The sequence below is a fragment of the Domibacillus antri genome, from assembly GCF_001936625.1.
Taxonomy (GTDB): Bacteria; Bacillota; Bacilli; order Bacillales; family Domibacillaceae; genus Domibacillus; species Domibacillus antri.
Window position 1 is genome coordinate 1 of the sequence record NZ_MSDU01000020.1, and the last position, 57,671, is coordinate 57,671.

General features: G+C 44.3%; 57 protein-coding genes and 1 riboswitch (1 of these 58 running past the window's edge). Of the genes, 17 read left to right on the top strand and 40 right to left on the bottom strand.

Going from position 1 to position 57,671, the window contains the following annotated elements:
- Both BTO30_RS09775 and BTO30_RS09780 read left to right on the top strand, forming a co-directional pair.
- A partial coding sequence (locus BTO30_RS09775) for a transposase (protein ID WP_143331939.1) occupies positions 1 to 1,007 on the top strand: 1,007 nt, incomplete at its 5' end.
- Positions 1,008 to 1,037: 30 nt separating this feature from the next.
- Positions 1,038 to 1,217, top strand: a complete 180-nt coding sequence (locus tag BTO30_RS09780; protein ID WP_075398544.1) for a hypothetical protein — start codon at positions 1,038 to 1,040, stop codon at positions 1,215 to 1,217.
- Here the strand turns inward: BTO30_RS09780 and BTO30_RS09785 are convergent.
- From BTO30_RS09785 to pdhA, 5 genes are all read right to left on the bottom strand, one after another.
- Entirely contained in the window at positions 1,214 to 1,330 is a 117-nt protein-coding gene (locus BTO30_RS09785; RefSeq protein ID WP_075398545.1) for a GapA-binding peptide SR1P, read from the bottom strand. The genes BTO30_RS09780 and BTO30_RS09785 overlap by 4 nt on opposite strands.
- A gap of 171 nt (positions 1,331 to 1,501) precedes the next feature.
- Positions 1,502 to 2,911 (bottom strand): dihydrolipoyl dehydrogenase, encoded by a 1,410-nt coding sequence (gene lpdA / locus BTO30_RS09790; RefSeq protein ID WP_075398546.1) that lies wholly within the window; start codon positions 2,909 to 2,911, stop codon positions 1,502 to 1,504.
- A gap of 3 nt (positions 2,912 to 2,914) precedes the next feature.
- Positions 2,915 to 4,282, bottom strand: a complete 1,368-nt coding sequence (locus BTO30_RS09795; protein WP_075398547.1) for a dihydrolipoamide acetyltransferase family protein — start codon at positions 4,280 to 4,282, stop codon at positions 2,915 to 2,917.
- Positions 4,283 to 4,366: 84 nt separating this feature from the next.
- On the bottom strand, positions 4,367 to 5,344 hold the full coding sequence (locus tag BTO30_RS09800) for an alpha-ketoacid dehydrogenase subunit beta (protein WP_075398548.1): 978 nt from the start codon (positions 5,342 to 5,344) through the stop codon (positions 4,367 to 4,369).
- 3 nt (positions 5,345 to 5,347) lie between these two features.
- Entirely contained in the window at positions 5,348 to 6,460 is a 1,113-nt protein-coding gene (gene pdhA, locus BTO30_RS09805) for a pyruvate dehydrogenase (acetyl-transferring) E1 component subunit alpha (protein ID WP_075398549.1), read from the bottom strand.
- Positions 6,461 to 6,845: 385 nt separating this feature from the next.
- On the opposite strand from pdhA, the gene def reads away from it, so the two are divergent.
- The 5 genes from def (at position 6,846) to BTO30_RS17015 (ending at position 10,796) form a co-directional block, all read left to right on the top strand.
- The gene (def, locus tag BTO30_RS09810) at positions 6,846 to 7,400 is read left to right on the top strand and encodes a peptide deformylase (RefSeq protein ID WP_075398550.1); all 555 of its coding nucleotides are present in this window, start codon (positions 6,846 to 6,848) and stop codon (positions 7,398 to 7,400) included.
- Positions 7,401 to 7,748: 348 nt separating this feature from the next.
- Positions 7,749 to 7,958 carry a DNA-dependent RNA polymerase subunit epsilon gene (locus BTO30_RS09815; RefSeq protein ID WP_075398604.1) on the top strand — a complete coding sequence of 70 codons (210 nt, stop codon included), beginning with the start codon at positions 7,749 to 7,751 and terminating at the stop codon, positions 7,956 to 7,958.
- Between the two features lie 3 nt (positions 7,959 to 7,961).
- Positions 7,962 to 9,629: a ribonuclease J1 gene (rnjA, locus tag BTO30_RS09820; protein ID WP_075398551.1), complete on the top strand. Its 1,668-nt coding sequence runs from the start codon at positions 7,962 to 7,964 to the stop codon at positions 9,627 to 9,629.
- Positions 9,630 to 9,688: 59 nt separating this feature from the next.
- Positions 9,689 to 10,219 carry a C39 family peptidase gene (locus BTO30_RS09825; RefSeq protein ID WP_158023583.1) on the top strand — a complete coding sequence of 177 codons (531 nt, stop codon included), beginning with the start codon at positions 9,689 to 9,691 and terminating at the stop codon, positions 10,217 to 10,219.
- Positions 10,220 to 10,334: 115 nt separating this feature from the next.
- Positions 10,335 to 10,796 (top strand): hypothetical protein, encoded by a 462-nt coding sequence (locus BTO30_RS17015; protein WP_143331940.1) that lies wholly within the window; start codon positions 10,335 to 10,337, stop codon positions 10,794 to 10,796.
- Between the two features lie 11 nt (positions 10,797 to 10,807).
- On the opposite strand, the gene BTO30_RS09835 is transcribed toward BTO30_RS17015, so the two are convergent.
- The 19 genes from BTO30_RS09835 to BTO30_RS09925 form a co-directional block, all read right to left on the bottom strand.
- Complete coding sequence (locus BTO30_RS09835; RefSeq protein WP_075398554.1) at positions 10,808 to 11,467, bottom strand: potassium channel family protein; 660 nt, start codon at positions 11,465 to 11,467, stop codon at positions 10,808 to 10,810.
- 75 nt (positions 11,468 to 11,542) lie between these two features.
- Positions 11,543 to 12,562, bottom strand: coding sequence for a cytochrome d ubiquinol oxidase subunit II (locus BTO30_RS09840; RefSeq protein WP_075398555.1), 1,020 nt, complete (start codon positions 12,560 to 12,562; stop codon positions 11,543 to 11,545).
- 15 nt (positions 12,563 to 12,577) lie between these two features.
- Positions 12,578 to 13,912, bottom strand: coding sequence for a cytochrome ubiquinol oxidase subunit I (locus tag BTO30_RS09845; protein WP_075398556.1), 1,335 nt, complete (start codon positions 13,910 to 13,912; stop codon positions 12,578 to 12,580).
- A 160-nt stretch (positions 13,913 to 14,072) separates the two neighbouring features.
- The gene (locus BTO30_RS09850; RefSeq protein ID WP_075398557.1) at positions 14,073 to 14,528 is read right to left on the bottom strand and encodes a TlpA family protein disulfide reductase; all 456 of its coding nucleotides are present in this window, start codon (positions 14,526 to 14,528) and stop codon (positions 14,073 to 14,075) included.
- Positions 14,529 to 14,605: 77 nt separating this feature from the next.
- The gene (locus BTO30_RS09855; protein WP_075398558.1) at positions 14,606 to 15,148 is read right to left on the bottom strand and encodes a peroxiredoxin; all 543 of its coding nucleotides are present in this window, start codon (positions 15,146 to 15,148) and stop codon (positions 14,606 to 14,608) included.
- Positions 15,149 to 15,452: 304 nt separating this feature from the next.
- Entirely contained in the window at positions 15,453 to 16,574 is a 1,122-nt protein-coding gene (locus BTO30_RS09860; protein WP_075398559.1) for an N-acetyldiaminopimelate deacetylase, read from the bottom strand.
- 63 nt (positions 16,575 to 16,637) lie between these two features.
- Positions 16,638 to 17,348: a 2,3,4,5-tetrahydropyridine-2,6-dicarboxylate N-acetyltransferase gene (dapD, locus tag BTO30_RS09865; RefSeq protein WP_075398560.1), complete on the bottom strand. Its 711-nt coding sequence runs from the start codon at positions 17,346 to 17,348 to the stop codon at positions 16,638 to 16,640.
- 71 nt (positions 17,349 to 17,419) lie between these two features.
- Entirely contained in the window at positions 17,420 to 18,310 is an 891-nt protein-coding gene (locus tag BTO30_RS09870) for a transcriptional regulator CcpC (RefSeq protein WP_075398561.1), read from the bottom strand.
- Between the two features lie 4 nt (positions 18,311 to 18,314).
- Entirely contained in the window at positions 18,315 to 19,766 is a 1,452-nt protein-coding gene (locus BTO30_RS09875; RefSeq protein WP_075398605.1) for an MDR family MFS transporter, read from the bottom strand.
- Positions 19,767 to 19,818: 52 nt separating this feature from the next.
- A complete protein-coding gene (gene cbpB / locus BTO30_RS09880; RefSeq protein ID WP_075398562.1) occupies positions 19,819 to 20,259 on the bottom strand; it encodes a cyclic-di-AMP-binding protein CbpB in 441 nt (146 codons plus the stop codon).
- Between the two features lie 132 nt (positions 20,260 to 20,391).
- Positions 20,392 to 20,652, bottom strand: a complete 261-nt coding sequence (locus tag BTO30_RS09885; RefSeq protein WP_075398563.1) for a YkuJ family protein — start codon at positions 20,650 to 20,652, stop codon at positions 20,392 to 20,394.
- A gap of 129 nt (positions 20,653 to 20,781) precedes the next feature.
- Positions 20,782 to 20,994 carry a hypothetical protein gene (locus BTO30_RS09890; protein WP_075398564.1) on the bottom strand — a complete coding sequence of 71 codons (213 nt, stop codon included), beginning with the start codon at positions 20,992 to 20,994 and terminating at the stop codon, positions 20,782 to 20,784.
- 70 nt (positions 20,995 to 21,064) lie between these two features.
- Positions 21,065 to 22,270, bottom strand: coding sequence for an EAL domain-containing protein (locus tag BTO30_RS09895; RefSeq protein ID WP_075398565.1), 1,206 nt, complete (start codon positions 22,268 to 22,270; stop codon positions 21,065 to 21,067).
- A 102-nt stretch (positions 22,271 to 22,372) separates the two neighbouring features.
- On the bottom strand, positions 22,373 to 23,092 hold the full coding sequence (gene treR, locus BTO30_RS09900) for a trehalose operon repressor (RefSeq protein ID WP_083632362.1): 720 nt from the start codon (positions 23,090 to 23,092) through the stop codon (positions 22,373 to 22,375).
- A gap of 49 nt (positions 23,093 to 23,141) precedes the next feature.
- Positions 23,142 to 24,806: an alpha,alpha-phosphotrehalase gene (gene treC / locus BTO30_RS09905; RefSeq protein ID WP_075398567.1), complete on the bottom strand. Its 1,665-nt coding sequence runs from the start codon at positions 24,804 to 24,806 to the stop codon at positions 23,142 to 23,144.
- A gap of 42 nt (positions 24,807 to 24,848) precedes the next feature.
- A complete protein-coding gene (treP, locus tag BTO30_RS09910) occupies positions 24,849 to 26,258 on the bottom strand; it encodes a PTS system trehalose-specific EIIBC component (RefSeq protein ID WP_075398568.1) in 1,410 nt (469 codons plus the stop codon).
- Positions 26,259 to 26,383: 125 nt separating this feature from the next.
- Positions 26,384 to 27,148, bottom strand: coding sequence for a 2,4-dienoyl-CoA reductase (fadH, locus tag BTO30_RS09915; protein WP_075398569.1), 765 nt, complete (start codon positions 27,146 to 27,148; stop codon positions 26,384 to 26,386).
- A gap of 278 nt (positions 27,149 to 27,426) precedes the next feature.
- Entirely contained in the window at positions 27,427 to 29,529 is a 2,103-nt protein-coding gene (locus BTO30_RS09920; RefSeq protein WP_075398570.1) for an RNA degradosome polyphosphate kinase, read from the bottom strand.
- A gap of 18 nt (positions 29,530 to 29,547) precedes the next feature.
- Positions 29,548 to 31,131 (bottom strand): Ppx/GppA family phosphatase, encoded by a 1,584-nt coding sequence (locus tag BTO30_RS09925; protein WP_158023584.1) that lies wholly within the window; start codon positions 31,129 to 31,131, stop codon positions 29,548 to 29,550.
- Between the two features lie 79 nt (positions 31,132 to 31,210).
- Between BTO30_RS09925 and BTO30_RS09930 the strand changes: the two genes are divergently transcribed.
- A complete protein-coding gene (locus tag BTO30_RS09930) occupies positions 31,211 to 31,675 on the top strand; it encodes a YkyB family protein (RefSeq protein WP_425429453.1) in 465 nt (154 codons plus the stop codon).
- Between the two features lie 44 nt (positions 31,676 to 31,719).
- Here the strand turns inward: BTO30_RS09930 and BTO30_RS09935 are convergent, their stop codons facing one another.
- Complete coding sequence (locus BTO30_RS09935; RefSeq protein ID WP_075398572.1) at positions 31,720 to 32,622, bottom strand: chemotaxis protein; 903 nt, start codon at positions 32,620 to 32,622, stop codon at positions 31,720 to 31,722.
- Between the two features lie 145 nt (positions 32,623 to 32,767).
- Between BTO30_RS09935 and BTO30_RS09940 the strand changes: the two genes are divergently transcribed.
- The gene (locus BTO30_RS09940; protein ID WP_075398573.1) at positions 32,768 to 33,925 is read left to right on the top strand and encodes an aminotransferase A; all 1,158 of its coding nucleotides are present in this window, start codon (positions 32,768 to 32,770) and stop codon (positions 33,923 to 33,925) included.
- Positions 33,926 to 33,988: 63 nt separating this feature from the next.
- Here the strand turns inward: BTO30_RS09940 and BTO30_RS09945 are convergent, their stop codons facing one another.
- From BTO30_RS09945 to BTO30_RS09955, 3 genes are all read right to left on the bottom strand, one after another.
- Complete coding sequence (locus tag BTO30_RS09945; protein WP_075398574.1) at positions 33,989 to 34,858, bottom strand: NAD(P)-dependent oxidoreductase; 870 nt, start codon at positions 34,856 to 34,858, stop codon at positions 33,989 to 33,991.
- A 174-nt stretch (positions 34,859 to 35,032) separates the two neighbouring features.
- Positions 35,033 to 36,751, bottom strand: a complete 1,719-nt coding sequence (gene ptsP / locus BTO30_RS09950; protein WP_075398575.1) for a phosphoenolpyruvate--protein phosphotransferase — start codon at positions 36,749 to 36,751, stop codon at positions 35,033 to 35,035.
- Positions 36,751 to 37,017 carry a phosphocarrier protein HPr gene (locus BTO30_RS09955; protein ID WP_075398576.1) on the bottom strand — a complete coding sequence of 89 codons (267 nt, stop codon included), beginning with the start codon at positions 37,015 to 37,017 and terminating at the stop codon, positions 36,751 to 36,753. Before BTO30_RS09955 ends, ptsP begins: the two co-directional genes overlap by 1 nt.
- Positions 37,018 to 37,163: 146 nt before the next feature.
- Between BTO30_RS09955 and BTO30_RS09960 the strand changes: the two genes are divergently transcribed.
- Positions 37,164 to 37,550, top strand: coding sequence for a PilZ domain-containing protein (locus BTO30_RS09960; RefSeq protein ID WP_075398577.1), 387 nt, complete (start codon positions 37,164 to 37,166; stop codon positions 37,548 to 37,550).
- Here the strand turns inward: BTO30_RS09960 and BTO30_RS09965 are convergent.
- Together BTO30_RS09965 and BTO30_RS09970 are read right to left on the bottom strand one after the other, a co-directional pair.
- Positions 37,538 to 38,278, bottom strand: a complete 741-nt coding sequence (locus tag BTO30_RS09965) for an SDR family oxidoreductase (RefSeq protein ID WP_075398578.1) — start codon at positions 38,276 to 38,278, stop codon at positions 37,538 to 37,540. The two genes, BTO30_RS09960 and BTO30_RS09965, sit on opposite strands and share 13 nt — an antisense overlap.
- Positions 38,279 to 38,289: 11 nt before the next feature.
- The gene (locus BTO30_RS09970; RefSeq protein ID WP_075398579.1) at positions 38,290 to 38,484 is read right to left on the bottom strand and encodes a hypothetical protein; all 195 of its coding nucleotides are present in this window, start codon (positions 38,482 to 38,484) and stop codon (positions 38,290 to 38,292) included.
- A gap of 175 nt (positions 38,485 to 38,659) precedes the next feature.
- Between BTO30_RS09970 and BTO30_RS09975 the strand changes: the two genes are divergently transcribed.
- The gene (locus tag BTO30_RS09975; protein WP_075398580.1) at positions 38,660 to 38,839 is read left to right on the top strand and encodes a YkvS family protein; all 180 of its coding nucleotides are present in this window, start codon (positions 38,660 to 38,662) and stop codon (positions 38,837 to 38,839) included.
- A 39-nt stretch (positions 38,840 to 38,878) separates the two neighbouring features.
- On the opposite strand, the gene BTO30_RS09980 is transcribed toward BTO30_RS09975, so the two are convergent.
- The 3 genes from BTO30_RS09980 to BTO30_RS09990 form a co-directional block, all read right to left on the bottom strand.
- Complete coding sequence (locus tag BTO30_RS09980) at positions 38,879 to 41,023, bottom strand: ATP-dependent Clp protease ATP-binding subunit (protein WP_075398581.1); 2,145 nt, start codon at positions 41,021 to 41,023, stop codon at positions 38,879 to 38,881.
- 121 nt (positions 41,024 to 41,144) lie between these two features.
- Positions 41,145 to 41,753, bottom strand: a complete 609-nt coding sequence (locus BTO30_RS09985; protein ID WP_075398582.1) for a CPBP family intramembrane glutamic endopeptidase — start codon at positions 41,751 to 41,753, stop codon at positions 41,145 to 41,147.
- A gap of 70 nt (positions 41,754 to 41,823) precedes the next feature.
- Positions 41,824 to 42,261: a MarR family winged helix-turn-helix transcriptional regulator gene (locus BTO30_RS09990; protein WP_075398583.1), complete on the bottom strand. Its 438-nt coding sequence runs from the start codon at positions 42,259 to 42,261 to the stop codon at positions 41,824 to 41,826.
- A 157-nt stretch (positions 42,262 to 42,418) separates the two neighbouring features.
- On the opposite strand from BTO30_RS09990, the gene BTO30_RS09995 reads away from it, so the two are divergent.
- A complete protein-coding gene (locus BTO30_RS09995; RefSeq protein WP_075398607.1) occupies positions 42,419 to 43,930 on the top strand; it encodes an ATP-binding protein in 1,512 nt (503 codons plus the stop codon).
- Here the strand turns inward: BTO30_RS09995 and BTO30_RS10000 are convergent.
- Complete coding sequence (locus BTO30_RS10000) at positions 43,909 to 44,376, bottom strand: methylated-DNA--[protein]-cysteine S-methyltransferase (RefSeq protein WP_083632365.1); 468 nt, start codon at positions 44,374 to 44,376, stop codon at positions 43,909 to 43,911. The two genes, BTO30_RS09995 and BTO30_RS10000, sit on opposite strands and share 22 nt — an antisense overlap.
- A 66-nt stretch (positions 44,377 to 44,442) precedes the next feature.
- Here BTO30_RS10000 and BTO30_RS10005 point away from each other — a divergent pair, with 66 nt between their 5' ends.
- Both BTO30_RS10005 and BTO30_RS10010 read left to right on the top strand, forming a co-directional pair.
- Positions 44,443 to 45,435, top strand: a complete 993-nt coding sequence (locus tag BTO30_RS10005) for an acyltransferase family protein (protein ID WP_075398584.1) — start codon at positions 44,443 to 44,445, stop codon at positions 45,433 to 45,435.
- Positions 45,436 to 45,440: 5 nt separating this feature from the next.
- Positions 45,441 to 47,201, top strand: coding sequence for a B12-binding domain-containing radical SAM protein (locus BTO30_RS10010; RefSeq protein ID WP_075398609.1), 1,761 nt, complete (start codon positions 45,441 to 45,443; stop codon positions 47,199 to 47,201).
- A gap of 42 nt (positions 47,202 to 47,243) precedes the next feature.
- On the opposite strand, the gene BTO30_RS10015 is transcribed toward BTO30_RS10010, so the two are convergent.
- The 4 genes from BTO30_RS10015 to BTO30_RS10030 form a co-directional block, all read right to left on the bottom strand.
- Complete coding sequence (locus BTO30_RS10015) at positions 47,244 to 48,032, bottom strand: TerC family protein (protein WP_075398585.1); 789 nt, start codon at positions 48,030 to 48,032, stop codon at positions 47,244 to 47,246.
- 40 nt (positions 48,033 to 48,072) lie between these two features.
- Positions 48,073 to 48,245: riboswitch (yybP-ykoY riboswitch) on the bottom strand.
- Positions 48,246 to 48,286: 41 nt separating this feature from the next.
- Complete coding sequence (locus tag BTO30_RS10020) at positions 48,287 to 51,358, bottom strand: efflux RND transporter permease subunit (protein ID WP_075398586.1); 3,072 nt, start codon at positions 51,356 to 51,358, stop codon at positions 48,287 to 48,289.
- Between the two features lie 105 nt (positions 51,359 to 51,463).
- Positions 51,464 to 52,438: an EAL domain-containing protein gene (locus BTO30_RS10025; protein WP_075398587.1), complete on the bottom strand. Its 975-nt coding sequence runs from the start codon at positions 52,436 to 52,438 to the stop codon at positions 51,464 to 51,466.
- Positions 52,439 to 52,486: 48 nt separating this feature from the next.
- Positions 52,487 to 54,058 (bottom strand): peptide chain release factor 3, encoded by a 1,572-nt coding sequence (locus tag BTO30_RS10030; protein WP_075398588.1) that lies wholly within the window; start codon positions 54,056 to 54,058, stop codon positions 52,487 to 52,489.
- Between the two features lie 171 nt (positions 54,059 to 54,229).
- Here BTO30_RS10030 and BTO30_RS10035 point away from each other — a divergent pair, with 171 nt between their 5' ends.
- From BTO30_RS10035 to BTO30_RS10045, 3 genes are all read left to right on the top strand, one after another.
- The gene (locus tag BTO30_RS10035; RefSeq protein WP_075398589.1) at positions 54,230 to 55,447 is read left to right on the top strand and encodes a NupC/NupG family nucleoside CNT transporter; all 1,218 of its coding nucleotides are present in this window, start codon (positions 54,230 to 54,232) and stop codon (positions 55,445 to 55,447) included.
- 71 nt (positions 55,448 to 55,518) lie between these two features.
- Positions 55,519 to 55,947: an OsmC family protein gene (locus BTO30_RS10040; protein ID WP_075398590.1), complete on the top strand. Its 429-nt coding sequence runs from the start codon at positions 55,519 to 55,521 to the stop codon at positions 55,945 to 55,947.
- 154 nt (positions 55,948 to 56,101) lie between these two features.
- Complete coding sequence (locus BTO30_RS10045; protein ID WP_075398591.1) at positions 56,102 to 56,353, top strand: GlsB/YeaQ/YmgE family stress response membrane protein; 252 nt, start codon at positions 56,102 to 56,104, stop codon at positions 56,351 to 56,353.
- A gap of 40 nt (positions 56,354 to 56,393) precedes the next feature.
- Here the strand turns inward: BTO30_RS10045 and metC are convergent, their stop codons facing one another.
- Together metC and BTO30_RS10055 are read right to left on the bottom strand one after the other, a co-directional pair.
- On the bottom strand, positions 56,394 to 57,548 hold the full coding sequence (gene metC / locus BTO30_RS10050) for a cystathionine beta-lyase (protein WP_075398592.1): 1,155 nt from the start codon (positions 57,546 to 57,548) through the stop codon (positions 56,394 to 56,396).
- A gap of 4 nt (positions 57,549 to 57,552) precedes the next feature.
- A protein-coding gene (locus BTO30_RS10055; protein ID WP_075398593.1) for a methionine biosynthesis PLP-dependent protein crosses the window boundary here: on the bottom strand, positions 57,553 to 57,671 show its end. 982 nt of this gene lie beyond the right edge of the window; 119 of the gene's 1,101 nt are visible here — the last part of the coding sequence; its start codon lies beyond the right edge, outside the window — the gene reads right to left on this strand; the stop codon is at positions 57,553 to 57,555.

The window sequence follows — 57,671 nt, forward strand, 5'->3', positions numbered from 1 at the left end:
ACGAAAGCCAGCTTCAGGAAAGAATCCAGGAGACATTCCGGATCATTGAAGAACAGATTGAACTGGATCACCAGATCCTGTTGGATTCGGATTCTTCAGCCCGTACAATTTCTTCTGAAGACCTGTCCATCGCAGCCCTTGAGATTGAGGCTCATATGAAGGAAGCGGAAAAGCAGGCTGGGCAGGAACAGGACCCGGAACGAAAAAACGAAAAGAAGCAGCGCTTCCGCCTGATCCGCCAACTGCACAAGCACGTGGAAACGGACTATCTCCCCCGCCAGGCCAGGTATGAAGCTTATCGGGAGACTTTTGGGGAGCGAAACAGCTTTTCCAAAACCGATCATGATGCGACGTTCATGCGGATGAAGGAAGACCATATGAAAAATGGGCAGCTCAAGCCGGGATACAATGTGCAGATGGCAACAGAAAACCCGTTCATCCTTTTCTACACGATCCACCAGCGTCCGGGGGATACCGCCTGCTTTATTCCGCATCTTGAAAAATTGCACGCAACATCTCTTCCATTTCCAAAACGGATTACGGCGGACAGCGGGTATGGAAGCGAGTCCAACTATGTCTACGTGCACGAGCTCGAAGAACAGCCGGAAGCGCTCATTCCCTATAATGTGCTGAACAAGGAGCAGACCCGCTCCTTTAAAAAGAATATCCGCCATGTCCAGAACTGGGCGTATCGCGCCGAGGACCATTTCTATATCTGTGCAAACAACCGCAAGGTCGTCTTTAAGCGTTACTCCCGGCGCACGGATCAAAATGGGCAGGTGCGCGACTTTAAGATTTACGAATGCGAAGACTGCACAGAATGCCCGATGAAGCCCCAGTGCACCAAGGCAAAAGGGAACCGGCAGGTACATGTGAATACGGTGTACGAAGAAATGAAAGGAAAAGCAAGACGAAGCCTTTGGTCTGACGAAGGAGCCGCTGTCTATGCTCGACGCAAGATCGAACCAGAAAGCGTGTTCGGTCATATCAAGGGCAATCGGTCGTAGCGCCGATTCAGCCTCAGGGGGCTGGACAAGGTGCACATCGAATTCGGCATCACCGCCATGGCCCACAATTTCCTGAAACAGGCGCAGGTGAACCGCCAGTTTCAGGGGCAAAACGGCGGCAAACGAAAAAATCCGGCGGGTCCTTTTCAAGAACCCGCCGGATTTTCTTCATTTAAGAGGCTTTTGAGACAGCCCCTTTTTGTATGTTAGTCATCAATTTCTGTTTTCTGATCGCATCCACAATGAGAGTAAAGAACTGTCACCTTTTCCTCCTCAAAGTGCTCGATTGTTGATTGGCAAGATTTGCAGACGATTGTTCCCATTTTTTATTACCTCCCATTTTTTGTTTTGAAAGCGATTTATGTTTCTTTAATTTATAATAATATAACACATTTCAGATTGCAAGCATAAATTGTATAACATATTTGAAAACGGGACAAAAAACCCCCGATTTCCTTTATAAAGGAAATCGGGGGTTTCTTATTATTTATTCATTATTTTACAATGTGAATCGGTGTTCCGAGAGCCACTTCCGCTGCTTCCATCGCCATTTCTCCAAGCGTTGGATGCGCATGAATTGTCATCGCAATATCTTCAAGTGTCATACCCGCTTCAATTGCAAGGCCAAGCTCAGCTACCATATCTGATGCGCCTGCACCGGCAATTTGAGCACCGATGACAAGTCCATCTTCTTTGCGTGAAACGATTTTAACGAATCCATCTGAACTGTTAAGCGCAAGAGCGCGTCCGTTCGCTGCAAATGGGAATTTCGCTGCTGTCACGTCTAGCTTTTCTTCTTTTGCCTGTGCTTCTGTATAGCCGACTGTTGCCAGTTCCGGTTCTGTGAAGCAGACAGCTGGAATAGCCAGGTAATCGACTTCTGATTTTTCACCGCTGATTGCTTCAGCCGCAATTTTGCCTTCGTAAGATGCTTTATGGGCTAATGGCGGTCCCGCAACAATATCACCGATTGCGAAAATGTTATCAACGCTTGTACGGCATTGTTTATCCACTTCGATGACACCGCGGTCTGTCATTTTAACACCGGCGCCTTCAAGACCCATTTCATCCGTATTCGGACGGCGGCCTACTGTAACAAGCACGTAATCCGCTTCAATTGTTTCTTCTTTTCCGCCGGCTTCGTACGTTACTTTTACCCCATTTTCTGTTTCTTCCGAAGACTTAGCCATCGCTTTTGTCACGATCGTTACGCCTTTTTTCTTCAAACCGCGCTTAACAAGGGCGGACATTTGCTTTTCAAAACCGCCAAGAATTTCAGGAGCGCCTTCAAGGATTGTTACTTCAGAACCAAAGTTTGCAAATGCTGTTGACAATTCTGTTCCAATATATCCGCCGCCAATAACAACCAGCTTTTTCGGAACTTCCTGAAGTGCAAGAGCACCCGTTGAATCGAGAACACGTTTGGAAAATTTGAAGTTTGGAATTTCAATCGGACGTGATCCTGTCGCAATGATCGCATTTTTGAATGTGTACGTCTGCGCAGAATCTTCGCTCATAACGCGTAGTGTATTCGCATCATTGAAATAGGCTTCACCGCGTACAATTTCCACTTTATTTCCTTTCAGCAATCCTTCAACGCCGCCTGTTAATTTCTTAACAACGCCGCCTTTCCATTGCTGTACTTTTTCAAAATTCACTGTCACGTTTTCAGCGATAATGCCGATATCATCAGAATGTTTCGCCTGCTCGAAGCGGTGGCCTGCTGTTAAAAGGGCCTTTGAAGGAATACATCCTACATTCAAGCAGACGCCTCCAAGGTTTTCTTTCTCAACGATGGTCACTTTTTGTCCAAGCTGTGCTGCACGAATTGCGGCAACGTATCCGCCGGGACCTGAACCGATGACTATAGTGTCTGTTTCAATCGGGAAATCTCCTACTACCATTTGTTACGCCTCCATTAGTAAAAGTTCTGGGTCGTTCAACAACCGTTTAATGTGGTTTAGTGCATTTTGTGCTGTCGCTCCATCAATCATGCGATGATCAAAGCTCAATGATAATGCTAACACAGGTGCGGCTATAATTTCACCATTTTTTACAATCGCTTTCTCAGAAATTCGTCCGATTCCTAAGATCGCTACTTCCGGATGATTGATGACCGGTGTAAACCATTGGCCGCCAGCTGATCCGATATTGGTAATTGTGCATGATGCACCTTTCATTTCTGCCGGTGCCAGTTTACCGTCACGCGCTTTCACCGCAAGTTCATTAATTTCGTTTGAAATCGTGAACATGGATTTTCGGTCTGCATTTTTCACAACCGGAACCATCAATCCTTTTTCCGTATCGGCTGCAATACCGATATTGTAGTAATGCTTATGAACAATCTCGCTCGTCGCATCATCGATTGACGTATTCAAAGCAGGGTATTCACGAAGCGCGCTTGTCAAAGCTTTGACAACGTATGGAAGGAATGTTAACTTTACGCCTTTTTCCGCTGCCACTTCTTTGAATTTTTTGCGGTGTGCCCACAACTTTGTTACTTCGATTTCGTCCATTAATGTAACGTGCGGTGCCGTTTGTTTTGAATTAACCATTGCTTTGGCAATCGCTTTACGGATACCGCTCATTTTTTCGCGTGTTTCCGGGAATTCACCTTCCGGAATTTGAACAGCTGCTGCAGGTTTTGATTCTTCCTGAGCTGCCGGTGCTTCCTGCTGGGCTTCAGGTGCTGGTGCAGATGGAGCTTGTGCTTGAGAACCATTCAAGAAAGCATCAATGTCTTCTTTGACAATTCGGCCATTTTTTCCGCTTCCCGCTACCAGAGCGATGTTAACATCTTTTTCACGCGCATATTTGCGGACAGACGGCATCGCAATAATACGGCGGTCCGGATCCACTTCAACCTGTGGCTGGCTGCCAGCGCCGGTAGATGCTGCAGGAGTTTCTTGTTTTGTTTCTTCAACAGGTGCTTTTTCAACATTTTGACCAGCTTCAGCTGTTGCCTGCACTTGTTCCTCTGTTTTCGCCGCGCCTTCATCTCCATGATCGTCGCCTTTGAATTTTAAGTCTTCATATCCTGGAGCATCAAATTTGATTAATGTATCGCCAACGATTGCTGTTGCGCCTTCTTCCACGAGAATTTCTTCAACCGTTCCGGCAACCGGCGATGGAATTTCCACCACTGCTTTATCATTTTGTACTTCGCAAAGTACATCATCTTCCTGCACTTTATCACCCGGCTTTACGAACCACTTGACGATTTCGCCTTCATGAATTCCCTCGCCGATATCCGGTAGTTTAAATTCAAATGCCAATGTATTCATCCTCCTATGATGTAAATTTGGAAAAGGGGCCCGGCGCTGCAGCCCGGGGGACCCTTTTCTAATGTGATCTATTCATTAAAATTCAAGTACTTTTTTCGCTGTTTCTACAATATCTTTATGGTTTGGAAGCCATACGCCCTCTGCCTGAGAGAATGGGAAAACCGTGTCAGGGGCTGCTACGCGAAGGACTGGTGCTTCTAAGCTTAAGATCGCGCGGTCATTAATTTCAGCGACAACATTGGCCGCGATACCCGCTTGCTTTTGTGCCTCCTGAACAACAATTGCACGTCCTGTTTTTTCAACAGAAGCAATAATGGTTTCAATATCCAGCGGCTGAACGGTACGCAAATCAATCACTTCAGCAGAGTATCCTTCTTTTTCAAGCGTTTCTGCTGCTTTCAATGATTCGTGAACCATCGCGCCGTATGTGATAATAGAAAGATCTGTTCCTTCACGCTTAACCGCTGCTTTGCCAAGTGGAATGGTGTATTCTTCTTCAGGAACCTCTTCACGGAAAGAACGGTATAATTTCATATGTTCCAAGAAAATAACTGGATCGTTATCGCGGATTGCAGAAATTAAAAGACCTTTAGCATCGTATGGAGATGAAGGAATGACAACCTTTAAACCCGGCTGTTGTGCCATCAAGCCTTCTAAGCTGTCCGCATGAAGTTCCGGCGTATGAACGCCGCCGCCAAATGGGGAACGGATGGTTACAGGAGCCGAGTAAACGCCGCCAGAGCGGTAGCGCATACGTGCAAGCTGGCCGCTCACAGAATCCATTACTTCATAAACGAAACCAAAAAATTGAATTTCCGGTACCGGACGGAACCCTTCAAGAGCAAGACCGACAGCTAGACCGCCGATTCCTGATTCCGCAAGCGGCGTGTCAAAAACGCGCTCTTCTCCAAATTCTTTTTGAAGGCCTTCCGTCGCACGGAACACCCCGCCGTTAACGCCGACATCTTCACCGAAGACAAGGACGTTTTCGTCATTTTTAAGTTCTACGCGCAAGGCATCCGTAATCGCTTGAATCATTGTCATTTGTGCCATGGCTTACTTCGACTCCTTTGCAGTGTAAATTTCATATTGTTCTTTCAGATTAGCCGGCATTTCTTCGTACATGTTTGCCATCAAATCCGTTACTTTTTGTTTTGGTGTATCATCTGCTTTTTTGATCGCGTCTTTAATTTCTTCTTTCGCGCGTTCAATGACTTCCGTTTCTTTTTCTTCATTCCATAAACCTTTTTCTTCAAGGTATTTACGGAAGCGGACGAGCGGATCTTTTTTCTCCCACTCTGTATCAAGATCAGATGTACGGTAACGTGTTGGATCATCGCCGGCCATTGTATGCGGACCATAACGGTAACACAATGTTTCGATCAATGTCGGACCGCCGCCGTTAATCGCTCGTTCGCGGGCTTCTTTTACCACTGCATACACAGCAAGCGGATCCATGCCGTCAACGAGAACTGAAGGAAGACCTGCTGCAATCCCTTTTTGTGCAATTGTTTTCGCTGCTGTCTGCTTTTCGCGCGGCGTAGAAATCGCAAACTGGTTGTTTTGTACAATGAAAATAGCCGGCGCGTTAAATGCACCCGCAAAGTTGATCCCTTCATAGAAATCACCTTGTGATGAACCGCCGTCACCTGTATAGGTAACAGCTACTGCTTTTTTGCCGCGTTTTTTGAGTCCAAGAGCAACACCGGCATTTTGTACATATTGCGCACCGATAATAATCTGAGGTGACAATACATTCACGCCTTCTGGTGCCTGGTTGCCGACATAATGTCCGCGTGAGAATAAAAAGGCTTGCCATAATGGAAGTCCATGCCATACAATTTGCGGCACGTCACGGTAGCCGGGCAGAATCCAGTCTTCTTTTTCAAGCGCATAGTGAGAGGCGATTTGAGACGCTTCCTGACCGGCTGTCGGCGCATAGAAACCAAGACGGCCTTGGCGGTTCAGCGAAATAGAGCGCTGGTCAAGAACGCGTGTGTATACCATACGTGTCATTAATTCTTGAAGCTCTTCATCCGACAACTTCGGCGCAGCCTCTTCATTTACGATTTTTCCTTCTTCGTTTAATACTTGAACCATTTCAAATTGGTTTTCAATTGATTCGAGTGTTTTTTGCGGATCGAATTGAGCAGTTTTCTTTGCACTCATGATCGTCACCTATCCTTTCATTAATTGGTTACACGGCTGTTTTATCATTTATAATTCCCTGTACCAGTTATTTTCACAAAGTCACTAATACAATATAAAGCTTCGGTTAATAGTGTATAACATCACGTTTAATCCGTCAATTTAAAATAATTATCGTTTCAAACCCTTTCATTTCCCCTCAAAAATAACAGCTGTATTAGTATTTTTTTTAATCTGTAATATAAAAAGAAAGCGTTTTTACATTCTGTTATACATTACATATTTCGACCTGCCTTTCTCCCTTTTCCCGTTATCCTCTCTCTGAAACACATGATTTGCTCCATTAACATTTTGCGCACTTTTTGGTAAGATAATTACACCAATTGCAAAAAAGGAAGGTAGAACGATGATCAAAATGAACGATATTGTGCGTGAAGGTGCACCCGTTTTACGCGAAAAAGCGAACGACGTGCCCCTTCCCGCTTCAGCTGAAGATAAAGCCATCCTTGCTTCTTTAATGGAATATGTACAAAACAGCCAGAATCCGGACATTGCCGAAAAATATGGATTGCGCCCCGGTATCGGTCTTGCGGCCCCGCAAATCGGTGTTTCAAAGCGAATGATTGCTGTTCATGTACAAGATGAAAAGGGCAAACAAATCAGCTATGCGCTATTTAATCCGAAGATTGTCAGCCACTCGGTGGAAAAAGCCTTTTTAACGAGCGGGGAAGGCTGCCTTTCCGTTGATCGGGACGTACCTGGATACGTACACCGTTACGCACGGGTGACTGTTAAAGGAACGACTTTGGAAGGGGAAGATGTAAAATTTCGTCTAAAAGGACTCCCTGCTATTTGCATTCAGCATGAAATTGACCATTTAAACGGGATTATGTTTTATGACTACATCGATAAAAAAGATCCGTTCCGCATTGAAGAAAATGCGCAGCCAATTGAACGATAACGTGTATGAATTTTGTTGAAACGGCGCATCATACATGTAGCCATTTTTCTTTTCATAAAGACACCCATATGATAAAATGATTTTAAGGAGTGATCCACAATGTTAAAAAAGCTGAAAAAAAAGCTTGTAAAACAGTGGAAAGACCTGCTTAGAAGAAAATCAATTGCATAACACTGAATGGTTAAGCCCTTCCTACATGAAGGGCTGTCTTTATGTAAGAGACAAAAAAGATGTTCATTTCGTGCCAAAACATCTTTCTTTCTATATAATAAAAACAATTCAAAAACACCGAGAAGAACCGCTCATATGCGGTTTGTATATATCATTTCGGAAAAAGGAGAGAAATTCATGATTTACAAAGTGTACTATCAAGAAGATCGTTCAGAAGTACCCGTTCGCGAAAAAACGAAAACGTTATACGCAGAAGCGGAATCAGAACGCGCTGTTCGATACGCATTAAAAAGCCGCCCTTACAATATCGAATTCGTTCAACTCGTAAACGAGTCTCACCTCGAATATGAAAAACAGTCGCCGGACTTTAAAGTGGAGCAGCTGTAAGACATGAAATTTGTAAAAAATGATCAAACAGCTGTTTTCGCCCTCGGCGGTTTGGGTGAAATCGGCAAAAATACGTACGCTGTCCAATTTCAGGACGAAATCATCTTAATTGATGCCGGAATAAAGTTTCCGGAAGATGAATTACTCGGAATTGACTATGTTATTCCCGATTATTCTTACCTTGAAAAAAATGCGGATAAAATTAAAGGTCTTTTCATCACACATGGACATGAAGATCACATCGGCGGCATCCCCTATTTACTGAGGGTTGTGAACGTACCCGTATACGGAGGCAAACTTGCACTTGGACTGCTGCGCAACAAGCTCGACGAACACGGACTTTTACGCCGCGCCCGCCTTCATGAAATTGCGGAAGACGATGTGATTAAGTTCCGGAAAACATCTGTTTCTTTTTTCCGGACAACACACAGCATTCCTGATTCGTATGGTGTTGTTGTCAAGACACCTCAAGGCAGCATCGTTCATACAGGTGACTTTAAATTTGATTTCACACCGGTCGGAGAACCTGCGAACTTGACAAAGATGGCTGAAATCGGCAAAGAAGGCGTACTGTGCCTTCTATCTGACAGCACAAACAGCGAAGTGCCTAATTTCACCATGTCAGAACGCAAAGTCGGTGAAAGCATCCGCAACGTCTTCCGGAAAGTGGAAGGCCGCATTATTTTCGCAACATTCGCTTCCAACATTCACCGCCTTCAGCAAGTTGTCGAAGCGGCGGTGGAGGAAGGCCGGAAAGTCGGCGTATTCGGACGAAGCATGGAGTCCGCTATTACCATCGGCCAGCAGCTCGGCTATATTCGATGCCCCAAAGATACATTTGTCGATACACACCAGCTGAATAAACTGCCTGCCAATAAAGTAACCATCCTTTGTACAGGCAGCCAGGGTGAACCGATGGCCGCTCTTTCACGGATTGCCAACGGCTCTCACCGCCAAATTCAAATTCAGCCGAACGACACCGTTGTCTTTTCATCATCGCCTATTCCAGGAAACACAGTAAGCGTGAACCGGATTATCAATGCGTTGTCACGGGCAGGTGCTGACGTCATTCACGGTCCGTTAAATGACATTCATACATCCGGCCACGGCAGCCAGGAAGAGCAAAAGCTGATGCTTCGCTTAATTAAACCGAAGTTTTTCATGCCGATCCACGGTGAATACCGGATGCAAAAAACACATTGCCAGCACGCCATTGACTGCGGTGTACCGGAAGAAAACTGCTTTATAATGGATAACGGCGATGTCCTTGCCTTGTCCAAAGATGAAGCCTATGTTGCCGGCCGTATTCAGTCCGGATCTGTATATATTGACGGAAGCGGCATCGGTGACATCGGCAACATTGTTTTACGCGACCGCCGAATTTTATCTGAAGAAGGTCTCGTAATCGTCGTTGTCAGCATTAATAAGGAAACAAGCAAGATTGAAGCCGGACCTGACATTATTTCACGCGGTTTCGTTTACATGCGTGAGTCAGGCGACTTAATTTATGAAGCGCAGTCTATGCTGAACCGTCACATTAAACAGCTGTTAAACAGCAACACCACGCAATGGTCCGATATTAAAAACGAAATTACCGATACCCTTTCGCCGTTTCTTTATGAAAGAACGAAACGACGTCCGATGATTTTACCGATCATTATGGAAGTATAACTTAACAAAAGAGCTTTCCTTTATCAGGAAAGCTCTTTTGTATGATTGGAGGAAGAGCTGTGATTTCAGTGAGTGGCCAGTCACAATATTCAGACGACATAAAAAAACGATACCGCGCTTCCGCCTGCGGGCCCGTCACTATTTCTGTCATTATGAATTATTGGTTTAAAAATGCTTATCCTCTCCATGCCAATGATTTGTACAAAAAGCTGGGTACCACACCAATCGGTCTGTTCCGTTTTATGCTCGTGCGCCGGCTGCGCCGTATTCTTGGGCCGGATTGGAGCGTCAAATCCTCAAACCGTATTCATGAAGTGATAGATGAGCTGGACAGCGTCCATCCGGTGGCGGCAAAGTTTGACAAATACCTCACCTTTCGCTTTTTCAAAAAACCGTTATATGTGTATCACTGGGTCGTGCTGACCGGCTATGAAATTGAAAACGGCGAAATCTATTTATTTTTTCATGATAACGGGGCCCCCCGACGCGACAGCAAATTTCAGCGGGCAGCGTTCAGCAGGCACGCCTCCGTTCTTCGTTTCGCTTTAATCACGCCAAAAAGAACCCTGCGCTTAAGACAGGATTCTTAACAGAGTGTTGAAAAACAAAAGAGTCAAGAAGAAATTCATTTTTCAAGTGGGATTTTCACTCGAACATGATCAGTGCTGAATGGAAGATCAGTCTTTTTTGAACAGGAGCCGATAGGTGAAGCCCGCCGGACTGCGCTTTTCTGTGGGGCGAACGCTGAACCAGCCACCGCTGCGCGCTGTCCGTTTCAGCCTGTCCGCTCGTCCCACGGAAGTCTCCGTCCGGCAGGCTTCACCAAGTGGGATTGAAAAGCAACGATCATCAATTAAGCAGCAGCTTATCGTTTGTTTAAGTAGAAAAGAAACCAAATTGATTAGACAGTGGCTGTTCTTCCTCCCCACAAAGGCGCCTGCCCCTTGGAAAGCGCAGCCCCGTGAATGCCGCGTATTCTTTTCTTCGGCTAAGCGCTGCCGCATCTCGTTTTCTGAATGGACTTGTGTAAATTTCACTCTTTCGCTAATGTCTTTGTCAGTTGCAGTGGATCGTTGTAAACCTAAAATGTCAATAAACGTTTTGATTTTAAGAAAGGCTTCGGTTGACAACATCATTTTTCAACAGAATGAAAGAACCCTGCTCTGATGGCAGGGCTCTTAATCATTCATCTTTTTTTCAAAGCGGTCGATATCTTTATCGGCTCCAATAACGATTAATATGTCTTTTAAAAGGATCGGTTCAGCAGCCTGCGGCGAAACAAGAATTTCCTTTCCCCGCTTAATCGCCACAATATTAATCCCATAGCGGGCACGAATATCAAGATCAATCAGTGTATTGCCGGCAAGGGACTCATTGGCTACAATCTCCACAATTGAATGTTCATCCGAAAGCTCCAAATAATCCAGTACGTTATTGGAAACAATATTGTTTGCAATACGGCGGCCCATGTCGCGTTCCGGATGAACAACCTGATCGGCCCCAATTTTAATTAATACTTTTTCATGATAATCATTTTGGGCCTTGGCCGTCACTTTTTTCACACCAACTTCTTTTAACATCAGTGTGGTTAAAATGCTCGATTGAATGTCATCACCGATTGCCACAATCACATGGTCAAAGTTCCGGATTCCAAGGCTTTTCAATACCGATTCGTCTGTCGTATCGGCCACAACAGCATGGGAAGCAATCGACGCGAATTCATTCACGCGGTCTTCATCTATATCGATCGCCATCACTTCCATCCCCTGCTCGCTCAATTCTCTGCAAATACTGCCCCCAAATCGGCCAAGTCCAATGACGACAAATTCTTTTTTCATAATCATTCCTCCGCTGTCAAAGCTAAAAAATGGTGCTTGCTATGACAGTTTATCATGAACATATTAAAAATTCTCTTATTTCTTTTTGCCTTTCACATAATCCGCATCGAAAAGAAACAGTTTCATTAACAGAATCAGTGAAGGAATTAAGAGAAGCAGCCCGAGAATAAACACGGTCACAAGGGCCGTTGCCATTGCTTCATTCGTCACATTTTCGTGCAATGTGATGTATGGATACAAAATGTACGGCAAGTGGGATGCCCCATAGCCGAAAAAAGCAAAGAAAAACTGCAGCATGACCATGATAAAGGCTGTTCCATATCGCTTCCCTATATAAATAAACCAGGAAGCGACCGAAAAGCAGAGAAGTGACAATCCAAACATCCACCAGTACTCGGTGACGGCTTTATCATAGTGAACAGGGTTGTGCATTTGCAGCGACATAAAGACAAGCAGGCTGGCGACAATGGTCGGCGTTGTCCAAAACAGGGCAAACTGCCGCAAAGTCCTTCTCGCCTGTCTGTCATCCGCTCTGTCCGCATAATACGTTAAAAAGGTCGCACTGATAAACAAGACCGACACGATCGACAGAAAGACGACACTCCACGAAAACGGGCTCGTAAATAATTCTTTTGCGAGAAACGTGACTTCAACATCTGTAACGGACAGGAAGCCGCCTTCCGAAATCGTCAATGCCGTTGATAACGAAGCCGGAATTAAAAGACCCGTCGCACCGTATAAAAACAAGTAAAAGGTGCTGTCACGCGATCCGTAATTGTTAAAGGCGTAAAATGAACCGCGGATCGCAATGAGAATAATCGCCACACTCCCCGGTATGAGGAGCGCCGTACCATAATAATAAGCGGTAGCCGGAAAAAAGCCGACAATGCCGACAAAAAAGAACACGAAGAAGACATTCGTTACTTCCCAAACAGGTGATAAATAGCGGGAAATAAGATCATTGATGATATGGTCTTTTTTCTTCAGCCTCGCATAGTAAGCGAAAAAACCGGCACCGAAATCAATGGACGCCACAATTAAGTATCCGTATAAAAACGTCCAAAGAACCGTAATTCCGAGAAGTTCCAGGTTCATAATTATCTCCCTTCCTTATCCCCGATTTGGAAAGCGTTTTTCAAGCTCTGCTTCCGCCGGTGAATTTTTAAACATCTTAATCAAGACAACCACCGTCATCACGCCCAGCACAAGATAAAGGAGCGCAAACATGACAAATGTGAGACCGACACTATTACTTGTCGTTGCTGCTTCTGCCACTTTTAAATAGCCCCGCAAAATCCACGGCTGACGCCCCACTTCAGCTAATATCCAGCCTGCTTCAATGGCAACCATGGAAAGCGGTCCTGAGGCAACAATAGCCCAAAGAAGCGGCTTATTTAATTCGTTCCATTTCTTCACTCTTCCAGCTATCACATATAATGCGGATACTGCCAATACGAACATTCCAATGGAAACCATTATATCAAACATATAATGTATCCAAAGAGGCGGCCGCTCATCCTCAGGAAACTCTTCCAGGCCAATGACCTCTGTATCAAAAGAATTTCCTGCGAGAAAACTTAAAAATTTCGGTATCCGTATTTCGTTTTCAATTTCGCCATTTTCATTCAAAGTACCAAAGAAGATAAGGTCTGCTTCTTTTTCTGTTTCAAAATGCCATTCAGCCGCAGCCAATTTTTCCGGCTGAACTTCAGCCAGAAATTTCGCGGATACATCTCCTGTCACAGATACAATGATCGAAAAAATCAGTGTACAAGTAACCGTTAAACGGAGTGCCTTACGCTCATAAGCCCCTTTCCGGCCTTTTAAAATGGCAAACGCAGCGATCGCCGCTAAAATGGCGGCAGAGGTCATATAAGACGTCATCACAACATGCATGACCTTCGACGGCGTGGCTGGATTAAACATCGCTGCGATCGGTTCAATATTGATCATCTCGCCGTTTTTTAAATCAAATCCTTGCGGTGTATTCATAAACGCATTTACGGTCGTAATAAACAAAGCAGAGGCGGATGATCCGATCATAACCGGGATCGTTAAAAGCCAATGCGTCCATTTTCCTTTAAAACGGTCCCATGTATACAAATAAATGCCGAGGAAGATCGCTTCAAAGAAAAAGGCGAATGTTTCCATAAATAACGGCAGGGCAATCACCTGTCCAGCCACTTCCATAAAACTTGGCCATAATAATGACAGCTGCAGCCCAATGGCCGTCCCCGTTACAACACCGACTGCGACGGTAATGGTGAACCCGCGCGCCCAGCGTCTCGCCAGAAGCAAATAATAAGGATCATTTTTCTTTATGCCGATAAATTCAGCGATGGCAATCATGATCGGTACACCGACCCCGATCGTGGCAAAAATGATATGAAACATTAATGTCATTGTCGTCAGCATCCTGCTGAGCATGACGCTATCCAGTTCCATGTGTACACCCTCCCTGTTCATTCAGTTAAAGTGATATTATCACGTTACTCGTATTGTAAACCGAATAGATGAACTTTACTACGAATGCTTCATGAATATTTTGTGACAAATTTCACAAACATTTGTGAAGAAAAAGCCGGCATCTGCCGGCTTTTTCTATTTATTCCGCTTTTTCTGTTTCATCCAGTACGCGGTTTACACGTTTTTCAAGCATTTTCATGCCGCTTCCACCCGCCTGGAAGTGACGAAGCTGGCCATCCTTATCAAATACATAATAAGCAGGCACATATTGATTTTCAAACGCTTCTGTTAATTTATGTTCGCTGTCCACAAAAATCGGCTGTGTAATCCCATGCTCTGCCGCAACAGACTTGATTTGTTCAAGATCCAAATCTTCTTCAGAACGAGGCATATGAACAGCCACAACGTTTAATTTATCCGCATAATCATCACGGAATTTGTTCACGCTCGGCATTGCTTCTTTGCAAAGATAGCAGCTGACAGACCAAAAATGAAGAAGTGTCGGCTTTTCACCGATCAAATCACTTTTAGATAATTCGCCATTCAGCCACTCTGTTGCGCCATTCAGTTCCGGCATCGGTTCTCTTAATTTCATCTATCGTTCTCTCCTTTTATGTGTATAGACACATCGAGACCTAACAGATTGTTAGGCCCCGATAAAAAAATCATGTATTAAAGAGTTTTTTGGCCTGGTTTCCAGTTCGCCGGGCAAAGACCGCCTGTTTGAAGCGCTTGAAGCACACGAAGTGTTTCATCTACGTCGCGGCCAATGTTGTTGTGGTTCACAACTTGGTATTGAAGTTCGCCTTCTGGATTGATGATGAACAATCCGCGAAGCGCAATTCCTTCTTCTTCGATTAATACGCCAAAGTCGCGTGATACAGTGTGGTTTGTATCCGCTGCAAGCGGGTATTTCAAATCGCCAAGTCCGTTATCTTTACGGTCAGTGTTGATCCATGCAAGGTGAGTATGGATTGTATCTGTAGACACGCCGATTACTTGCGCATCAAGATCTTCGAATTCATCGTAGCGGTCAGAAAGAGCTGTAATTTCTGTCGGGCATACGAAAGTGAAATCCATTGGATAGAAGAAAAGAACAGTCCATTTGTCGTTTTTCATGTTTTCTTCAAGACTTACTTTACCGAACTCTTTGTTTGCCAGTACTGCTTCCATCTCAAAGCGTGGAGCCTGTTTACCTACCATACGTTCTGCCATGAATAAAAAACCTCCAAAAAATTTGTTTTTAAATGAGAAAGAAGTGGTGAATTATCACTTGCTTTCTTTACACAAAATCATTATAACTATTGAAAAATAAAGTGTCAACTATTCATTGTAATCATTTTAAATAAAAAAAGATTATTTAAAACGACAAATACTTATTCAATCACTAGTTTAGTTTACCATAATTAGTCGAAATAACAAAATAATACGCGTTTATATAAGTTGAGCTTATCTTTTGACTAAATGGACGATTTTTAAACCGCCTTTCAGTACTGCCAAATAATAGGATGAAAACAATTTATACATGTCCAAGCTTAGTAAAATAACGAGTAATAAACGAGATCGCTTTATCAATTGCTGATTCATCCGGGTTCAGCATAGCATGATGGAGTCCATAATCCGACCCGACGCCAAGCCAGAACATCATGCCTGGTATTTCTTTCAGCATAAATCCAAAGTCTTCCCCTGTCATCGCCTCGCGTGACAGCACAAACTGTATGTCCTTCTTCTCTTTTGCAAATTGAATGAAGCGCCCGGTTACTTCCGGATCGTTATAGACTTGATAGTATCCGCTGCCGCAGTCAATTTCCGACTCGCATTCAAACGATGACTCAATTCCTTCTAATAGCGCCTGAACGCGCGATTTTGCCTTATCCATCGCTTCCGGTGACAACGTACGGATCGTTCCCTCCAGTCGCGCATGGTCCGCTATCACATTCTGAACGGCACCGGCCGTCATTTTCCCGATTGTCACCACAGCACTGTCAAGCGGATCAACATTCCGAGATACGATTGACTGAAGCTGTGTGACAAAATAAGACGCCGCAACGACCATATCTTTTGTTTCATGCGGATAGGCTGCATGACCGCCTTTTCCTTTGAAATCAATAAACAATTCCGAAGTATTGGCGAACAACAGACCCGGCTTTGTCGCAATCGTCCCCGCCGGGTGTTCCGGCGCTATATGCAGCGCATAGATTTCATCCGGCATCCATTCGCGCAGCTCCTCAGAAGCCATCATCGGTTCAGCGCCTCCCGGACCTTCTTCAGCCGGCTGAAAAATAAAAACGAGGTCATCATTGATCGGATTCGAGGTAAAATGTGTCACCACGCCAAGTGCAATGCTCATATGGACATCATGTCCGCATGCGTGCATCCGTCCTTCATGAGTGGATGAAAACGGAAGACCTGTTTTTTCTATGATCGGCAAGCCATCAATATCCGTGCGCCAGCCAATGGTTTTCGATGGTTTTATTCCGCTGATTTTCACAATAATACCCGTCCGCCATATTTTCATTTCCATGCGGTCCTGCGGCAATGTACGTAAGTAATTTAATAAGTACTGCTGTGTCTTCACTTCCTCAAAACCGAGCTCCGGAATTTGATGAAGATCACGGCGGATTTCGACAAATCGACTCATTGTATAGCCCCCTTTTCAAAAAGAACGCGTGAGCAACTGCCCACGCGTTCATCATCACCGCTTTTACAGCTTGCGGAGTTCCTGCATAATTTCTGTTTTTGATTTTGTTTTGTCATCAATTTGTTTAATAACGCGTGCCGGTGCACCGACAGCCACCGAGAATGGAGGAATATCTTCCGTCACGATCGCTCCTGCTGCTACAACAGAACCTTCCCCGATACGGCAGCCTTCCAGCACAACTGCATTTGCGCCGATTAATACGTTATCCTCAAGCACAACCGGTGATGCAGACGGGGGCTCAATAACGCCCGCAAGAACTGCTCCTGCACCAACATGACAGTTTTTACCAACTGTTGCGCGTCCGCCCAGAACCGCGTTCATATCAATCATTGTTCCTTCACCGATCACAGCGCCGATGTTGATGGAAGCACCCATCATGATTACCGCATTATCGCCGATTTCAACCTGATCTCGGATCACAACGCCCGGCTCGATACGCGCTTTAATGTTTTTCATGTCAAGAAGCGGAATCGCGGAATTGCGGCGGTCGTTTTCGACTACATAATCCGTAATTTTATCTTTGTTTTGCTCCAATGCTTCAGACACTTCTGCCCACTCACCAAATACAACAGCGGATTTCCCTTCACCGAACACTTTCGAAGAAGCGCCGAAGTCAATGCCATCAACGTCTCCGTTTACGTATACCTTTACCGGTGTTGATTTTGTGCTGTTGCCGATAAAAGCGATAATTTCATGTGCGTCCATCATTTTCATAACTATGTATTCCTCCTGAAACTGCTCATAATGAATTTTTCTGCCTTTACTTTATCAAAGTGAAGATATTTTCACAAGCGATATTCATCCGAATATTGCATAAACCGTTCTACCGTTTCGACAAAAGCCTGCACTTGACGGAGTTCAAACGCCGCATCATAGCCAAGCATCCATGTATCACGCCGGATCGGTTCCCCATCCCGGTCAAGAAGCGGTATTTTATACAAGTCATTTTCCTTATTTAAAAGCGTGATCGCAGGCAATATTGCATAACCAAGGCCATTGAAAGCCATCTGACGGCACGTTTCGATTTGATCCACGACAATGGACCGCTTTGGCGCCATTTGAAAACGGTTATGCCACCATTCTTGAATTTCCTGGTCGTAATTGGAATCACTTTTAAATTGAATGAACGGCTTATCAGTTGATAACACTTCTTCCACATCTTGAATATCTTTATCCACTAAATAAAGCGGATCTTCAAACAAGTGAATTTTCCGACCTTTCCATTCAGGTGTTCCCCGAATAATACCGATGTGGACGTCTCCTTCGTACAGCGCTTTTAAAATTTCACTGCTCCAGCCGGTCATCAATTGAATCTTTGCATGAGGATACCGTTCAACAAATAACTTTAACACTTTCGGAAGCCAGTTTTGCCCGACGATTGTCGCACAGGCAATTTTTAACGTTCCATGAACTTGCGGTTCAAGTGATTGCAATTCTTCCAGCAGCCGTTCTTTTTTCTCAAGCGTTTCTTTTGCATATTCAACGATTAGTTCACCAGCGGGCGTTAACGACAGCCCTTTTGTGGAACGGTTGAAAATTTTCATTTCCCATTCCTTTTCAATCGTCTGCAGCCTCTGGGATAAAGCCGGTTGGGAGACAAAAAGACGCTCTGCCGCTTTTCTCATATTCATTTCTTCAGCCAGCACGGTCAAAAGGCGAAATTCTGAAAAGGACATCTTTTTACTCCCCTTTCTTTAAAAACAGCAGCAGCGCGAACGAAACCACCGCAAATAGAAATACAACCCAATAAACGGCGTGAAGAGATGCCGTCAGCCCTTCATTTAAAATAAACCGGGCAGAATGGGTCATCGCGGCACCCTCCCCAAGCAGCTCGTTGATGGAATCCACTGACAAACTTGCAGGGGCCTCAGGGTTAGCCTGTAAATAGGCGGCAAGGCGGCTGTTCAGCACACCGCCAAGTAATGCCGCCCCAATCGTATTACCGATATTGCGCATAAACATGTTCGAGGCGGTTGCTGCTCCTCTTTCATGCCATTCTACCGCGTTTTGAATAGATACAATAAACGCGGTGGAGGTCAGCCCCATGCCGACGCCGGTAATAAAAGAAGAAGCGCCCGCCCACAAAGGACCGAATGACGGATCCATAAAGGCAAACATAAGCCCGCCGGCCAATAGCGCCGCACCGCCTATTAACGTCGTTGTCCGGTATCCGACTGACATCATGAGCTTTCCGGATAAGGAAGAAGCAATCGGCCAGCCGATTGACATCGCCGTCAGTGTGAATCCTGCAACCGTTGCGCTCTCTCCCATAAGGCCTTGAACATACATCGGCAAAAATGTCGAAATGCCAATCAGTATAATCCCGGTCGTCAAAGATACGACATTCGCAATCAAAATAGGACGGGCTTTCCATAGATGAAATGGAATCATCGGGACCGCCGTCCGCCGTTCATGAATGACAAAGAAGAGGAGAGCTAACATTCCAGCGGCAAGAAGGGGCACCGTGTACGCCGTTTTTCCCGCCTCAACAAGAAGATACATGAATACTGAAATACCAATTAAAAACAATATGGTACCTATGTAATCAATTTCCGGTTTCTTTTTCTCGACCTTTTCATGTAAAAACAGAAACAGCATCATGACTGAAACAACACCAAGCGGCACATTGATCCAGAATACCCAGCGCCAAGAAACAAATTCAACAAGCATTCCGCCTAGGGCAGGGCCGGACACTGCTGAAATCCCCCACACACTCGCCAAATACCCCTGCACTTTTGCCCTTTCCTCTTTCGTATAAATATCGCCGACAATGGTTGTCGCAACCGGCATAACCGCTCCGGCTCCGATTCCTTGAATGAAACGGTATACAATCAGCTGCTCCATGGAAACCGCAAACCCGCACAGGACAGATCCGATTAAAAAAATCCCGATCCCTATAAATAGAACAGGACGCCGCCCAAAAATATCGGACAGTTTTCCGTATATTAAGACCGTTGCTGCATTCATCAGCAGGTAGGCTGAAAATACCCAGCTGTATAATGAAAACCCGCCAAGTTCCGCTACAATGTCCGGCATCGCAGTCGACACTATGGTCGCTTCGATCGCACCCATAAACATCGCCAGCATGACAGCTGCGAGGACAAAGGGACGATTTGTCTTTCTTTCACTCATCATCATACCTTCTTTCAAACGTAAAAAGACCCGCCGCATGGGCGGATCTTCATCAAATCAGCTGATCAACATATTGATTCAGCTGTTTTAAAATGACCCGTCTCGTCAAAATCCCTTTAAAATAACCTTCTTCATCCGTGACACATAAAAATGGATGATTGATTAATTGACCGAGCGCTTTTCGAAAATGGTCGTGAATGGTTAAACGCGGTTTATCCACCGCCATCACTTCCTCTACTTTCATCTCTTCAAGACGCTCAAATTCCACCCGCTCAAGCCCAAGGATGGCTTCTGTAATCATCGTATTGCTGATCAGCCCTTCCAGACGGTACTTTGCATCCAGTACAGGCACAGCTGTATAACCGCTCTTCGTCAATACGAGCAGGGCATGTTCCAGACTGTTTCCCCGCTGAACGAATGCTACTTTCTCACCTGGAATAATATAATCCATAATATTTGTCTGCAGTACATCTTTGTTTTTGAAGGAAATCATACTGATACTCCTTTTCCAATTTTGTAAGCGCTTTATTCATCTTCTATTATAGCAAATTGGAACAGCAAAGTGCCAGGCAGACGAGCCGTTCTTTTCCATTTAAAAAGAGTCGGCTCCCAAATGGCAAACGACTTATTCCTGTTCCTGCTGTTTTGCTTCCTGAAGCAGTTCAAAAATTTCGATCGCTGTCATATCGATATCGTCAAATGGATATTTGCTTCCTTTTCCATCTTTATCGTACACTTCGAGCTCAAATGTATCTTTATTCGGGAAATATTTAACCTGGCAAAGCGTCTTTCCGTTCAATTCAAAAAGGCGCTGCTGCACTTCTCCCTGTTCTCCGCCCTCCTGCAATGACTTTAAACGCTGTACAATTCCCACTAACTGTGACATATATTGTCGACCCCTTTCGATTCATAATCCTTTTAGTAAGCACAAGAAATATACCATACATCGATTTTATAATCCAACTTTTTTGTACCCTTTTTTCATCGGATTCAATCAAAAAGAGACGCCAAAAAATCAGCGTCCCCTCATCCAAACCATGATAATGATTCCTAGAAAAACAACCGCTGCTGCCACATACGTCCAGATGACTGGATTAAGAGCGTATGGATGACGGCGGACAGGCTGTCCCAGCTCATCTTTTTCTTTGCCGGCTGAAGCCCGTCTCATCACCATCATCGTGGCAAAAATGGAAGCGGCAAGCAGCAGAATGGATACAACTGCAAACATTGTAATAGCAGCCACCTACTTTATACTCGTGATGTCTGCCATTTTATCCACTTCTCTTCTTTCTTATACGTTAATACAAAAGGCCTTCCTGGTCGTATAAAAAATCATAGGATATGTCAAAAAATAAATACTCATTGTCACCCACTGGATAAGAAAATGTCCGGATCGTTTCGCCTGTTTCAATATCGCTGTATAAATCTGATATAAGACCCCCGCCATTTTTTCTCATACGCAAAATATTTTCCAGAAAATATGGACGCCAGCTCCAATTTTTTTCTAAATATTCCGGCTGAAAGATCCATTCTCCGTCTTTTTTAAAATAATTTGGTGTCAATTCAAAGCCGTTCTCATCACAAATATAAAGACGAAAACACATGTCATTGAAATGCCGGCCAATTTCTTCAAGCAGTTTTTCTTTTCGCGCCGTCTTGAATTTCAACAAAATGATATCAAGTTCGGTCTCAATTTTATCCGCCAGCGTATAGACGCTGCGGAGCGCTTCTTTTTCATACGCAATAAACCGGCTGCATTTCCCGCGCAGCATGTCTTTCAGCTGGTTCGGGTCCGCAAAATCCGCAGACGGCTCCGCAAGATAAAACCCTTGATAATAGCGTCCGCCGTTTTTCCATGCATATTGAAGCTGGTATTCTACTTCCACCGTTTCAAATAGAAGCGACGCCCCGATCTTCCGGGCAAACATCGATAAGGAATACACAATGTTTTTATACGTCTGATCGCTTGCATCTTTTCTGAGCGCCCGCAGACTCACTTTTAAAATATCCGGTGATGATCCGGCAAAATGGCGAATATCTCCGTTCACCTCGCCGATATGATCAACAGCAAGACGGATGCCGAGCGTTTTGTAATAGCGTAAAATATTGTCAAGTGCCGCACTGTAATCCGCTTCAGAGATCTCCAGCACGATTTGATCAAGCGAGACCCCTTTATCGGCATAACTTTCAATGATTGCGAGAAACGATTCACCATAGTCCTCCAGCAGTCCTGACGCCTGCCGGTTAATAAATAGCATCGATTCCTGCTTTGCTGCAGAAAAGGCATCGAGCGCTTTTTTTAAAATGACATCCTCCACTTCGCGCCGGTACTCTTCAGGGATGTCTTCATCGTGAAAAAAACCGCCGAGACTGTTCGCCGTATCTTCTTCCAAATATCGGCCAAGCACTTCATAGCCAATAATTTTATGTTCATCAGCGCTGAAAATCGGCTGATAATACGGAACGACCCGGTCGAGATTACTCATAATTTCCAGTGCGTCCATCGAAGGACCCCCTTTTTCCGTCAAATCGATTATAATTATACATGACTTTAAACGATTATGCTCTTCCAGAGGAAAAAACCCGGTGCAAAAATGCATCCGGGCTTACTTCATATGACGGCGGGCAAAATCAACAAATCGGAATTTATCAAGCCTGTGTCGGGATTCTGTATATTGAAATAAACTCGCATCATCAAGATAGACATAGTTTTTCACCACGACGACATGTAAAAAACCATTCAGGTCAAGATAGCGTTTATCCTCTTCTGTGCAAGTCTCCACCACAATTTCTTTTTTGGCAAAACTGATCGTAAGACCAAGGTCATGCTCAATATGCGCATAAATGGACTGCCCGCAAATCTCTTCCGTCAAATCCGGAATATATTTTTTCAGCAGGAAATCTTTATCGAGAATCACCCGTTCTTCATCAAATGTACGTGTCCGGATCACTTTCCAAACATCGTCCTTTGCACTACACTGCAGCTGGTGCTGTAAAAACGGCGGCGGTTTGATCAGATTAAATTCTTCCACCTCTGTTTTAATAGACCCTTTCATTTGATCGGCCAGCTCTTTAAAGCTGACAAGGCCGGAAATCGGAAAACTGGCCCTGTTCGTATCGAGTACGACGGAGCCTTTCCCCCGCAGCTTTTGAATATAGCCATTTTGCGAAAGAAGCGTTAACGCTTTTCTGATCGTTTCCCGTGACGTTTCATACTGCTGTGCGAGCTCATTTTCAGATGGAATTAATTCTCCCGGCTGAAAAGTGCCGTCTTTCATTTTATCCGCCAATTCTTCATAAATGTATTTATACTTGTTTTTTTTCACCTGTCTCACCTGCACGATGTCATTCATCCAAACTATAGCATACTATCCATTATTTAAACAGACGATATACGGTACTTTCGTATGGCGATAGGGTCCAGTCTGACAAATGAACAGGGGAATCCGGATCATTTGTCATAATACGCTCGGATCGATACGCTTTCCATTCATCCGGTACTGTAAACGGCACCTGTTCTTCAAAGAAGTTATTGACAACAATCCATTTCTCAGTAATGCCTTCCCGAATATACGCAAATAAATACGGATGATCCGGTAAAATCAGCTGAAAGCGGCCTTCGCGGAGAACCGGCTCTGTTTTGCGAAGTGCAATGAGTTGTTTATAATGATGAAAAATGGATTCTTCCTCTTTTTGAACAGTGTCAGCGTTTATCTCTTTATAATTAGCCGCCTCTTCAATCCACGGGGTTCCGCTCGTAAAGCCGGCATGTGGAGCATCACTCCACTGCACAGGCGTTCGGCTGTTATCACGCGACTTTTGCTTTAAAATGGTCATGACTTCGTTTTCAGGCAAACCGCGTTCCAGTAAAATTTTGTACATATTCAGTGATTCCACGTCTCGGTACTGTTCAATCCGTTCAAAATTGGGATTCGTCATCCCGATTTCTTCCCCTTGATAAATGTAAGGTGTCCCTTTCATAAAATGAATAACGTTTGCCAGCATTTTCGCTGACTTTTCCCGATATTTCGGATCGTCGTTTCCATAACGGCTGACAATCCGGGGCTGATCGTGATTGCACCAGAACAATGCGTTCCAGCCGCCTCCTTCATCCATTTCCACCTGCCACGTTGACATGACCTGCTTCAGCCATTGAAAATCAAATGGAGCTGCTGTCCACTTTTCCCCATCCGGATAATCCGCTTTTAAATGATGAAAATTAAATGTCATCGCAAGCTCTTTTGAGTCAGGATGTGAGTAGCGTATGCAATGATCTATCGACGTAGAAGACATTTCGCCGACCGTAAGCAGCTCATAATGAGAAAATACTTCTTTGTTCATCTCCTGCAAAAATTCATGAATGCGCGGACCGTCTGTATAAAAACGCCGTCCATCTCCTTCATAATCATCTGGAAACTGCTGGTTTTTGGAAATTAAATTGATGACATCCAACCGGAAGCCATCGATGCCTTTTTTCAGCCAAAAATGCATCATTTCGTATAAATCCCGGCGCACATTCGGGTTTTCCCAGTTTAAATCAGCCTGCGTCCGGTCGAACAAATGCAAATAATATTGTCCGCTCACTTCATCATATGCCCAAGCAGAACCCCCAAACTTCGACTGCCAGTTATTCGGCGGACCGCCCTCTTTCCCGTCTTTCCAGATGTAGTAATCACGGTACGGTGAATCCGGGTTGCGCGACTGCTGAAACCATGCATGTTCCGTTGATGTATGATTGACGACAAGGTCCATCACGATTTTTATATTACGGCTGTGAGCTTCATCCAAAAGTTTTTCTACATCATCCATCGTGCCATAATCCGGGTTCACTTTATAATAATCGCTTATATCATAACCGTTGTCTTTTTGCGGCGATTCGTAAATCGGCGTCAGCCATAATACATCCACGCCGAGATCATGCAAATAATCCAGCTTTTCGATAATGCCTTGAATATCCCCCACACCGTTTCCGGTCGTATCGTTAAAACTTTTTGGATAAATTTGATACACAACGCTTTTTTTCCACCATTGTTCACTCATTGCTGCTTCCTCCTAATAGAAAAAAAGGGCAGATTTCGCCCTTTATTTTTGTTTCACAAATTTTGAAAAGATAAATGTTAAGACAATTGGCAGCATGATGACGATGACCATTCCAATTAAGAAAGCGGACATGCCTTCGCTGATAACAAGGAAGCCCGGAATACCGCCAACCCCGATTGTGCTTGCTAATACGCCATTCACTGAAATCAGCATACCGGCAATAGCTGAACTGATCATCGCTGCAGCAAACGCATAGCGGTACCGCAAGTTAACCCCGAACATCGCCGGTTCTGTAATACCGAGAAAAGCGGAAATCGCCGATGTAAACGACAAGCCTTTTAATTTTTCATCTTTTGACAGCCAGCCGATGGTCATAGCTGCAGCCCCTTGTGCAATGTTGGACAAAGCGAGCATCGGCCATAAGAACGTGCCGCCTAATTGGGATCCAACGAGCTGTAAATCCACCGCGAGAAACGTATGATGCATGCCCGTAATAACAAGAAGGCTGTAAAATCCGCCATAAATGAGACCGCCGATCAATGGAACTTTATCAAATACGAAAATAACAGCATCCGTAATGGCGTTCCCGACTGTAAACATGACAGGACCGATGACAATAAATGCCGCAAATCCTGTAACCAATAAAGCGATTGGCGCAACAACTAGCAGCTGAATGCCTTCCGGAACACGCTTCGTTAAAAAGACCTCCATTTTAGCCAGCAGGTAGGACGCGAACAGAACCGGCAAAACCTGGCCTTGGTAGCCGATTTTTTCAATCTCTAACCCGAGAATATTCCATGCCGGAATTTCCCCCGCTTCCTGTGCAGCCCCATATGCCCATGCGTTCAATAAATCCGGATGTACAAGAATCAATCCGAGGACAATCCCTAAAAGCGGGCTGCCGCCAAAACGTTTCACAGCGGACCAGCCGATTAATGCCGGTAAAAATGTAAACGCTGTATTGGCAATTAGGTTAATGATGCTAGCTATATCTGCCCACTGCGGATAACGTTCAATAATTGATTCGTCAAAAAAGATACCTTGACCCGTTAAAATATTATTTAAGCCAAGAAGAAGACCCGCTGTGACAATCGCCGGTAAAATCGGAATAAAAATATCCGCCAATGTCTTAATCGCCCGCTGGAGCGGACTTAAGTTTGCTTCTGATGCTTTTTTCACATCTTCTTTAGACGCTTCGCCAATTCCGGTTTCATCCACAAGATCCTGGTACACTTTGTTGACCGTTCCCTGCCCGATGACAACCTGATATTGACCGTTCGCTGAAAAAGACCCTTTGACAACATCAATTTCTTCTAGTTTTGTTTCATCCACTTTGCTTTCATCTTTTAAAGCAAAACGGAGTCTTGTGACACAATGCGTCGCTGCTTCAATATTTTCTTTGCCGCCGACAGCTTCTACAATATCTTTAGCTTGTTTTGAATACGCTCCCATTGCAGCTTCCCTCCTAAACTTGTATATACATCTTTAATTAGACTTTACCACCTGTATATACAGGATGTCAAGCAGAATAGAAAGCGATTGCATCAAAAAAAGCAGCGGAATCCGCTGCTTTTTGATTAAAATGGAAAACGGTTAAGCCATTGACCGCCATCCATTGTAATGCATTCACCGTTAATATAACCGGCTTCATCCGAAAATAAATAAAAAGCGAGTCCGGCAATTTCTTCCGGCGTTCCCAGTCTGTGAAGGGGTACGCTGTTTATCGTCCGCTTTGCCGCTTCTTCTGATTCCCACAATTTGTCCGCGCCGCCAGTCCGTTCAATCGGTCCCGGCGCAATCGCATTGACTCGTATGCCGTATTGCTGCCCCCACTCGACAGCAAGCGTTCTCGTCAATGAGAGCACCCCTGCTTTTGCCGCTGCTGAGTGCGCGACACCGGCACCGGCATTCCATGCATATGTGGCGGCCATGTTAATGATCGACCCTTTTATACCGCGCTCAATCCAGTACGTCCCCGCCGCATGAGAACAATAAAATGTACCATTCAGAACAATATCAATGACCGCTTTCCAGCCATTGGGCGATAATTTTTCAGCCGGACAGATAAAATTACCGGCCGCGTTATTGACGAGAAAATCAATCCGGCCAAATGTTTTATCTGTTTCTTTTATAAGGCGCTCCGCTTCTTCCGGCTGGCGAACATCCATTGATATGGTCAAAAACCGCTCACTGTCAGCCGCTATTTCTTTTTTCGCTTCAGCCAGCCGATCCTGATCCCGTCCGCAAATGACGACATTCGCGCCTTCATCATAAAATCGCTTCGCCATATATTTCCCCATTCCGCTTGAACCGCCTGTTACGATCACTGTTTTATCTTTCATTTTTCCATCCCCTTTGCAAAATGAATGATTATTCACTCATTATTATACCATAAAATAGAGGCGGTCCCGCAAATAGGAAGGTAACGCCTGATTTTAGCCCGATTTATCGATATTAGGGACGGATTCTGCCTCATGAAGGCCGAATTTCTCAAAAATCGGCCCAAATGATAAGGCAACCGGCCTACAATCAAAAAATACGGCCCAGAGTACAAGAAAAACGGCTTTCATTCATGAAGAAGGGGCTGTCTCGTTGAATGGTTGAGACAGCCCCTTGATGGTCATTCTTCGTCTTCCCGCACGCGGTAGGCATTATTCAAAGACACAAGCTGACTGTCAATAAAGATATCGCCTTTTCCGCGTGTGACGTAATGATAATTTCCTTCGTTATCCTGATACCGCGCTTTCGCATTATCGGACAGCTGTAATTGAAGAAAATTCATTAATCGGTTTTTTAAATGATTCTCCAGAATCGGGAATAAAATCTCAACCCGTTTGATCATATTCCGCGTCATCAGATCGGCTGATGATAAATAGATTTTGTGATCGCCGTTATGATGAAAGAAATAAATTCGGCTATGTTCTAAGAAACGGCCGACAATGCTGATGACGCGGATGTTTTCACTTACACCCGGAATGCCCGGCTTCATGCAGCAAATACCGCGGATAATGCAGTCGATTTTCACGCCGGCGTTCGATGCTTCATACAATTTCATAATGAGCCGCTTATCTGTCAGGGAGTTCATTTTAGCAATAATACGGCCGGTGCCGTGTTTTTTATGAAGTTCAATTTCTTCATCGATCAGTTTAATGAAAGCATCCTGAATATCAAAGGGTGCGACGACAAGATGATTGTATTTCGGTTTTTCCATGTAGCCGCTCAAATAATTGAAGAAATTTGTTGCATCGATGCCAAACTCTTTTTTCGAAGTAATTAAACCGTGATCTGTATATAATTTTGCCGTTGCATCGTTGTAGTTTCCGGTACCGAGATGGACGAAACGCTCAATCTGTCCGGCTCTCTTTCGGACAACAAGTGTAATTTTACTGTGCGTTTTCAAATTATGCATGCCGTAAATCACATGGCAGCCTGCTTTTTCAAGTTCTTTTGCCCACTGCACATTATTTTCTTCATCAAAGCGGGCTTTCAATTCAACAAGAACGGTCACTTGCTTCCCTTTTTCTGCTGCGCGCTTTAATGATTCAATAATAGGTGAATCGCCGCTGACGCGGTACAGAGTCATTTTAATTGCCAGGACAGACGGATCATCTGCCGCCTGAGAAATAAAATCGACAACCGGTTCAAAGGATTCATACGGATGATAAAAAAGAACATCCTGCTGCAGCGTTTTTTCAAACAAGTCTTCACGGGAGGATAAATCTTCCGGCAGCTGCGGAATGAACGTTTCATACGTTAAATCTTCCCGCAATAAACTTAGTTTTTTCGTGAAAGGGAATAAAAAGGTTAAGTCAATCGGTCCGTCAATTTCATATACGTCTTTATAATGAATTTCAAGTTCATCGAGCAAATAATCAAGCACATGCCGGTCAAGATCCTGCGACTTAATTTCAAGACGGACAGCTGCACCCCATTTGCGCTTTTTCAGTTCTTTTTCAATTTCAAGAAGCAAATCACGTGCTCCTTCTTCATGAATCTCCATATCGGCATTCCTTGTAATACGGAACATGTTCACATTTTTTACCGTGTAGCCTTGAAAAATGCGGTCAATAAAATAGTCGAGTACGTCTTCCAAAAGGACAAATGTACCGCCTTTTGCATCAGAAGGCACCTCAATGGCCCGGTCAAGCACACTTGGCACCTGCACAATCGCCACCCGCTCCATTTCCGCCTCCGGCTCATCATTTTCGAGCATGACGACTAAATTCAATGATTTGTTCAACAGCATTGGGAATGGACGATAAGCATCGATGGCCATCGGCGTTAATACAGGGAAGACTTCGTTATCAAAATATTCCTGAAGGAACGCTTTCTGTTCCTCGTTTAATACATCCGGTTTTAAAAGATGAAAGCCTTCTTCTTCAAGTGCCGGTAAAATTTCTTCTGTCAAGACACGGTTTTGCGTATGTACAAGCTCATGCGCTTTTACGCTGATCGCTTTCAGCTGCTGCTTTGGCGTCAAGCCGGCTTTATTCTCCGGTTTATTAAAACCTGCCTTCACCAAGTCCTTTAAACCAGCCACCCGCACCATAAAAAACTCATCCAGATTTGAACTGAAAATCGCCAGAAATTTCATGCGTTCGAGAAGCGGATTGTTCAAATCTGATGATTCCTGTAAAACACGTTGATTAAAATTTAGCCAGCTAAGCTCACGATTATTATAATATTGCGGATTCGCTAAATCGGCGGCTGTTTGTCCATTCATCGGAATCCCCCATTTCCATTATTTCATCATTTGTTCGAAATGCAGTTCAATTTTGGTTTGTAAGGCTTTTTCAAGATGTCTTTTTTGCTTTTCGCTTTGATACCGCTCGGCTAATTCATTTCCTTCACAGTAAACCGTTATAAGAAGAGCGTTGTTTCTCTTTTTCACATCCAGATTCTGCACAACGCTGCGCTTCGAACTGTTTAAGCTGAAGCAAAGCTTGAGCATGGCGCCATATTCACGCATTTTCTGAATCTCTTCTTTGGAAAACCAGCCGTTAAACTCTTCGATATACTGCTTTAACGTCGAGTTATTCGTAAAAGACGCCGTTAACGAAAGATATGCTTTTTCACGGTGCGTAAATCCGTCAAACAATGAATTAATTAATAAATAAAACGTATGCCGGCTTTTTGAACTCGATGAAATGTATTCACCCAGATAAAAAAGGACCGCTGCCTGCTCAATCATGAACCGTTCCTTCTTTGACACATTCAGTACGCCCTCTTGTTCAAAGCCTTTCAGCATCTTTTCGGTCAGTTCCATCATTTGATGATGGTGCTCCGGATCGTGTCCATATACTTTCAAAAGACGTTTTATCCCGTTTCGCTTTACATCCAATGCTGTTTCCCAGCGACCCCCTTTTATGCGTTCAAGCATAATCCCGTCGCGCAGTCCGCGTGAGCTGACGAGCAGACCGGCAGCTTTTGTATAAACAGCCAGTTGATAAAAGACTTCAATTGCCGGCAAAATTAAGTCTGCCCGCTCATTCGAAAGGCCATCTACTTTTTCAAACTCGGCATATGATAACATCGATAATTCCTTATGAAGGCTGTCAAGCGCATCGAACGTTAATTCATAGCCATGGACACCGAGAGGCGGGTAATTTTCTTTTAACTGCTGCACACTTGCCAGGTTCCGCGCACTGCCTCCAATTGCTGCAATAACACCATCCGGCGCATTGGACAGCCACGAAAATTTGGCAAATTCACTTTGAATGTATTCGGCCATTTTCTTCTGTTCTTTCGGTTTCATCCTGTCTTCTTCAATAAACTGCTCTTTCAGTGAAACGACTCCGAATGGAAAACTATGTGAATATTTCAATTTTCTGTTTTCGAACAATGTAATTTCCGTACTGCCGCCGCCAATATCTATCGTTAATCCATTATCAGCCGGCATCGTTTTCAGCACGGCGGATAATCCGTAGTATGCTTCTTCTGCACCTGATAAGAGACGGATTTGAAATCCGGTTTCTTTCTTTACCTTTTGAATAATTTCATTGCTGTTCTTTGCCTGGCGGATGGCAGCCGTCGCCGTACATTCCACCTCTGTCACATCATAATAGTCAAGCACTTCACGAAAGTTCTTTAATGCTTCCAACAACAGCTGTACCCCTTCATCGCTCATTTTGCTGTCTTCATCCAGAAAACGGCGCAGTCTGAGCGGCGCTTTGACGTTTCTAAATTCTTCAATTCCCGTTCCCTGTTCTTTGTATAAAACAAGGCGGACTGTATTTGACCCGATATCAATTATGGCTGTCCTGCTGTGCTCCATCGGCTTTCCTGCTTTCTTTTTATATTCATGTTTTCCTTTTAAATATACCATGCAACCCGTTGTGAATGCTTTCAAATTGGATGCAAACAGTATATAATAAGAAAAAATGAGTGCGAAAGGAGTCACAATTGTGAGTAAACTATCCGAACCTTTCACCGAACCTTCATCTGACGACATCCTCGCCAAAGCGATCTTTACGGTTAACCGCCATGCAAAGACGGCCACAAATCCGAAGTATTTATATGCATTGAAAAAGAAAGCCCTCTTAAAAATGATTAAAGAAGGCAAAGCGGAGAAAAAAGGCCTTCACTTTTCCAGAAACCCAAAAAACAGCCGGCAGCAGTCAGACGTTCTTGTCTCTTGTGGTCAATACACGTTTCATATGCCGCCGTGCAAAGAAGACTTCAACCAGCTTCCTCATCTTGGACGCCTCAATGAACAAATCCGCAATCCGCGCTGTTCGATGAGTTTGTCAAAAGCAAAAGAGCTGTTAGAAACGTATACCGGTATGACGGAGGATCGGTCAAAACCAAGCCCGCCCGCCCGCAAAAAGTATACAAAACCTGTTTTTAAACCGCTCGGGCAATCCTATTAGAATGAAAAAGGACGCAGCCGCCCGGCAAGCGTCCTTTTTCTTTTTTAAAGTGCAAGTTCGTCAATATACTCGACAAGCCGCGCAATTTCAGGTTTGCTTACTTGCGCATCGGCGCCGACCCCTGTTCCTTTATGGCGAAGCTCATCCGTAATCAGCGACGAGAAAATAATAACCGGCATCTTTTTCAATTGCGGATGCTCCTTAATGCGTTTCGTTAAGTGATGGCCGTCCATTTTAGGCATTTCGATGTCTGTCACGACGAGCTGTACTTTCTCAAACGTATTTTCCTGTTCGAGTGTTGATTCAAGAAAGTCATAGGCATGCTGGCCGTTTTCAAAAAATTCAACCCGCTCGTAGCCCGCTTCATTCAGCGTATCATGAATCAGTTTGCGGAGAAGAGGAGAATCTTCCGCCACGATAATTTGCTTTTCAGAGCGTTCCCGTTTCCCAAGGCTGCGAATTTGATCGACGTGGATACCGGAATGCGGGTTAATATCGACGACAATTTTTTCAAAGTCAATTAATAAAATCATCGTGCCGTTAATTTTAATGACACCGATAATCTGATTGTTTCCGCCCTGGTACATTTCGGACGGTTTTTCAATGTCGTTCCATGAGATGCGATGAATACGGGTTACATTTTGAACGTGGAACACCACTTTTTGCTGGTTAAATTCCGTCACGATATACTTATCTGACGATTGGTTTTCCGATGGAGGCATGCCGAGTACTTTTGCCATATCGATCACTGGAAGCACTTCACCACGGAGCTGAATGATCCCTTCGATATGATCATGTGCATGAGGAATAAATGTGATCGGCATCGGCTGAATAATTTCTTTTACTTTCATGACATTGATACCATATTTATTGTTCTGCACTTCAAATTCGACAATTTCCAGTTCATTTGTGCCAGACTCAAGTAGAATTCCGTAATCGTTTGTCATAAGCCATTAGTCCCCTTGTGTTTTTATTTTACTATATCATGAAATAAAAGAACGTGGAGGAAAGAAAAGTTTAGATTTCTTTAATATTCGTAAAGATTCTTTTACATTATAATAACAGTTAGAATGAATAAAGGTGGTATACATAATGGAACATCGATTAAACGAACGCGTCAAAGAGATTGAAATCTCCGGTATCCGTAAATTTTTTAACCTTGTCGGCACGACGGAAAATATGATCTCTTTAACCATTGGACAGCCGGACTTTCACACACCGGAGCATGTTAAGGCAGCGGGAATAGAAGCCATTCAGCAAAATGCGACTGTGTACACACCAAATGCCGGCCTTCCGGAATTAAAGAAGGCGGCGGCCGCATTTTATGAAAAGAAATATCGTGTATCGTATAAAGCAGCATCAGAAGTCATCGTTACAGTTGGAGCGAGCCAGGCTATTGATATTGCGCTGCGGACCATTTTACAGCCAGGTGATGAAGTCGTTGTACCTGGACCGGTTTATCCCGGATATGAACCCATCATTCATTTATGTGAAGCAAAAACGGTGATGGTTAATACCACTGAAAATGACTTTCGCATGACGGCTGATTTAATTGAACAAGCGCTGTCAGAACGGACGAAAGTCATCATCTTGCCGTATCCCTCCAATCCAACCGGTGTCAGCTTAACCGATTCTGAACTCATGGATATTGCAAAACTGGCGAAAAAACATGAATTATTTATTTTGGCAGATGAAATTTACAGTGAAATTGTATACGAACGCCCTCACATATCGATTGCGTCTTTCCTTCCGGAGCAGACGATCGTTATTAATGGGCTGTCAAAGTCACATGCGATGACCGGATGGAGGATCGGTCTCCTATTTGCGCCGGAAAACATTGCCCGTCATATGTTAAAAGTTCACCAGTATAATGTTTCGTGCGCATCATCCATTTCTCAAAAAGCTGCGATTGCAGCCCTTACAGCAGGTGTGGATGATGCTCTTCCAATGCGTGGCGAATACAAAATCCGCCGCGACTTCACATATGAAAAGCTGCAGTCGCTTGGACTCAAAACAGTGAAGCCGGATGGGGCGTTTTATTTCTTTGTAAAATTGCCCGAAATCTATAAAGGCACTTCATTTGATTTTTGTGTAACGCTAGCGAAAGAATATAAAGTGGCCGTTGTGCCGGGAAGCGCCTTTTCTTCGTCCGGTGAAGGATGGTTCCGGATGTCCTACGCATGCAGTATGGAAGAAATACGCGAGGGACTGGAAAGAATTGAACAGTACCTTCTCTATTTGCAAAAATAACATAGAATAGAAATGAAGAAAGGGCTGTCTCATTGAACGTTTGAGACAGCCCCTTTCCTTTTTTTACTTCGTATACTGTTTGATCAATGCCTGCGTTCCGCTTTCCGCTTCCCCTGCCGCCGCCAGTTCTTCATACATTTCTTTTGCCAAAGATAATCCCGGCAATTTCAAGTCCATCCGATCAGCTTCCTCAAGCGCAATTTTCATATCTTTAATAAAATGCTTAATAAAAAAGCCCGGTTCAAAATCTCCTTTCATCATACGCGGTGCCAAATTAGTCAATGCATAACTGCCCGCGGCACCTAAAGAGATGCTTTTCAATACCGTTTCCAGATCAAGTCCGGCCTTTTTCGCATATGTAATCGCTTCGCAAACACCAATCATGGTGGAGGCAATGGCTATTTGATTCGACATTTTTGTATGCTGGCCTGCACCCGCGCTGCCTTGATATACTATATTTTCACCGAATGTGTCAAACAAAGGTTTCATCTTGTTAAAAACCATTTCGTCTCCGCCAACCATGATGGACAACTTCCCTGATTTTGCGAATACGTCGCCCCCGGAAACAGGAGCATCCAGTACATCAATTTCTATTTCTTTTCCTTTTACGTAAAGCTCTTTCGCAAGACTGGGCTTCGATGTTGTCATATCTATGAATATCTGGCCCGCGTGACCCCCTTCAAACAGGCCGTTTTCCCCTTTATACACTTGCTCAACATCTTTCGGCTCACCGATGATTGTAAAGACCACATCTGTTTTTGACGCTAAGTCCGCCGGCGTATCGCACCACGCTGCACCTTTTTCAAGCAAATCAGCCGCTTTCGATTTCGTACGCGTATAAACGTACAATGGATATCCCGCTTTTCGCAAATGTAAGGCCATGTGCTTCCCCATCACGCCTGTACCGATAAATCCAACCTTTTCTTTCCCCATTTAAACACCCCCAATTATGTATTCTTTTCCATTATCACATAGATCCGGATATTTCTGCACAAAAAAAGTCCGGGCAGCATCCGCCCGGACAAAAGTGAGAGAAATGGAGAATGAAAAACCGGTTACGCTAGTATTATTCCCCTTTCTTCTTTTTTTACACTAATTTTTGAAAAATTATTTTTGGCCGATTGACTGTACAAGTTCAACGACTTCTTCAGCTGTCGACATCGTCACTGCTTTAGCCGCAAGTGCTTCCATGTCTTCTTTCGACAAGTTTTTCAACTGCGCGCGCGCTTTTAAAATAGACGTCGCACTCATCGAGAACTCATCAAGACCTAAGCCAAGAAGAAGTGGAATCGCTGTTTCATCGCCGGCCATTTCGCCGCACATCCCCGCCCATTTACCTTCTTTGTGCGCTGCTTCAATCACCATTTTCACAAGGCGCAGAATGGATGGGTTATATGGCTGATACAAGTAAGATACGCGTTCATTCATACGGTCAGCCGCCATTGTATACTGAATCAGGTCATTTGTACCGATGGAGAAGAAATCCACTTCCTTCGCAAAAAGATCCGCGATAACGGCAGTTGATGGAATTTCCACCATGATACCGAGTTCAATTTTTTCCGCTACAGCAGTGCCTTCGGATTCAAGTTTTGCCCGCTCTTCAAGAAGAATTGCTTTTGCTTCCCGGAATTCGTTCACTGTTGCAATCATCGGGAACATAACTTTTAAGTTTCCGTATACACTTGCACGAAGCAATGCGCGAAGCTGTGTACGGAAAATATCCTGTTCTTCCAGGCAGAGACGAATTGCCCGGAAGCCGAGGAATGGATTCATTTCGTGCGGCAGATTCAAGTACGGAAGCTCTTTGTCGCCGCCAATATCAAGTGTACGCACAACAACCGGCTTGCCTTCCATTCCTTCAAGAACCGCTTTGTATGACTCAAACTGCTCTTCTTCTGTCGGCAGGTTGTCGCGGCCCATGTATAAAAATTCTGTGCGGTACAGGCCAACACCTTCCCCGCCGTTCGATTTAACGCCGGCAAGATCATCAGGTGTCCCAATGTTTGCTGCAAGCTCCACATGATGGCCGTCAGCTGTCACCGTTTGTTCGTTGACCAGCTTTGCCCACTCCGCTTTTTGTTTAGCAAAGGCTTCGCTGCGTTTTTTATATTCAGCAGCCACCTCTTCTGTCGGGTTAATGTGCACTTCGCCTTCCAAACCGTCAATGATAATTAAATCACCGTTTTGAATATCAGCTGTGGCATTTTTTGTTCCGACCACTGCCGGAATCTCCAGTGAACGGGCCATAATCGCTGAATGAGACGTACGTCCGCCAATATCTGTCGTGAACCCTTTTACAAATTCACGGTTTAATTGCGCTGTCATAGAAGGGGTTAAGTCTTCTGCCACAACCACAACTTCTTCCGCAATAAGGGCAGGAGCCGGTAGATCGACACCCAGAAGGGCGGCAAGTACACGTTTCGTTACATCTTTAATATCGGCCGCACGTTCTTTCATGTATTCATTGTCCATCGCTTCAAACATACCGATAAACATATTGGCTGTTTCCTGTAAAGCATATTCCGCATTCACAGAGTCCGACTTAATTTTATCCTCAATTGGCCCCGTCAATTCGGGATCGTTCAACACAAGCAAATGCGCTTCAAAAATAGCCGCTTTGTCATCTCCGAGGTCACGCCGTGCTTTCTCTTTAATGACTTCAAGCTCTGATTCCGATTTTTTCATTGCAGCGCGGAAACGCTCTACTTCAGCTGCTGTATCCAATTCAGTCCGTTTTTCGACTGTAAGATCCGGCTCCATTAAGCGGTATGCTTTCGCAAAGGCAATTCCGTCAGATGCGCCGATTCCTTTTAAAATTCCAGTCATCAGCCTGCCAGTCCTTCCGTTTTTAATAAAGAAGTAATGGCCTCAAGCGCAGCTGTTTCATCACTTCCGTCTGCAGAAATGGCGATTTCCGCACCTTTGCCGATTCCGAGGGACATAACACCCATAATGGATTTCATGTTCACTGTTTTCCCATTAAATTCTAAGTTAATATCACTTGAAAATTTGCTTGCTGTTTGTACAAGAAGTGTTGCAGGACGTGCATGAATACCTGTATCTGCTGTAACAGTAAATGTTTTTTTAGACATAAATAAGTCTCTCCTTCATCATTATTCTTCATAGAGAATAGCATTAATTTTATTTCCACTCAATTATCGAGCTTTCTCTCATTGCTCTTCCCGCGAACATCTTTTAAAATAGACAAAAATAGTCAAAAAATAAGGGGATTTTCATCATGTATTTTAAAAGACAGGAAGCATTTCGTTACGCCTTTGAGGAATCGATTCCAGCTGTTTGCAATGTGTATAAACAGGCAAACGGCTTTAAAGAAAAAGTACAGTCGTTTCAAGCGTATATTCTGGATCTAAGTCCAAATGGAATGAAAGCCGCTTCCAAAACAAATATTGAATTGCGGGATGATTACATTCTCATCTTTTCTTTTCAACTGTCAGGAACTCTTATCCATTTTACCGGTCAAATGATCCGAAAGCGCAATGCTGGCGCTTCCTTTGAATACGGCATTCAGAGCGACGGCAGTGATGCGTTAAAGGAACAAATTATTTCCGCATTAAAAACGTATACGAAAGAGCAGTTGAAAAAGCAGCGAAATCAAGGAAGATAAATCATTTTTCTTGTCATACCGCCATCAATGACGATATTTTCACCAGTTATAAACGTATTATCCGGATCAGCGAGGTATAAACACGCTTTCGCTACATCTTCCGGCTTTCCAACCCGGCCAGCTGGATGCTGACGATGATCTTCCGGACGCAGTGCGCTCCTATCCCCTGTTTCAATCCAGCCCGGGCTGATGCTGTTTACACGAATGCCTTTTTCACCAAGCGTCAGAGCAAGCGAATGTGTTAAAGAAAAAATAGCCCCTTTTGACGCCGCATACAGCTCTGTGTTCGGTTCGGACATACTTTGCCGTGTCGAGCACATATTGACGATGGCCGAACCTGATGGCATATACCTTGACGCTTCCCGGGAACAGAAAAAGACGCTTGCCGCATTAGTGGTCATTATTTCGTCCCAGTCCTTCTTTTTTATGTCCCAGATGGACCAAAAAAAAGAGATCCCCGCATTATTGATTAAAATATCAATTTGCCCGCGCTGCTCAACGATTTTCTGAAAGACGTTTTTTATGTCTTCTTCATTTCCAGCGTCAACACGGTAAAAAGCGGTTTTCCAGCCGGTACTGTTCCATTCCTCCACTGCAAGGCGGCCAGCTTCATCGTTCACATCCAAAATGACCGTATAGGCGCCTTCACGTGCAAATGCCGCGGCAGCCGCTTTCCCGATCCCATTCGCACCACCAGTAACAATGACCGTTTTTTCATTAAACAACAGCTTTCACTCCTTTAACTGCGGGGTGTTTCCATATATTCATAGTCAACATGTCCACCGTGACGGGCGATTCCCCGGAAATGCTTGAAATCCGGCTGTTTCATTAATTCATGACGGAAAATCAAAAAGTCTTCTTTTTGAATACGGATAAGATTGGACTCTTTATTTCTAAGTGCATTCATATACTCTTCGGCTTGTTCAAACGTCATGCATTCACCCCCCTCATAAAAATAGTCAAAAAATTGTAACAACGAAGTGTAAAATCCTTTACTATTTCCAAAAAATAAGGCAAACTCTACATAAATACCTTTTCGCCGTCTATCTTTATTATAAAAGAAAAGAAGGGAAAATGGTATCGTCAATTGTCGAAAAGGAGCGAAATAGATGACAAAAGCAGAAGTCGGCAACATTATCGAATTTAAAGACGGTCTTCGCGGGATTGTCGAAAAAGTGAATGAAAACTCTGTAATCGTTGATTTAACGATTATGGAAGATTTCACTGAGCTCGAACTGGAAGAAAAAACAGTCGTCAACCATAAAAATTATATCATCGTGCACGCATGAAAAAAAGAGCGGATTCTCGAATCCGCTCTTTTCTATATATTATGCTGAAACAATGAGAATGCTGTCTTCCTGAAGTACCGCTTTTAAATCAGTTGTTTCCGGATGATCCAGAATAAAGTCGGCAATGCTGTCTTCAATTTGCTCCTGAATAACACGGCGCAGCGGTCTTGCTCCGAATTGAGGATTATAACCGAGTTCTGCCAGTTTCTCTTTTACTTCACTGGACACATCAATCGTTACATTTTGCTCCCGGAGCATCTCATTCAATTCATCGATCATTAACTCAACAATTTTCTTCAAATCATTTTTTTCGAGAGCATTAAATTCAATAATAGAGTCAAACCGGTTTAAAAATTCAGGTTTAAAGTAGTCTGAAAGGGATTCAAGAACCGATGCTGTCCCTCCTGAATGTTCCTTTTCAAAGCCGACCGTCACATTTTTTCTGCCAACGCCGGCATTACTTGTCATAATGATGACGGATTCTTTAAAGCTGACCGTCCGTCCTTGGCTGTCTGTCAGTCTTCCATCTTCCATAATTTGCAGGAACATATGCTGGACATCCGGATGCGCTTTTTCGATTTCATCGAGCAAAATAATGCTGTAAGGATTGCGGCGCACTTTCTCTGTCAGCTGTCCCGCCTCTTCAAATCCGACATAACCCGGCGGTGAACCGATTAACTTCGACACACTGTGTTTTTCCATAAATTCACTCATATCCAAACGGATAAGTGAATCTTTAGAGCCAAACAACTCTTCCGCAAGTGTTTTTGTCAGTTCTGTTTTTCCGACCCCGGTTGGCCCAACAAACAAGAATGAACCAATTGGGCGGTTTTTCGCCTTCAATCCGGCACGGCTGCGTCGTACGGCTTTCGCCACTTTTTTCACGGCCGCGTACTGTCCAATGACTTTCCCCGCCAGATTCTCTTCCAGGTTTTTCATCTTTTCTTGCTCACCCTGCTGTAATTTCCCGACTGGAATTCCCGTTTTATTTTCGATTAGTGTTTGAATATCCTCAACTGTTACAATAAGGGATTCTGCCGGCTGTCCGCCATTTGCCAGCTTCTTTTCAAGCATTGCTTCTTCATCGCGGAGTGCCGCAGCTTCTTCATATGCTTCCCGCTTAAGAGCCTCATCCTTTTTCTTCGCAATGGAGGCAAGCTGCTCTTGAATCATCTCTGTATCTGCTTCATCAATCGTCAAATTCAATTTTGAACCTGCTTCATCCAGAAGATCAATGGCTTTGTCAGGCAAAAAACGGTCTTGAATGTAGCGATGGGAAAGAGCTGCACATGCTTGAATGGCCTCTTCTGTATAAGAAACACGATGAAAATCTTCATAATGTTTTTGAAGCCCTTTTAAAATACGAACCGTTTCTTCTACATTTGGTTCTGCCACCTGCACCGGCTGAAAACGACGTTCAAGTGCCGCATCCTTTTCAATTTGACGGTATTCCTTCAGCGTTGTTGCTCCGATTAACTGCAGTTCGCCTCTTGCAAGCGCGGGTTTTAAAATATTCCCTGCATCCATGGAGCCTTCTGCTGAACCTGCGCCGACAAGCTGGTGAATTTCATCAATAAATAACAGTACATTTTTTTTCTTCTGCAGTTCTGCGATCAATTGCTTCATCCGTTCTTCAAATTGACCGCGTATGCCTGTCCCGGATACAAGCGACGCAACGTCGAGCAGATACACTTCTTTAGATTTTAATTTTGCCGGCACACGGCCTTCTGCTATATAGAGCGCCAGCCCTTCCGCAATCGCCGTCTTCCCGACACCCGGTTCACCGATTAACACCGGATTATTTTTATTTCTTCTATTTAAAATTTCAATCACGCGGGCCACTTCTTGATCACGGCCAATAACCGGATCAATTAAACCGGCGCGCGCCATTCCTGAAAGATTGCGTCCAAACTCATCAAGCAGTCCGCCTCCGCCTCCTTGATTTCCGGATGTTTTTTGAGGCCGGCTCATGCCATTGTCTTGGCCTTGCTGCGGCATGTTCAGCCCTTTCATAAACTCATCAAAAGGAAATCCGAACGATTGAAAATGCATGTCCATTCCTCCAATAGCTTGTTTTTCTTTTTGATAACAGTTATGACATAAAAAATATTGGTTTGTTTGTCCATTGACACGGACACTCATTTGCACATTTGCTTCATGCTGCTTGCATTTTTGACACTTCATCCCTGTCATCCCCTTTTATCGTTTTTGACTTTGACTATCTTTGACTATTAACAGTATACTTTGACCTTTTTTGACTTTCAAGCTTTTTGCTCAAAAAAAGAAGCGTCTATTGATAGACACTTCATCCAAGCGGTAAAAAGATAATAAGCAGCAAGTCAAAAATAAGATGAGAAATGATCAGCATCGGGATGCTTTTTTTCCATACATACAGCACTCCCCAAAAGAGGCCCGCACAAAAAGCGGCCATCATCCAAATCCATTGGCCGGAATAAACAAATACAGAGGCATATAACGCGGCTGCGATCAAAACAGCCAACCACTCATTCATATATTGACCTAAACGTTTTTGTATAAAACCGCGCCAGAATAATTCTTCTCCCGGGATCAAAACGAGGACAAGAACGATATAATGCCAGATAAATTCCGGACTGAACAGCGCATAAATGGCCGAAACATGGGTTGTTACAGAAAGCGGCATCAAACTCAGCAGCCAAAAAGCGGCTGCAAATAACGCATAAAGAATCAAGCCAGATGTAATGCCGTACACCATAAAGCTGTTCGTTTTTTGTTGATCATCAATTGGTTCACTAATAATGGATATGCTAATAAAAAATAAATTGGCGGCTGTGTAAATATACCAGAAAATGTCCTGGTCAGAAAATGTCACAAATAATAGGACGTGTGCAGCCGCAATGCCGACTATGAACCGCCAGTCTTTCATGAATGTCATTCGTAATAAAGCCCCTTTCATTCCTGCCGCCGTCATTTTACCATACCGGAGCGTGATGAGCAAAAAGGCTTTAAGATAAATCTTTCACGGATAACCCGAGTTTTCGTAAAATATTGGTTGCCTCATCAATCTCTTCTTCAGATAAGACACGGATCAAATCATGAATATTTTGTTCGTGCTCCGGAAAAACACGTTCAATCAATTCAATGCCATCCGGTGTAATCTCCGCATGCGTAATACGCCGGTCTTCCGGACAGGCCACCCGCTTGAGCAGCTGTTTCTTTTCTAATTTATCCACGACATATGTAATGCTTCCGCTGGCAAGCAATATTTTCCCGCCGATTTGCTGCAGCGGCTGCGGACCTTTATGATAAAGCAGCTCCAATACTGCAAACTCGGTCGGATTGAGACCTGTTTTTTGAATGTAGCCATTCACCCGCTCGTTTACCACTTTATAGGCTCGCGAAAGCACGATAAATAATTTTAATGATTTCTTGCTGTCTTCCATTTAGAATCCCCTGCCTGTCTAATCATATCTTACCTTTATACGTTACACATTTTTCACATAATTTAAAAGGGTTTGATGGTTAATTTCATCTTTTCAAGAGAAATGAGCGAAATTCTGCTATACTATTTTCATGAAAAAAATTAAAGGTAAACTAACTATGAAACGTAATGAACGGCTGATTTATATAGGAATTGTGATCATTCCGGCTCTTATTTTCACCTTTATCTTTTACCAGCTGCTAACGGAACAGGCAGCGAATGAACGCAAAGATCATCTTGAGTGGACAGCAAATATACACCGCACTCAGATGGATCAATTTATCAGCGAAACGAAAGTAAGTCTCGACATTTTGGAAGTAAGTGTTGAAGAAGAACCGGATAACCTGATCAAGCTGAATAAACTGCTGGAAAAAACAGCGGAAAAAGATCCGCGTTACGGCGGTATTTATCTTCTTGATGCCCAGGCAAATGTGATCAGCGGCACGAATGACTTATTGAAACAGTACAATTTGCGCGATAAACCTTATATAAAAGAAGCGCTGGTGACGAAAGCAACGGCTGTAGCAAATGAAGCGGAAACTCTAGCCAACAATCAGCCTGTCGTCGCCATCGCTACACCGGTCATTTCGGACGATCAAGTGTTATCGATTCTCGTCGCCCATATCCGTCTGGACTATATGACAAATATTATGGCCCTTTTAACACCGGATGAATCCATTTCGTTTGAAAATGTGAGCGGCATTCCGATTTTCACCGTTAATCACCAGCGTTTCGATGAAAAAAATGAACATCACCTGTCTGTCCGCACACCGCTTATGCAAGTATCTTGGTTTGTGTCTGTTCATGAACAGGATACGCTGATCCGCACATCCGCACCTTTTATACTATTGTTCACCGTCATTGCATTTATTATTTTGCATGTCGTCTTTTTACTTGTAAAGTATGCGATGCTAAAACGGCAGACACGGCTTGACTATATGCAGCAGGAAGCACAAAAACTTGAATTGATCGGGACACTTGCGGCCAGCACCGCCCATGAAATACGCAATCCGCTGACAGGGATTAAAGGTCTCGTACAGCTGCTTGCAGAGAAATACGACGATGAAACGGACCGTCTCTATTTTTCTGTCATTGACAAGGAAATTGCCCGCATCAATCAAATTGTCAGCGAGTTCCTTATTTTAGGGAAACCTACTGCCCAAAAACCGGTTATTGTGGATATTCGTGATATTATTTTTGATGTCAATCCTCTTATATACTCGGAGGCCAATCTACATTCGGTTGAATACAGAATGGCCCTGCCGGAAACGGAATTGCCGGTTGAGGTAAACGCAGATCAAATGAAACAAGTTATTTTAAACTTAGCTAAAAATGCATTTGAAGCGATGCCCGGCGGAGGGCAGCTGACATTGACAGTCATTCAGGATGCGCAGCGCTGCCTGTTAACGGTATCCGATACCGGCCGTGGCATTAGACCGGAAGAAAAGGAGCAGTTATTTAAACCCTTCTACACATCAAAAGAGCACGGCACCGGTCTCGGCCTCGTCGTCTGCCGCCGCATTGTCGAATCATTTGGCGGCACGATCTGGATCGACAGTGATTTCGGCTCCGGTACACGCGTTCATATATCATTTCCGATTAAGTGGTCTTACAGTACGCCTTCAAGTTGAAGAAGGCGTACTTTTTTATCGATTTCTTGTCCGGCATAGCCGGTCATTGATTTATTTTTGCCGATCACCCTATGGCACGGAATAAGGATTGGCATCGGGTTTCGTTTATTGGCTTGGCCGACTGCCCTTACCGCTTTCGGACTGCCGCATACGATCGCAATATCCTGGTAGCTTCTCGTCTCGCCAAAAGGAATGGAAGCTAAGGCCTGCCACACCGCTTCTTGAAAAGATGTCCCTTTCAAATCGAGAGGCAAATCAAATGACTGACGTTCGCGTTTGAAATATTGCAAAAGCTGTTCTGCTGCCTGTTTCAACAGTGCATCCTGTGCATCATGTTCAAATTCCGCTGATTCGGCCACGTGACAAAATTCGATTGAACAAATGCCCTTTTCATTCCGGATAATCGACAGCGGGCCAATCAGGCTGTCTATTTTCATAAATTTCATCGTGATCCCTCTCTCTGTCGTGTATAATGATGTCATATGTTTATCCTACCATACAGGTGATTTCTTATGAAAAAACGTGATTACTATTTTGATAATGTCCGGTTTATACTCATTTTCTTTGTCGTATTCGGTCATTTACTGCGTCCATATGTGACGGAAAATCCGCTTATTTACGCCCTGTACATGACCATTTATTTGTTTCATATGCCGGCGTTTATCCTTATATCCGGGTTCTTTGCGAAAGGCATTATGCGGCCCGGCTATTTGAAGAAAGTGGCCGGCAAGCTCCTGATGCCGCTTGTTCTTTTCCAGATCATCTATTCCATTTTTTATTACTGGATTGGACATGAAGAAGCACTGTCGGTCAGCCTGCTGATTCCAGAATGGTCACTCTGGTTTCTGCTCAGCTTATTTTTTTGGCATGTGCTGCTGCTCGTCACTGTGAAATGGCTGAAACCGGCTGCTGCTATTTTCATTGCGCTCATTGCAGGATTGTCAATCGGCATGGTAAATGAACCGCTGAATATCCTTAGTATCGGTCGTACATTTGTCTTTTTCCCATTCTTTTTAATCGGCTACTACGCAAAAAAGGACTGGTTCGCTCCGCTTTTCACTGTACGTGCGCGTGCAGGGCTTTCTATTGCCGCCCTCAGCCTGTTTCTGACTTTTTATAAAAACACGGGCTTTCCAATTGAATGGCTGTTCGGATCGCAATCATACGCTGCTCTGGAAGCAGACCCATTGCCCGGCATTGGATGGCGTTCACTCGTTTACCTGTTAAATATCATCATGATCGCGTTTATTTTATCCATGGTGACACAAAAACGATTTTTCTTCACAGCATGGGGGCAAAATACACTTTATGTATACTTGCTGCATGGCTTTTTTGTCCAATCATCGAGACGGGTGGACACGCTCGAGCTGCCGCCGTCACTGTTCGTGTTATTTTTCACTGCAGCAGGACTGACATTGCTGCTCTCATCACCGCTGACCGCCTCTTTGTTCCGTCCATTTCTTGAACAAAAGCGGCCCGGCTTTCTAATGAAAAAAGGAGAATGAAAATCTTGAATATTACTGTTTGTACATTAAATGCTAAATATATTCATACAAACCTGGCCATCCGGTATTTAAAAGCTTATTGTGAAGATGCCTACAATATTAATATTGCGGAATATATAATTAAAGATCCCGCGATGAATATCGTCACGGACTTGTACAGTAAAAAACCGGATGTCATTGGCTTCAGCTGTTATATTTGGAACATTGAAGAAACCATTCGTGTCGCGGACATGATCAAAAAAGTACTTCCCGACTGTACCATTGTATTTGGCGGTCCGGAAGTCACGTACGATGTTCCTTACTGGCTTGACCGATTAGATAATGTAGACTTTATCGTCATCGGAGAAGGGGAAGAAACATTCCGCACCCTCCTTGATGAATTGTCGGGCAGCCGGGATTTTTCAAAAGTGGCCGGGATCGGCTATAAACAGGATGGAAAGCACCATATTCACCCACAGACCAATAAAATTGATTTAAGACAGCTCCCGTCTCCATTTCATTTCGAAGAGGACCTTCCGTTTCTTTCAAAACGGATTACCTATATTGAAACGAGCCGAGGCTGTCCGTTCCGCTGCCAATTTTGTCTTTCCTCCATCGAAACCGGCGTCCGTTATTTTGACCGGGAAAAAGTAAAAGATGACATTCGCTTTTTGATGAAAAACGGGGCGAAAATAATTAAATTTGTGGACCGTACCTTTAACATCAGCCGCAGCTACGCAATGGAAATGTTTCAATTTCTTATTGATGAACATGTACCAGGCACCGTCTTTCAATTTGAAATTACCGGTGATATTATGCGCCCGGAGGTCATCGACTTTTTAAATGAAAACGCGCCGGCCGGGCTGTTTCGTTTTGAAATCGGCGTCCAGTCCACAAATGATGATGTTAATGAACTGGTCATGCGAAAACAAAATTGGGAAAAGCTCGTCCGAACCGTCACGATGGTGAAAAACGGAGGGAAAATTGATCAGCATCTCGATTTAATCGCCGGATTGCCGGAAGAAAACTACGATTCATTCCGCAATACGTTTAACGATGTTTTTGCGCTTCGTCCTGAAGAATTGCAGCTTGGTTTCTTGAAACTGCTGCGCGGCACAGGTCTTCGTCTAAGCGCAGAGAAATACGGCTACGAATATATGGACCAGTCGCCATATGAAATGCTGTCAAACCGGGTCTTGCCATTTGATGACGTCATCCGCATTAAGCAGACGGAAGATGTGCTGGAGAAATATTGGAACGATCACCGGACGGACGAAACCATAGAATACATTGTGGAACATTTAGTCAGCACGCCGTTTGACTTTTTCCAGGACTTCGGCGCGTACTGGGAAGCGCAGGGCTGGGGACGGATCGGGCATCAGCTCGAAGATTTATTTAAACGCCTGGCCGCTTTTTTGAATGATACCTATCCCGGCCAATATTATTTTATTGAAAGTATTATGAAATTCGATTATTTAAACAGTCAGCGCTACCGTCCGCGTAAGCCGTGGTGGGACGATCGTCTCGACAAAACGGCACGGTCAGCTGTTTACCGGGCGCTGATTGAAAATCCGTCTATTGCCGGCGCCGATTTTGCCGCGCTCGGACTTCACGAAAAAGAATTATATAAGCACACCATGGTTGAACCGGTGAAAATGATGAAAGAAGATGGGAAATGGGCTGCTTCAGACGGTTATCTCATTGCCTGGTTTGACCCGGCCGGAAATGGTTCGTCATTATTTTTCTTAAAAGAAGAACTTGTACCATTGCTGCAAGAAAAAGCGTAACCAAAAAAAAGCTCCGAACTGTGACGTTCGGAGCTTTTCTTATTAAACACCCGGTTGATTTATTTCGTCCTGAGGTCCTTTCGCCCGGGCAACTAAGTAGCCACCCGCAGCAATGGCAACCAGCACACCCCAGAATACAATCTTCCACGGTTTCGATTCCGGGAAATGCTGATCAAGTATGGCAAGCGAAGGATGTGACAGTGTAAAGACAGCGAGTTTAACCCCTACCCATCCGACGATAAGGAAAGCGGCTGTTTCAAGTGTCGGGTATTTTTGCAGCAATCGGACAAACCATGTCGCCGCAAAACGCATAATGACGACGCCGACGAAGCCGCCTAAGAACATGACAAGGAACTGCCCTGAGTCGATTCCGCCAATGTGGCCCCATCCTGTTTCCGGAAGCGTGACTGCCAGTGCAACCGCTGCAAGCATAGAGTCGATCGCAAAGGCGATATCAGCAATCTCCACTTTCAAGACCGTCATCCAGAAAGAAGAGCCTTTTTTCGGTTCTTCAATCCCATGTCCTTCAATACTTTCCTCTTTTTCCTTCCATTTCTTATATAAGTGGCTAAAGCAGATAAAGAATAAGTAAAGGGCACCAATCGCCTGAACCTGCCAAACTTTAACGAGAAATGAAATGAGGAACAAGGCAAGCACACGGAAAACAAACGCTCCTAATAATCCATAAAATAATGCTTTTTTCTGCTGATCTTTCGGTAAATGTTTAACCATAACCGCCATTACAACCGCGTTATCAGCGGCTAAAATTCCCTCAAGAATAATAAGGACGCCAAGCACCCAGGCGTATTCGAGTAATAATGCCGTATCCATACTTTTTCTCTCCTTCCGGTAATAGTATACCTGTTTACGCAGACACTAAACGTACATGAAAAAACAAAAAAAGCGAGACCTTCGCCTAAAAATAGGCAAAGGTCTCGCTGAGCATGTCTCGTCTTCATGCCAACAAAGCCGATGGATAATGATCCATGAATTGACGACTTTGTTTTAGGTTTACACCTAACGCTACTCCCCTTCGACTGACGTCAAAAGAAAATTCAGTTTTTCTACCTTTTCATTATAACCGTTTATTTTTCCTCTGTAAACTGTTTTTTCCTCGTTTGTCGATCAAAGAAACTGAACACAACCGGAATGACAAAAAGTGTCAAAAATGTGCTCGAAAAAAGGCCGCCTATGACAACAACACTCATTGGCTGATTGATTTCGGTTCCATCACCTATACCGGAAGCAAGCGGTACCAGCCCTAAAATTGCGGTCAAAGCCGTCATTAAAATTGGACGCACACGATCTTTTACGGATTGGACAATGGCTTCCATCCCAACGTAGCCTGCACGTTTTCTCAGCAAAATAGAGTCAACCATGAGGATTGCATTCGTTACCACAATACCAATCAGAATCAATATGCCGATGATTGCCGGTATACTGAGCGGTAAATTTGACACAATGAGCGAAATCGTTACACCAATAATCGCGAGCGGCACTGTAAACATGATGACAAACGGATAGATGAATGACTCATATTGAGCTGCCATGACGATATAAACGAGCACGATCGCCAGTACCATGGCCAGAATCATATCTCCTTTTGAATTATCAAGGAGCTCCTGTTCTCCACTATAGGAAATTTCTGTTTCATCAGACAGATTAAGGCCAGCTATTTTATCATCCACTTCAGACGATATTTCGCCCAGATTCGAGTTTGCTGAAAAAGTGAGCCTAAACTGAACAGCATCCTGGCCACTGATTCTGCGAACTTTGACCGGTCCATCCTGTATGACAATATCAGCGAGTTCCTCAAGCGTCGTAAAGTTGCCCGCTGGTGTTTTAACACGCATAGCACGAAGTTGTTCAATATTTTTCACTACATCTTCATCATACTTTACATATACTGTTTTCACCTCTGATGTATTTCCATCAAGGATCTGCGTTGAAAAAACACCGCGAGTGGCATCGGTTACAATTTTCGCTACTTGAGCAGGTGCCATTCCCGCTTGCAAACTTGCATCTCGATTAACAGTCATTTGTATTTCTTTCACCGTTTCATCAAGATCAGTCGATACTTCGGTTACATTGTCAATTGTTGATATTGAATTCTCAATTTCTGCGACGGCTTCATTGAGTCGCTGGTTATCTGCGTCACGCACACTGAATGTGAGTGTCTGCGGCTCTGTTCCAGAAGCGGATTGAAGGTTGAATGTCACTTCCGCTGTTTCATTTACTTCGAGGGCCGCTTTTTCCGCTTTCGGCTTGACATCATCAACAAATTCAAAAATAGAGCGGTCACGTTCCTCCGTCATTTTCACATACATTTCTGCTTTATTTGCTTCTCCTATTCCACGAAACGAATCTTCCTGCGTAGAACCAATTAAACTGACATACACTTCTGTATCTTGTTCATCTGCAAACACATCTTCAACAGCCTGTACAACACGGTTTGTCTCTTCCAGGGAAGTCCCATTCTCCGTTTCAATTTCAATGCTGACAAACCCTTCATCCGTTGGCGGCAAAAATTGTGTGCCGACTTTCGTCAAACCAAATATTCCAACAACCAGTAAAAGAAACGCAGTCGACAACACGATAATCCGATGTCCGAGTGACCACCTAACCGCTTTTTCAAGAGTCAGTAAACTGCGTGAATTCTGACGTTTTGCCTCTACATCGGTTGGAACGGCTTTGAGCCAGTGGCTTGCCATCATTGGAATAACAGTCAAGGCAACAAAAAGTGATGCAAACATACTGAATGCAATAGTCAATGCGAACTCTTTAAATATTTGACCAAGAATACCGGAGATAAAGATGACAGGCAAAAAAACCACAACGGTCGTGATAGTCGATGCCGTAATCGCGAGACCAACTTCTTTTGTTCCGTCATAGGAGGCCCGTTTTGGTTGTTTTCCCATCGACAAATGCCGGTAAATATTTTCGATGACGACAATCGCATTATCAACCAGCATCCCGATTCCAAGCGCCAATGCTCCGAGCGTCATAATATTCAAGTCAAATCCAGCAAAAAACATAAGCACGAATGTCATGATAACGGAATATGGAATGGCTACACCGATAATCAGCGTACTTTTAATGTTTTTCAAAAAGAAGAAAAGAACCGCCATGGCAAGTGCGCCGCCGACAATAAGAGAATTCGCGATATTGCCGATTGCGAGGCGTATATAATCTCCCTGATCAAATAAAATGTCTGCTTTCACGCCTTCATATTGATTTTTCGATAATGCCTCATTCATTTTTTCTTGAAACTGCTCTGATACATTGGCTGTATTTGCATCAGATTCCTGTAAAATACTGAGCAGGACTGCCGGTTTTTCATCTGCGCGCGTTATGGTATTTTCATTAAGCGGCTTCATTTCAACAGATGCGACCTCACTAATTCTTACCTCATCTCCCGTAAGCGGATTGACCGTAATCGTCAAGTCACTAATGTCCTCAATTGAAGTGAGCTGGCTCAAAACGCGTGTCGTGAGCGTCTTTCCCTCTGATTCCACCGTACTGCCCGGCAAAGAAATATTGTTTGCTTGAATTAACTGGACAATATCTGACTGCGTCAGTCCGTACTCTTCCATTTTATCTTCTTGAAGCTCAACAACCACTTCAACAGCGGTAATACCCGTAACACTAATATTTGCTACACCTTCTACAGATGCCAATTCCTGCGTAAGCTGTTTTGACAGTTGCTCCACATTGACGTTTTCGCCTTCTGACTGCAGGGACAGCTGAATGATCGGAAACTGCGAAGGATCAAATTTAAAAAACTGCGGTTCGCCTGCTCCTTCCGGCATTGGCGTCTGGCCGATCCGCTGCAGCACATCATTTTGAACATCATCAATCCTTGTGCTCCATGAAAATTCAAGCAAAATAAAATTGGAGCCTTCCTGAGATGTAGACGTGATATTATCAATTCCCGGCAGCGTCGATAAATTGGCCTCCAGCGGCTTCGTTATTTTTTCCGACACTTCTTCCGGGCCCGCTCCTTCATATGTCGTCACAACAACAGCGATCGGCGGATTTAAATCCGGAATTAACTTTAATGGGATGCGCATCAACGACACAATTCCCAGTATGATCACTAAAAACATAACCACCGTCGTAAATACCGGCCGGTCAATGGAAAACTTACTTATCTTCAACTTCTTTCCCCCTCTGAGGTTTCCTTACTGCCGCTCTTTAACTATACAGAATGACTCATTCAAAAAACAAATAAGAACGCACCTGATCACAAAAAAACCTCTCTATTAAGAGAGGCTGAATCCTTCAGGTATAGCGGCTTCCGCTGCAGGCTTGCCGATTAAATACCCTTGCGCAAGCGGGATGCCGGATGCATGGCAATAATCAAGCTCTTCCTGCCGCTCGATGCCTTCAGCCAGCAGCGTAATCCCGAGTGAATCCGCAATGCGCAGTGCTTCGTTTAAAAAAGTTTGATTTTCTTGGTTTTGATCACAGTAAGATATGTAAGAGCGGTCAAGTTTCACATAATCCGGACGCAGACTGCTCAGCATATCGAGCGTTGAAAAGCCAGCCCCGACATCATCAAGCGCCACTTTCATTCCTTCCCGCTGATAGACGGCAAGCACCTTTTTCAAGTGGAGAACATCGATAATTTTTTCCGTTTCGACTACTTCAAACACCAGATTTGACGGATCGATATCGTATTTTTCCACCACTTGAAAAGTATGCCGGAGACAAAATTCAGGGTTATAAATCGTTGATGGCAAAAAGTTAATAAAACTTTTCACATTTCCGGCAATCTGATCTTTCCGTGCTCTAATAGCCGCTTCACGGGCCCGCTGGTCAAGCTTTGAGTGAAGGCCCGTTTTTGCCGCTGTACTAAATAAAACACCCGGGGAAATTTGTTTGTCATTTGCCGGTGTCCGCAGCAGTGATTCATATCCATAAATGCTGTCATCCCGCAAATCAACGATCGGCTGCAGATAACTGATCAACTCACCTGATTCAATTAACTCAACAGCTTCTTTCTGTTCAAATAAATAAACCATTTCTTCAAATGAAGCCGCCTTTTCAGGAAGGACAGCTCCTTTTTTGCCGATCCCCGCCATCTTTGCATCGGACGATTTTAACCATTTATCCGCTTCTTCCACATGCTCATAATCAAACATGGACCATGCCGCATCTCCATCTTTTTTCAAGAAAAGACGGCCCGGCTCATAAAAACGCAATGGAATCCCACAGTGCGCACATTCATATTTCACGTATTCAACACCCGCCTTTGTAAGCGTTCCATCACTTTAATAGTACGTTTAGCCCATTAAATTGTAAAGCCGGATGTTTTCGTGTTTATCCTGGAACCAGCGCAGCGCAAAGTCATTCTCAAATAAAAAGACAAGCTTGCCGGCACGATCGCGGACGAGTGTGCTTCTTGATGAGGACATGGAATCTTTAATATCCTCCTCATTTTCAATCCAGCGTGCTATTTTTGATCCGATCGGCTCCATCCGCACTTCTGAATTGTATTCACCCATCATCCGGTGCTCAAATACTTCAAACTGAAGCTGGCCGACCGCCCCGAGAATATATTCTTCCGTACGGACAGTTTTGTACAATTGAATCGCGCCTTCCTGAACGAGCTGCTCGATCCCTTTATGAAAACTTTTTTGCTTCATAACGTTTTTCGCGGAAACTTTGACAAATAACTCCGGTGTAAACTGCGGCAGTTTTTCATATTGAAAGACCGGTTTTCCGCCGGTGAGCGTATCGCCGATTTGATAGTTGCCTGTGTCATATAAGCCGATAATATCACCGCTCACCGCTTCATTGACCGTACTCCGGTCATCCGCGAGAAATTGCGTCGACTGCGACACTTTTGTCGTTTTTCCTGTCCGGGCAAGCGTTACCGCCATCCCCCGTTCAAATTTACCGGAACAAATTCGCAGGAACGCGATGCGGTCACGGTGAGCCGGATTCATATTGGCCTGAATTTTGAAAATAAAGCCGGAAAATTGTTCATTAAGCGGATCGATTTCACCGGCATCTGAGGTGCGCGGCTGCGGGGCCGGCGCAAATTGCAAATACGTTTCCAAAAATGTCTGCACACCGAAATTCGTTAATGCACTTCCAAAAAAGACAGGAGATAATTCACCGGAATCGATTTTTTTACGTGAAAAGTCATTGCCCGCTTCTTCAAGCAGCAGGATATCCTCCATTGCTTCCGTATATAAAGACGACTGTTTAATCGGGTGATCCACTGCAATATGACCCTCTTCATCCAGCGGTAAAAAACGGTCTCCTTCTTCTGTCCGGAACTGTTCCACCCGTTTATTGTATCGATCATAAATACCAAAAAATTCTTTCCCCATACCGATCGGCCAATTCATTGGATAGGATTGAATCCCAAGCACGTCTTCCAGTTCTTCAAGCAGCTCCAGCGGTGTTTTTCCCTGACGGTCAAGCTTGTTGATAAAAGTAAAAATCGGAATCCCTCGCATACGGCACACTTTAAATAGTTTCAGCGTCTGTGCTTCGATCCCTTTTGCCGCATCGACAATCATGACTGCACTATCCACCGCCATAAGCGTCCGGTATGTATCTTCACTGAAGTCCTGATGCCCCGGCGTATCTAGAATATTAACGTTAAAGCCGTTGTAAGCAAACTGCATAACGGAAGACGTGACGGAAATCCCACGCTGCTTTTCAATTTCCATCCAATCCGATGTTGCAAATTTCCCCGTTTTCTTTCCTTTTACCGTTCCCGCATCACGAATGGCGCCTCCGAATAAAAGCAATTTTTCAGTCATCGTCGTTTTCCCGGCATCCGGATGGGAAATGATCGCGAATGTTCGTCTTGATAATACCTCTTCTTTAAATGATGTCATTCTCTTTCTTCCTTTCTATTCCTACACGTTTAGATTCTGTCGATTCAGATAACATATATAGTAAGTGTTTTTTTAATTTTACGTCTATTTTCAAACAGTTGTGCAGCCGACGGACTTAATTATAAACTAGACAGATGCCTATGTGTAAATAAAATTGACGGGGTGATGAAGATGACTTATATATGGGGACTTATCGGCATTGCTGTCGTTCTCAGTATCGGATTTCTTTTTTCAACTGATAGAAAGCGTATTAATTGGCGGACAGTGCTGGGCGGACTTGCCTTTCAGCTCACTTTCGCCTTTATTGTGTTAAAGTGGGACTTTGGCCAAAAAATGCTGATAAAATTAACGGAAGTTGTCAATGCCATTATTGGATATGCCAATGAAGGAATTAATTTTTTATTCGGCGGATTGTACACAGAGGAAGCAAATATTACCTTTGTGTTCGCCTTAAATGTACTGCCGGTCGTCATTTTTTTCTCAGCGCTCATTTCGGTGCTGTATTATTTAAAAATTATGCAGTTTTTTATTAAAATCATCGGGGGCATGCTCTCAAAGCTGCTCGCCACGCGTAAAGCGGAATCCATGTCCGCGGCCGCAAACATTTTTGTCGGACAGACAGAAGCGCCACTCGTTATTAAGCCGTACCTTAATCGGATGACGGAATCAGAACTATTTGCTGTTATGACCGGCGGCCTGGCCTCAGTAGCCGGATCTGTTCTTGTCGGTTACTCCCTTCTTGGTGTACCGCTTGAATACTTGCTTGCCGCAAGCTTTATGGCGGCACCGGCCGGCCTTGTCATGGCGAAATTATTTGTTCCGGAAACGACAAACGAACCGGAGCCGGAAGAATTTAAAATGGAGTCGGATGCGGACGCGGCAAACGTGATTGATGCCGCCGCAAAAGGAGCAGCCGTCGGGTTGCAGCTGGCGCTCAATATCGGGGCAATGCTTTTGGCGTTTATTGCCATTGTCGCACTGTTAAACGGATTGCTGGGCTTTATAGGAAGCCTCTTTCAAATGGACAACTTATCGCTCGAACTCATTCTTGGCTTCCTGTTTGCACCGCTCGCATTTGCGATCGGCGTACCTTGGGAAGAAGCGATTCAGGCCGGAAACTACATTGGGCAGAAACTGGTGATCAATGAATTTGTGGCTTATTCCAGTTTCGCACCGGAAATACCTAATATTTCCGATAAAACGGTCGCTATTTTGAGTTTTGCCTTATGCGGATTTGCGAACATTTCATCACTGGCTATTTTGCTGGGCGGACTCGGTAATTTAGCACCAAATCGACGGAATGACATTGCCCGGCTCGGTTTAAAATCCGTTCTCGCCGGCGCTCTTGCTTCTCTTCTCAGCGCATCAATCGCTGGAATGTTCATTTAAGTTGTTTGACCGCTTCTGTTCAGGGGAATAATAGGAAAAGCAAAACTTAAACAATGAAGGAGCGATTGATCATGGAACCTGTCTATAGTGTCACCGTCAATGCGAAAGGCGGACGTGAAGGCAGCGTCTATACAGAAGAAGGACCGCTTCAGCTGGACCTTACAACACCGGCTATTTTAGGCGGCAAAGAACAGCTGCGCACTAATTATCTTGAATTGTTCGGGGCATCCATTGCAGCTTGTTATCAAAGTGCCGTACAGCAGGCAGCCGGAATTGATGACCACGCGGAAGAAGCATTTGCCGATGTTGCAGCCCAGGTCGATGTGATGAAGGATCCGGAGCGCGGCGGTCATAAACTTTACGTTCTTCTCCATGTAAAATTTTACGGGGGACGATTTAACGAATTGCTCGACCAGCGTGTAATTGACGAAGCGAGCGGCCTCTGCCCGCTCATTAAAGCGCTTGAAGGAGAATGCGAATTTTCCATCCGGAAATATTAGAAAAGCGGCCAGCCGGCCGCTTTCTTTGTTCGCTAAATTACCGAAATATTTCGAATAAATTTTTTATTGGCTTTTTTGGTTTTATATCGGCTGGATCGGGAATACATAAACCAACAAGGAATTACAAATTATGAATTTTAGGAGGAAAAACATCATGGGCTTTCTTATTTTCTTAATTGTCGGCGGGGTCATCGGCTGGCTGGCAGGACTTATTCTAGGTAAAGATATTCCAGGCGGTATTATCGGCAACATCATCGCAGGTATTATCGGTGCATGGATTGGCGGCGCGCTTCTTGGCGATATGGGTCCGGAAATCGGTGGTATGGCCATTATTCCAGCATTAATCGGTGCCGTTATTCTTGTTGCTATTGTCAGCTTTATCCTTAAAAAAATGCGACATGCATAACGTTAAAAAAACGTCATCCCGTGTTCGGGATGACGTTTTTTCATTGCGTTAATTGCTGAAAAGCCTGCTCAAAATCACGGATTAAATCATCCGGTGATTCAAGACCGACAGATAGGCGAAGTAATCCATCCGTAATCCCGCGTTTATTCCGCTCTTCTGCCGGCATTGCCGCGTGTGACATTTTCGGCGGGTACGATAAAATCGACTCAACAGCGCCAAGGCTGACAGCAAAAACTGGAATATAGACGTTTGCACTAAACTGCCGCACCGCGTCTTCACTTTCAAGCTCAAAGGATAATACAGCGCCGCCGCCTGATGCCTGACGGAAATGGATAGCCTGGCCAGGGTGTGATGCCAGCCCCGGATAGTACACGTTTTTTACTTTCGGGTGAGATGCTAAATAATGCGCGATTTCCGCTGCCCCTTTTTGAGACTGCTCCATGCGGACGGATAATGTTTTCAGCCCCCGCAGGACAAGCCAGCAATCCTGAACACCCAATACAGCGCCAAATGAGTTTTGAAGCGCATAAAGCCGGGCTGCCAGCTCTTCATCCTTCGCCACCGCAAGACCCGCTAACACGTCACTGTGGCCGGATAGAAACTTTGTTGCGCTATGCAGGACAAGATCGACACCGAGCTCGATTGGACGCTGTAAAAATGGCGTCAAAAATGTATTATCAAGGCATGTCAGGCAATCATTCGCTCTTGCCAGCTTCACAATGCCCTCGATGTCCGTCACTTTTAAAAGCGGGTTCGATGGTGTTTCCATATAAATCACTTTCGTATTAGGCTGAATCGCCTTTGCGACCGCATTCAGGTCCGTCATATCAACGAATGTATGCTCAATGCCAAAGCGTGTCAATACGGCTGTTACCATTCTGAACGTGCCGCCGTATACATCTTCTGTTACGACAACATGATCCCCTTTTGATAATAAAAGAAACGCGGTTGAAATCGCAGCCATTCCGGATGCAAAAGCAAATCCGCGGACGCCGCCTTCAAGCTCCGCGATGGCCGCTTCAAGCGTTTCCCGTGTCGGATTTCCTGAACGGCTGTAGTCGTACTGGCCGAAAGAGTCAAAATCAGACTGATGAAACGTTGACGCGTGCTGAATGGGTACACTGACCGCCCCTGTATTCGGGTCAAACTTATGTTCATTGTGGAGCAATTTTGTTTGAAATGTATAGCCGCTCATCCAATCATCCTTTCATTTTTTCAAATGCCTGTGTTAAATCGGCTATTAGATCGTCTGCGTGCTCAATGCCGATGGAGAAACGCAAAAGCCTGTTACAGACACCGTTTGCAATCCGCACATCTT

Excerpts from the sequence above, each read along its gene's own strand:
- BTO30_RS09785 (WP_075398545.1), bottom strand. The coding sequence starts at position 1,330 with ATGGGAACAATCGTCTGCAAATCTTGCCAATCAACAATCGAGCACTTT.
- lpdA (WP_075398546.1), bottom strand. The coding sequence starts at position 2,911 with ATGGTAGTAGGAGATTTCCCGATTGAAACAGACACTATAGTCATCGGT.
- BTO30_RS09800 (WP_075398548.1), bottom strand. The coding sequence starts at position 5,344 with ATGGCACAAATGACAATGATTCAAGCGATTACGGATGCCTTGCGCGTA.
- pdhA (WP_075398549.1), bottom strand. The coding sequence starts at position 6,460 with ATGAGTGCAAAGAAAACTGCTCAATTCGATCCGCAAAAAACACTCGAA.
- def (WP_075398550.1), top strand. The coding sequence starts at position 6,846 with ATGATCAAAATGAACGATATTGTGCGTGAAGGTGCACCCGTTTTACGC.
- BTO30_RS09815 (WP_075398604.1), top strand. The coding sequence starts at position 7,749 with ATGATTTACAAAGTGTACTATCAAGAAGATCGTTCAGAAGTACCCGTT.
- rnjA (WP_075398551.1), top strand. The coding sequence starts at position 7,962 with ATGAAATTTGTAAAAAATGATCAAACAGCTGTTTTCGCCCTCGGCGGT.
- BTO30_RS09835 (WP_075398554.1), bottom strand. The coding sequence starts at position 11,467 with ATGAAAAAAGAATTTGTCGTCATTGGACTTGGCCGATTTGGGGGCAGT.
- BTO30_RS09840 (WP_075398555.1), bottom strand. The coding sequence starts at position 12,562 with ATGAACCTGGAACTTCTCGGAATTACGGTTCTTTGGACGTTTTTATAC.
- BTO30_RS09845 (WP_075398556.1), bottom strand. The coding sequence starts at position 13,912 with ATGGAACTGGATAGCGTCATGCTCAGCAGGATGCTGACGACAATGACA.
- BTO30_RS09850 (WP_075398557.1), bottom strand. The coding sequence starts at position 14,528 with ATGAAATTAAGAGAACCGATGCCGGAACTGAATGGCGCAACAGAGTGG.
- BTO30_RS09855 (WP_075398558.1), bottom strand. The coding sequence starts at position 15,148 with ATGGCAGAACGTATGGTAGGTAAACAGGCTCCACGCTTTGAGATGGAA.
- BTO30_RS09860 (WP_075398559.1), bottom strand. The coding sequence starts at position 16,574 with ATGAGTCGATTTGTCGAAATCCGCCGTGATCTTCATCAAATTCCGGAG.
- dapD (WP_075398560.1), bottom strand. The coding sequence starts at position 17,348 with ATGAAAATGATGGACGCACATGAAATTATCGCTTTTATCGGCAACAGC.
- BTO30_RS09870 (WP_075398561.1), bottom strand. The coding sequence starts at position 18,310 with ATGTCCTTTTCAGAATTTCGCCTTTTGACCGTGCTGGCTGAAGAAATG.
- BTO30_RS09875 (WP_075398605.1), bottom strand. The coding sequence starts at position 19,766 with ATGAGTGAAAGAAAGACAAATCGTCCCTTTGTCCTCGCAGCTGTCATG.
- cbpB (WP_075398562.1), bottom strand. The coding sequence starts at position 20,259 with ATGATTTCCTTCAAAAACAAAGATGTACTGCAGACAAATATTATGGAT.
- BTO30_RS09885 (WP_075398563.1), bottom strand. The coding sequence starts at position 20,652 with ATGTCACAGTTAGTGGGAATTGTACAGCGTTTAAAGTCATTGCAGGAG.
- BTO30_RS09890 (WP_075398564.1), bottom strand. The coding sequence starts at position 20,994 with ATGTTTGCAGTTGTATCCATTCTGCTGCTTGCCGCTTCCATTTTTGCC.
- BTO30_RS09895 (WP_075398565.1), bottom strand. The coding sequence starts at position 22,270 with ATGGACGCACTGGAAATTATGAGTAATCTCGACCGGGTCGTTCCGTAT.
- treC (WP_075398567.1), bottom strand. The coding sequence starts at position 24,806 with ATGAGTGAACAATGGTGGAAAAAAAGCGTTGTGTATCAAATTTATCCA.
- treP (WP_075398568.1), bottom strand. The coding sequence starts at position 26,258 with ATGGGAGCGTATTCAAAACAAGCTAAAGATATTGTAGAAGCTGTCGGC.
- fadH (WP_075398569.1), bottom strand. The coding sequence starts at position 27,148 with ATGAAAGATAAAACAGTGATCGTAACAGGCGGTTCAAGCGGAATGGGG.
- BTO30_RS09920 (WP_075398570.1), bottom strand. The coding sequence starts at position 29,529 with ATGAATGGACAAACAGCCGCCGATTTAGCGAATCCGCAATATTATAAT.
- BTO30_RS09925 (WP_158023584.1), bottom strand. The coding sequence starts at position 31,131 with ATGGTATATTTAAAAGGAAAACATGAATATAAAAAGAAAGCAGGAAAG.
- BTO30_RS09935 (WP_075398572.1), bottom strand. The coding sequence starts at position 32,622 with ATGACAAACGATTACGGAATTCTACTTGAGTCTGGCACAAATGAACTG.
- BTO30_RS09940 (WP_075398573.1), top strand. The coding sequence starts at position 32,768 with ATGGAACATCGATTAAACGAACGCGTCAAAGAGATTGAAATCTCCGGT.
- BTO30_RS09945 (WP_075398574.1), bottom strand. The coding sequence starts at position 34,858 with ATGGGGAAAGAAAAGGTTGGATTTATCGGTACAGGCGTGATGGGGAAG.
- ptsP (WP_075398575.1), bottom strand. The coding sequence starts at position 36,751 with ATGACTGGAATTTTAAAAGGAATCGGCGCATCTGACGGAATTGCCTTT.
- BTO30_RS09955 (WP_075398576.1), bottom strand. The coding sequence starts at position 37,017 with ATGTCTAAAAAAACATTTACTGTTACAGCAGATACAGGTATTCATGCA.
- BTO30_RS09960 (WP_075398577.1), top strand. The coding sequence starts at position 37,164 with ATGTATTTTAAAAGACAGGAAGCATTTCGTTACGCCTTTGAGGAATCG.
- BTO30_RS09970 (WP_075398579.1), bottom strand. The coding sequence starts at position 38,484 with ATGACGTTTGAACAAGCCGAAGAGTATATGAATGCACTTAGAAATAAA.
- BTO30_RS09975 (WP_075398580.1), top strand. The coding sequence starts at position 38,660 with ATGACAAAAGCAGAAGTCGGCAACATTATCGAATTTAAAGACGGTCTT.
- BTO30_RS09980 (WP_075398581.1), bottom strand. The coding sequence starts at position 41,023 with ATGAAGTGTCAAAAATGCAAGCAGCATGAAGCAAATGTGCAAATGAGT.
- BTO30_RS09985 (WP_075398582.1), bottom strand. The coding sequence starts at position 41,753 with ATGACATTCATGAAAGACTGGCGGTTCATAGTCGGCATTGCGGCTGCA.
- BTO30_RS09990 (WP_075398583.1), bottom strand. The coding sequence starts at position 42,261 with ATGGAAGACAGCAAGAAATCATTAAAATTATTTATCGTGCTTTCGCGA.
- BTO30_RS09995 (WP_075398607.1), top strand. The coding sequence starts at position 42,419 with ATGAAACGTAATGAACGGCTGATTTATATAGGAATTGTGATCATTCCG.
- BTO30_RS10000 (WP_083632365.1), bottom strand. The coding sequence starts at position 44,376 with ATGAAATTTATGAAAATAGACAGCCTGATTGGCCCGCTGTCGATTATC.
- BTO30_RS10005 (WP_075398584.1), top strand. The coding sequence starts at position 44,443 with ATGAAAAAACGTGATTACTATTTTGATAATGTCCGGTTTATACTCATT.
- BTO30_RS10015 (WP_075398585.1), bottom strand. The coding sequence starts at position 48,032 with ATGGATACGGCATTATTACTCGAATACGCCTGGGTGCTTGGCGTCCTT.
- BTO30_RS10030 (WP_075398588.1), bottom strand. The coding sequence starts at position 54,058 with ATGACATCATTTAAAGAAGAGGTATTATCAAGACGAACATTCGCGATC.
- BTO30_RS10035 (WP_075398589.1), top strand. The coding sequence starts at position 54,230 with ATGACTTATATATGGGGACTTATCGGCATTGCTGTCGTTCTCAGTATC.
- BTO30_RS10040 (WP_075398590.1), top strand. The coding sequence starts at position 55,519 with ATGGAACCTGTCTATAGTGTCACCGTCAATGCGAAAGGCGGACGTGAA.
- BTO30_RS10045 (WP_075398591.1), top strand. The coding sequence starts at position 56,102 with ATGGGCTTTCTTATTTTCTTAATTGTCGGCGGGGTCATCGGCTGGCTG.
- metC (WP_075398592.1), bottom strand. The coding sequence starts at position 57,548 with ATGAGCGGCTATACATTTCAAACAAAATTGCTCCACAATGAACATAAG.